Origin of the sequence: Phocaeicola intestinalis (assembly GCF_014837065.1) — a bacterium.
GTDB classification, from domain to species: domain Bacteria; phylum Bacteroidota; class Bacteroidia; order Bacteroidales; family Bacteroidaceae; genus Phocaeicola; species Phocaeicola intestinalis.
In genome coordinates, this window is record NZ_JACSPP010000015.1 from 1 (window position 1) to 57,671 (window position 57,671).

Annotated in this window: 49 protein-coding genes, 1 pseudogene and 1 riboswitch (1 of these 51 running past the window's edge); of the genes and pseudogenes, 22 read left to right on the top strand and 28 right to left on the bottom strand. The window is 45.7% G+C overall.

The window, feature by feature from the left end; all coding sequences use genetic code 11:
* Positions 1 to 139: 139 nt before the first annotated feature.
* Both ribH and H9625_RS06600 read right to left on the bottom strand, forming a co-directional pair.
* On the bottom strand, positions 140 to 634 hold the full coding sequence (gene ribH / locus H9625_RS06595; protein ID WP_022040055.1) for a 6,7-dimethyl-8-ribityllumazine synthase: 495 nt from the start codon (positions 632 to 634) through the stop codon (positions 140 to 142).
* A 148-nt stretch (positions 635 to 782) separates the two neighbouring features.
* Positions 783 to 1,460, bottom strand: a complete 678-nt coding sequence (locus H9625_RS06600; RefSeq protein ID WP_022040054.1) for a tetratricopeptide repeat protein — start codon at positions 1,458 to 1,460, stop codon at positions 783 to 785.
* Between the two features lie 148 nt (positions 1,461 to 1,608).
* Between H9625_RS06600 and recF the strand changes: the two genes are divergently transcribed.
* Both recF and H9625_RS06610 read left to right on the top strand, forming a co-directional pair.
* Positions 1,609 to 2,727, top strand: coding sequence for a DNA replication/repair protein RecF (gene recF, locus H9625_RS06605; RefSeq protein WP_022040053.1), 1,119 nt, complete (start codon positions 1,609 to 1,611; stop codon positions 2,725 to 2,727).
* Complete coding sequence (locus tag H9625_RS06610) at positions 2,724 to 3,014, top strand: DciA family protein (protein WP_022040052.1); 291 nt, start codon at positions 2,724 to 2,726, stop codon at positions 3,012 to 3,014. Before recF ends, H9625_RS06610 begins: the two co-directional genes overlap by 4 nt.
* On the opposite strand, the gene H9625_RS06615 is transcribed toward H9625_RS06610, so the two are convergent.
* Genes H9625_RS06615 through H9625_RS06640 form a run of 6 tightly spaced genes read right to left on the bottom strand, consistent with a single transcriptional unit; the run spans position 2,995 to position 8,897 of the window.
* Positions 2,995 to 3,561, bottom strand: a complete 567-nt coding sequence (locus tag H9625_RS06615; RefSeq protein ID WP_191763532.1) for a 5-formyltetrahydrofolate cyclo-ligase — start codon at positions 3,559 to 3,561, stop codon at positions 2,995 to 2,997. The two genes, H9625_RS06610 and H9625_RS06615, sit on opposite strands and share 20 nt — an antisense overlap.
* Positions 3,562 to 3,578: 17 nt before the next feature.
* Positions 3,579 to 5,219, bottom strand: coding sequence for a S41 family peptidase (locus tag H9625_RS06620; RefSeq protein WP_191763534.1), 1,641 nt, complete (start codon positions 5,217 to 5,219; stop codon positions 3,579 to 3,581).
* Complete coding sequence (locus tag H9625_RS06625; protein ID WP_022040050.1) at positions 5,209 to 5,652, bottom strand: dCMP deaminase family protein; 444 nt, start codon at positions 5,650 to 5,652, stop codon at positions 5,209 to 5,211. The genes H9625_RS06620 and H9625_RS06625 overlap by 11 nt, the downstream gene beginning before the upstream one ends.
* Before the next feature lie 20 nt (positions 5,653 to 5,672).
* Positions 5,673 to 6,146, bottom strand: coding sequence for a DUF4847 family protein (locus H9625_RS06630; RefSeq protein ID WP_022040049.1), 474 nt, complete (start codon positions 6,144 to 6,146; stop codon positions 5,673 to 5,675).
* Positions 6,147 to 6,153: 7 nt separating this feature from the next.
* Complete coding sequence (locus H9625_RS06635) at positions 6,154 to 8,202, bottom strand: M3 family metallopeptidase (RefSeq protein WP_191763536.1); 2,049 nt, start codon at positions 8,200 to 8,202, stop codon at positions 6,154 to 6,156.
* Positions 8,199 to 8,897, bottom strand: a complete 699-nt coding sequence (locus H9625_RS06640; protein ID WP_022040047.1) for a Crp/Fnr family transcriptional regulator — start codon at positions 8,895 to 8,897, stop codon at positions 8,199 to 8,201. The genes H9625_RS06635 and H9625_RS06640 overlap by 4 nt, the downstream gene beginning before the upstream one ends.
* 349 nt (positions 8,898 to 9,246) lie before the next feature.
* On the opposite strand from H9625_RS06640, the gene H9625_RS06645 reads away from it, so the two are divergent.
* Both H9625_RS06645 and H9625_RS06650 read left to right on the top strand, forming a co-directional pair.
* Entirely contained in the window at positions 9,247 to 9,846 is a 600-nt protein-coding gene (locus tag H9625_RS06645; RefSeq protein ID WP_087207392.1) for a MarC family protein, read from the top strand.
* Positions 9,847 to 9,894: 48 nt separating this feature from the next.
* Entirely contained in the window at positions 9,895 to 11,754 is a 1,860-nt protein-coding gene (locus H9625_RS06650) for an SLC13 family permease (RefSeq protein WP_022040044.1), read from the top strand.
* A gap of 24 nt (positions 11,755 to 11,778) precedes the next feature.
* Here the strand turns inward: H9625_RS06650 and H9625_RS06655 are convergent, their stop codons facing one another.
* Complete coding sequence (locus tag H9625_RS06655; RefSeq protein ID WP_022040043.1) at positions 11,779 to 12,546, bottom strand: TIGR03915 family putative DNA repair protein; 768 nt, start codon at positions 12,544 to 12,546, stop codon at positions 11,779 to 11,781.
* Positions 12,547 to 12,567: 21 nt separating this feature from the next.
* Entirely contained in the window at positions 12,568 to 13,452 is an 885-nt protein-coding gene (locus H9625_RS06660; protein WP_087207389.1) for an aldose 1-epimerase family protein, read from the bottom strand.
* A 137-nt stretch (positions 13,453 to 13,589) separates the two neighbouring features.
* Between H9625_RS06660 and H9625_RS06665 the strand changes: the two genes are divergently transcribed.
* The 3 genes from H9625_RS06665 to H9625_RS06675 all read left to right on the top strand — a co-directional run bounded on the left by H9625_RS06665 (position 13,590) and on the right by H9625_RS06675 (position 17,878).
* Positions 13,590 to 15,644 (top strand): tetratricopeptide repeat-containing sensor histidine kinase, encoded by a 2,055-nt coding sequence (locus H9625_RS06665; RefSeq protein ID WP_191763538.1) that lies wholly within the window; start codon positions 13,590 to 13,592, stop codon positions 15,642 to 15,644.
* Positions 15,628 to 16,377, top strand: coding sequence for a LytR/AlgR family response regulator transcription factor (locus H9625_RS06670; protein WP_191763540.1), 750 nt, complete (start codon positions 15,628 to 15,630; stop codon positions 16,375 to 16,377). Before H9625_RS06665 ends, H9625_RS06670 begins: the two co-directional genes overlap by 17 nt.
* A gap of 139 nt (positions 16,378 to 16,516) precedes the next feature.
* Entirely contained in the window at positions 16,517 to 17,878 is a 1,362-nt protein-coding gene (locus tag H9625_RS06675) for a DUF5723 family protein (protein WP_087207383.1), read from the top strand.
* A 214-nt stretch (positions 17,879 to 18,092) separates the two neighbouring features.
* Here H9625_RS06675 and yfcE read toward each other — a convergent pair whose 3' ends face one another.
* Positions 18,093 to 18,632, bottom strand: a complete 540-nt coding sequence (gene yfcE, locus H9625_RS06680; RefSeq protein WP_022040038.1) for a phosphodiesterase — start codon at positions 18,630 to 18,632, stop codon at positions 18,093 to 18,095.
* Positions 18,633 to 18,931: 299 nt separating this feature from the next.
* On the opposite strand from yfcE, the gene H9625_RS06685 reads away from it, so the two are divergent.
* Entirely contained in the window at positions 18,932 to 20,125 is a 1,194-nt protein-coding gene (locus H9625_RS06685; protein ID WP_087207382.1) for an OmpA family protein, read from the top strand.
* Positions 20,126 to 20,145: 20 nt separating this feature from the next.
* Positions 20,146 to 21,402 (top strand): DUF4595 domain-containing protein, encoded by a 1,257-nt coding sequence (locus tag H9625_RS06690; RefSeq protein WP_191763542.1) that lies wholly within the window; start codon positions 20,146 to 20,148, stop codon positions 21,400 to 21,402.
* A gap of 77 nt (positions 21,403 to 21,479) precedes the next feature.
* Here H9625_RS06690 and H9625_RS06695 read toward each other — a convergent pair whose 3' ends face one another.
* Complete coding sequence (locus H9625_RS06695; protein ID WP_191763544.1) at positions 21,480 to 21,872, bottom strand: hypothetical protein; 393 nt, start codon at positions 21,870 to 21,872, stop codon at positions 21,480 to 21,482.
* 126 nt (positions 21,873 to 21,998) lie between these two features.
* Between H9625_RS06695 and H9625_RS06700 the strand changes: the two genes are divergently transcribed.
* Complete coding sequence (locus tag H9625_RS06700) at positions 21,999 to 24,344, top strand: sugar-binding domain-containing protein (RefSeq protein WP_225226324.1); 2,346 nt, start codon at positions 21,999 to 22,001, stop codon at positions 24,342 to 24,344.
* Between the two features lie 227 nt (positions 24,345 to 24,571).
* Here H9625_RS06700 and H9625_RS06705 read toward each other — a convergent pair whose 3' ends face one another.
* Positions 24,572 to 25,765, bottom strand: a complete 1,194-nt coding sequence (locus tag H9625_RS06705; protein WP_013616233.1) for an acyltransferase family protein — start codon at positions 25,763 to 25,765, stop codon at positions 24,572 to 24,574.
* A 429-nt stretch (positions 25,766 to 26,194) separates the two neighbouring features.
* Here H9625_RS06705 and H9625_RS06710 point away from each other — a divergent pair, with 429 nt between their 5' ends.
* Positions 26,195 to 27,400: an alpha/beta hydrolase gene (locus H9625_RS06710; RefSeq protein WP_191763546.1), complete on the top strand. Its 1,206-nt coding sequence runs from the start codon at positions 26,195 to 26,197 to the stop codon at positions 27,398 to 27,400.
* A 161-nt stretch (positions 27,401 to 27,561) separates the two neighbouring features.
* Here the strand turns inward: H9625_RS06710 and H9625_RS06715 are convergent, their stop codons facing one another.
* The 6 genes from H9625_RS06715 to H9625_RS06740 all read right to left on the bottom strand — a co-directional run bounded on the left by H9625_RS06715 (position 27,562) and on the right by H9625_RS06740 (position 33,151).
* Positions 27,562 to 28,134: a response regulator transcription factor gene (locus H9625_RS06715; protein ID WP_013617292.1), complete on the bottom strand. Its 573-nt coding sequence runs from the start codon at positions 28,132 to 28,134 to the stop codon at positions 27,562 to 27,564.
* 78 nt (positions 28,135 to 28,212) lie between these two features.
* Entirely contained in the window at positions 28,213 to 29,880 is a 1,668-nt protein-coding gene (locus H9625_RS06720) for an NAD(P)/FAD-dependent oxidoreductase (protein WP_191763548.1), read from the bottom strand.
* 70 nt (positions 29,881 to 29,950) lie between these two features.
* Entirely contained in the window at positions 29,951 to 30,337 is a 387-nt protein-coding gene (locus H9625_RS06725; protein WP_013617290.1) for a GxxExxY protein, read from the bottom strand.
* Between the two features lie 75 nt (positions 30,338 to 30,412).
* Positions 30,413 to 31,786, bottom strand: coding sequence for a DNA repair protein RadA (radA, locus tag H9625_RS06730; RefSeq protein ID WP_013617289.1), 1,374 nt, complete (start codon positions 31,784 to 31,786; stop codon positions 30,413 to 30,415).
* 119 nt (positions 31,787 to 31,905) lie between these two features.
* Positions 31,906 to 32,601 (bottom strand): NigD1/NigD2 family lipoprotein, encoded by a 696-nt coding sequence (locus H9625_RS06735; RefSeq protein WP_191763550.1) that lies wholly within the window; start codon positions 32,599 to 32,601, stop codon positions 31,906 to 31,908.
* A gap of 238 nt (positions 32,602 to 32,839) precedes the next feature.
* A complete protein-coding gene (locus H9625_RS06740; RefSeq protein WP_022039721.1) occupies positions 32,840 to 33,151 on the bottom strand; it encodes a nitrous oxide-stimulated promoter family protein in 312 nt (103 codons plus the stop codon).
* A gap of 236 nt (positions 33,152 to 33,387) precedes the next feature.
* Here H9625_RS06740 and pfkA point away from each other — a divergent pair, with 236 nt between their 5' ends.
* A complete protein-coding gene (gene pfkA, locus H9625_RS06745; RefSeq protein WP_013619179.1) occupies positions 33,388 to 34,368 on the top strand; it encodes a 6-phosphofructokinase in 981 nt (326 codons plus the stop codon).
* A gap of 91 nt (positions 34,369 to 34,459) precedes the next feature.
* Here pfkA and H9625_RS06750 read toward each other — a convergent pair whose 3' ends face one another.
* The gene (locus H9625_RS06750; protein ID WP_022039722.1) at positions 34,460 to 35,113 is read right to left on the bottom strand and encodes an HAD family hydrolase; all 654 of its coding nucleotides are present in this window, start codon (positions 35,111 to 35,113) and stop codon (positions 34,460 to 34,462) included.
* Between the two features lie 153 nt (positions 35,114 to 35,266).
* On the opposite strand from H9625_RS06750, the gene H9625_RS06755 reads away from it, so the two are divergent.
* The 5 genes from H9625_RS06755 to H9625_RS06775 all read left to right on the top strand — a co-directional run bounded on the left by H9625_RS06755 (position 35,267) and on the right by H9625_RS06775 (position 40,579).
* On the top strand, positions 35,267 to 35,467 hold the full coding sequence (locus H9625_RS06755) for a type II toxin-antitoxin system HicB family antitoxin (RefSeq protein WP_022039723.1): 201 nt from the start codon (positions 35,267 to 35,269) through the stop codon (positions 35,465 to 35,467).
* A 76-nt stretch (positions 35,468 to 35,543) separates the two neighbouring features.
* Positions 35,544 to 36,353 (top strand): UDP-2,3-diacylglucosamine diphosphatase, encoded by an 810-nt coding sequence (locus tag H9625_RS06760; protein WP_087211515.1) that lies wholly within the window; start codon positions 35,544 to 35,546, stop codon positions 36,351 to 36,353.
* Positions 36,350 to 37,468: a glycosyltransferase family protein gene (locus H9625_RS06765; RefSeq protein ID WP_087211478.1), complete on the top strand. Its 1,119-nt coding sequence runs from the start codon at positions 36,350 to 36,352 to the stop codon at positions 37,466 to 37,468. The genes H9625_RS06760 and H9625_RS06765 overlap by 4 nt, the downstream gene beginning before the upstream one ends.
* A gap of 109 nt (positions 37,469 to 37,577) precedes the next feature.
* The gene (locus H9625_RS06770; RefSeq protein WP_022039726.1) at positions 37,578 to 39,644 is read left to right on the top strand and encodes an RNA degradosome polyphosphate kinase; all 2,067 of its coding nucleotides are present in this window, start codon (positions 37,578 to 37,580) and stop codon (positions 39,642 to 39,644) included.
* Positions 39,641 to 40,579, top strand: coding sequence for a Ppx/GppA phosphatase family protein (locus H9625_RS06775; RefSeq protein ID WP_191763552.1), 939 nt, complete (start codon positions 39,641 to 39,643; stop codon positions 40,577 to 40,579). The genes H9625_RS06770 and H9625_RS06775 overlap by 4 nt, the downstream gene beginning before the upstream one ends.
* Positions 40,580 to 40,668: 89 nt before the next feature.
* On the opposite strand, the gene H9625_RS06780 is transcribed toward H9625_RS06775, so the two are convergent.
* Positions 40,669 to 42,231 carry a M56 family metallopeptidase gene (locus H9625_RS06780; protein WP_191763554.1) on the bottom strand — a complete coding sequence of 521 codons (1,563 nt, stop codon included), beginning with the start codon at positions 42,229 to 42,231 and terminating at the stop codon, positions 40,669 to 40,671.
* 275 nt (positions 42,232 to 42,506) lie between these two features.
* A complete protein-coding gene (locus H9625_RS06785) occupies positions 42,507 to 42,866 on the bottom strand; it encodes a BlaI/MecI/CopY family transcriptional regulator (protein ID WP_013619187.1) in 360 nt (119 codons plus the stop codon).
* A 586-nt stretch (positions 42,867 to 43,452) separates the two neighbouring features.
* On the opposite strand from H9625_RS06785, the gene H9625_RS06790 reads away from it, so the two are divergent.
* The 5 genes from H9625_RS06790 to H9625_RS06810 all read left to right on the top strand — a co-directional run bounded on the left by H9625_RS06790 (position 43,453) and on the right by H9625_RS06810 (position 48,878).
* Positions 43,453 to 44,994 carry a glycoside hydrolase family 28 protein gene (locus H9625_RS06790; protein ID WP_191763557.1) on the top strand — a complete coding sequence of 514 codons (1,542 nt, stop codon included), beginning with the start codon at positions 43,453 to 43,455 and terminating at the stop codon, positions 44,992 to 44,994.
* 54 nt (positions 44,995 to 45,048) lie between these two features.
* Positions 45,049 to 45,975, top strand: a complete 927-nt coding sequence (locus tag H9625_RS06795) for a TIGR01212 family radical SAM protein (protein WP_191763559.1) — start codon at positions 45,049 to 45,051, stop codon at positions 45,973 to 45,975.
* Between the two features lie 48 nt (positions 45,976 to 46,023).
* Positions 46,024 to 47,214 (top strand): FprA family A-type flavoprotein, encoded by a 1,191-nt coding sequence (locus H9625_RS06800; RefSeq protein WP_191763561.1) that lies wholly within the window; start codon positions 46,024 to 46,026, stop codon positions 47,212 to 47,214.
* Between the two features lie 80 nt (positions 47,215 to 47,294).
* A complete protein-coding gene (locus H9625_RS06805; RefSeq protein WP_022039732.1) occupies positions 47,295 to 47,906 on the top strand; it encodes an L-threonylcarbamoyladenylate synthase in 612 nt (203 codons plus the stop codon).
* 96 nt (positions 47,907 to 48,002) lie between these two features.
* Positions 48,003 to 48,878, top strand: a complete 876-nt coding sequence (locus tag H9625_RS06810) for a mechanosensitive ion channel family protein (RefSeq protein ID WP_022039733.1) — start codon at positions 48,003 to 48,005, stop codon at positions 48,876 to 48,878.
* A 63-nt stretch (positions 48,879 to 48,941) separates the two neighbouring features.
* On the opposite strand, the gene H9625_RS06815 is transcribed toward H9625_RS06810, so the two are convergent.
* From H9625_RS06815 to H9625_RS06840, 6 genes and pseudogenes are all read right to left on the bottom strand, one after another.
* Positions 48,942 to 50,189 carry a DUF5074 domain-containing protein gene (locus tag H9625_RS06815; RefSeq protein WP_191763563.1) on the bottom strand — a complete coding sequence of 416 codons (1,248 nt, stop codon included), beginning with the start codon at positions 50,187 to 50,189 and terminating at the stop codon, positions 48,942 to 48,944.
* A gap of 155 nt (positions 50,190 to 50,344) precedes the next feature.
* A complete protein-coding gene (locus tag H9625_RS06820) occupies positions 50,345 to 51,784 on the bottom strand; it encodes a DUF5074 domain-containing protein (RefSeq protein WP_191763565.1) in 1,440 nt (479 codons plus the stop codon).
* A gap of 1,432 nt (positions 51,785 to 53,216) precedes the next feature.
* Positions 53,217 to 54,356: pseudogene (locus H9625_RS17970) on the bottom strand (YncE family protein); the annotation flags it as partial.
* A gap of 12 nt (positions 54,357 to 54,368) precedes the next feature.
* Positions 54,369 to 56,381: a TonB-dependent receptor gene (locus H9625_RS06830; RefSeq protein WP_087405624.1), complete on the bottom strand. Its 2,013-nt coding sequence runs from the start codon at positions 56,379 to 56,381 to the stop codon at positions 54,369 to 54,371.
* Positions 56,382 to 56,431: 50 nt separating this feature from the next.
* Positions 56,432 to 56,642, bottom strand: a riboswitch (cobalamin riboswitch).
* 200 nt (positions 56,643 to 56,842) lie between these two features.
* Positions 56,843 to 57,337, bottom strand: a complete 495-nt coding sequence (locus H9625_RS06835; RefSeq protein ID WP_191763581.1) for a DUF1016 N-terminal domain-containing protein — start codon at positions 57,335 to 57,337, stop codon at positions 56,843 to 56,845.
* Positions 57,325 to 57,671: the 3' end of a type I restriction endonuclease subunit R gene (locus tag H9625_RS06840; protein WP_191763567.1), read on the bottom strand. Its footprint extends 2,833 nt past the window's final position; the window shows 347 of its 3,180 coding nt (coding positions 2,834-3,180); its start codon lies off the right edge, out of view; it ends in the stop codon at positions 57,325 to 57,327. Before H9625_RS06840 ends, H9625_RS06835 begins: the two co-directional genes overlap by 13 nt.

A 57,671-nucleotide genomic window follows, 5' to 3' on the forward strand; every position in this document is an offset into this window, starting at 1 on the left:
AAGATGGATTCGAACCACCGAAGGCGTAAGCCAGCAGATTTACAGTCTGCCCCATTTGGCCACTCTGGTATTTGCCCTTTTTTGAGAGGGAATATTTGGCTTATTCCCTCGTTTTCTCAAATGCGTTGCAAAGGTAATGCTATTTTTTTAATTTGCAAGCAAAATCAATCATTTTTATTGCATCGATGGCACATTCATCGCCTTTATTGCCTAATTTTCCACCTGCGCGGTCTTCTGCCTGTTGCATGGTATCGGTTGTAAGCAGGCCGAAGAGTACCGGGATGTCATGGGTTGCATTCAAACAGGTAATACCTTGGGTGGCTCCCATGCATACATAATCGAAATGAGGCGTATCGCCGCGCACTACGCATCCTAGGGCGATAACTGCATCTACTTTGCCGCTTTTGATGAACTGGGAGCATCCGTATGTCAATTCGAAGCTGCCCGGTACGGTTGCGGTCAGGATGTTTTCATCTTTTGCGCCATGTTTTTTTAAAGTAGTTACGGCTCCTTGCAGCAGGGCACCGGTAATGTTAGAGTTCCATTCGGATACAACGATTCCGAAACGCATGTTTGAAGCATCGGGTACGGCATTGGTGTCGTAATCGGAGAGATTGTGGTAAGCTGTTGACATGGCTTTTGAGTTTTTGGGTAGATGGTGAGAATTGGTTTAATGAATATCCGCAAACATGGATTGTTTGCGGATATTCAATTTAGTTTATATAGTTTGCGTTGGCCTCATGCTGGTAGGAAGATTCCGCTATGGAATGCTTTTCCCACCTTTATTTAATAGAAGCGCGTTCGATATACTTGTCGATATTCATGGCTTGGTAGGAGTTGCCATATTGGGTCTTGATTTCCTTGTAAGCATCTACAGCTTCGGCGTTTTTGCCTTGTTTTTCCAGAATCTGACCTGCCTGTAGCAGATAGATGGGGCTTAAGGTTGTGCTGTTTGCTTTGTGGGCAGCTTTCAGTAGGGTGGCTGCAGCCTTGTCCAGTTGTCCCATCTGTGCATAGCAGTTACCCAAAGTACCGATGATTGCCGGGGCTACCATATAGTCGTCTGCACTGAATTTGTCGAGATAAGTAGTGGCTTCTTCGTATTTGCCTAATTGTGCGTAGCAAAGTCCGGCATAAACATTAGCCAGATTTCCTGCATCTGTTCCGCTGTACTCGTCTGCTATTTTCAGAAAGCCTGCATATCCCAGGCTGTCCCCTTTCAAGGCGGACTCGAAATCGTTGTTTCCGAAATATTGTTCGCCTTTAAACAGTGCTTCGGATGCTTTTACCTCGTTGGGCTCGCCGATAAAGTGGGTATAAGCCTGAAATCCGCATACGATTACTACGATAGCTACTACGATACCTATCAACAGGTTCTTGTACTTAAACAGGAATGCTTCGGAAGTGCTTAATGCTTCATCCACATTCAATGGGTCATGAGTTTGATTTTGTTTTGACATCTTTCTTATTGTTTTTTATTATTTTCCTCACAATGCAATTTCGGTCAGCAAAAGTAATTTATTTATAGTTATAAATGAAATTTGCGGGCATGTTTTTTTATCAATCGTCCTTTTATTCGTATTTTTGTGACTTAAAAGTGGATGAATTATGTGGTTAAAACGCATTTCTATATTAAATTACAAGAATCTGGAACAGGTAGAACTGGGATTTTCCCGAAAGTTGAATTGCATAATCGGTAAGAATGGCATGGGTAAAACGAACCTGATGGATGCGGTGTATTATCTTTCGTTCTGCAAAAGTGCTACCAACCCTATTGATTCGCAGAATATTTTTCATGACCGTGACTTTTTTGTGATACAAGGATTTTACGAGAATGGCCTGGGCGAACCGGAAGAGGTGTATTGTGGGTTGAAACGTAGGCAGAAGAAGCAGTTTAAGCGTAACAAGAAGGAATATTCCCGCCTGTCGGACCATATAGGGTTGATTCCTCTGGTTATGGTGTCGCCTGCCGATTCGTGGTTGATAGCAGGAGGGAGCGAGGAAAGGCGCCGGTTTATGGATGTGGTTATTTCGCAGTTCGACCGTGAATACCTGGATGCCCTGATCAGGTATAACAAGGCTTTGCAGCAGCGTAATGCCTTATTGAAATCGGAAATGGAACCGGAAGATGAACTGATGACCTTGTGGGAAGAAGGAATGGCTGCGATGGGAGAAATTGTTTACCGGAAGCGGAAAAGCTTTGTCGATGAATTTGTACCGGTATTCCAGTCGTATTATGCCTATATTTCGCAGGAACGGGAACAGGTAAGTTTGACCTACGAATCGCATGCGGGAGAGGGAGACTTGTTGCAGCTGCTGAAAGAGAGCCGGCAGCGCGACCGTCTTTTGGGGTATTCTACCAAAGGTATGCATAAGGATGATTTGGTTATGAAACTGGGTGATTTCCCCATCAAGCGTGAAGGTTCGCAAGGGCAGAATAAAACCTATCTTATCGCATTGAAACTGGCGCAGTTCGATTTCTTGAAACGGATAGGAAACCATACTGTTCCCATTGTATTGTTGGATGATATATTTGATAAATTGGATGCATCGCGTGTGGAACAGATTGTCAAACTGGTGGCAGGAGACAATTTCGGTCAGATATTTATAACCGATACCAATCGTGAGCATCTGGATAAGATTCTGCGTGAGGTGGGAGAGGATTATAAACTGTTTGAGGTCGTAGACGGATGTGTGTCGGAACGGAAAGGAGAAGATGACGTATGAAACGGAACAATACAGAACAGGTAGGGGATGTTATCCGGCGTTTGCTCAGGCAGGAAGGTCTGGAGACTCCACTTAATGAATACCGGTTGATAGAGGCATGGAAAGACGTGGTGGGTCCCGTTATTGCGCGTTATACGATGAATCTGTATATCAAGAACCAGGTCTTGTATGTGCATTTGTCGTCGTCGGTCTTGCGGCAGGAGTTGTCAATGAGCCGGACGTTGCTGATACGTAACTTGAATGCTCAAGTCGGTTCGCAGGTAATAGTCAACATTGTCTTCCGGTAGAGGCAACGTTCCCGTTTTCGGTCCATACTTCGTCCATAGGTATGTCGGAGTCTTCTGTCGGAAGTCCTGGCTCGGTCAGTTGGAACTGGAAGCATATGCCTATTTTATATACATTCAGTTTGTTGAGCAGACGGTCATAATATCCTTTGCCTCGTCCTAAACGGTTGCCTTTCCGGTCGAAAGATACGCCTGGAATGATGGCAAGGTCGATGGAGGCAGGTGAAGGAAATGCTGTTCCGAGGGGTTCTTGGATGTGGAAGCTACCTGTCTGCAACTGGTCTGCACCTTTATATGTGCGCAATTCAAGTTCGTTGCCCTTTACTACAGGCAGCACAATTACCTTTTGGGAATGCCATTTTTCTATGAATGCATGTGTCTGTACTTCATCGGGAAGAGAGTGATAAAGCAAGACGGTTTTAGCCAGTTGGAAGCGCGGATGTGCTTCCAACTGGCTAAACAACCTGGAAGAAAGATTGTGTAATTCTTCTGTCGTATGCTGTTTTTTTTCTTGTGCTATACGGGTTCTGATATCTTTCTTTGACTGCATGTGCTTGATGTGTTGGGTCAATTGGTTGCTTCTTCCGGTGCTTTAGGGAAAGATTCTCCTTTTTCCAATACTTCCAGAGCTTGCAAGACGGTTTTGTCGGTCTTGTTGCTGTATTCAATGTATGCTTCGATGCCCAGAACATTGTATATGATGTTTCCGTACAGGTTTTCGTCGAACAGTTTTTTGGATTTGTACATCAATATATTCCGGCGTTTCAATCCTTTCTTTTCAGCATACGATGCGAATTTTTCCAGCAGGTTCTGGGTTTTCAGGTAGTCGGCCATGCTGTCGGGAGTCGTATACTTCTGGAGCGTGCTTCGGTTCTTGTCTGTATAATCCAGTGTATATCTGATAATCAGTCCCCGTGTAGCGGCCATGCGGAAGTAAGTCGTAATGCCTGTGGTGTCTTGCGGAACGAAGATATCTGGCATAATGCCTCCGCCTCCATAAACAGTCCGTCCCAACCGGGTATGATAGATTTCCTGGGTATTCTGCTTGATGCTGTCTGCCGAGAAAAATTCGCCATGTTCGTAACGGGTAATCAAGTCCATTTCGTATTCTGAATCGTTTCCTTTTACGTATGGCTTTTGGATACAGCGTCCCGAAGGAGTGTAATAGCGGGCAATGGTCAGGCGGATAGCCGAACCGTCGCTGAACTCGATAGGTTGCTGTACAAGCCCTTTGCCAAACGAGCGGCGTCCGATGATGGTACCCCGGTCATTGTCTTGAATGGCTCCGGCAAATATTTCGCTTGCCGATGCCGAGCCTTCGTCCATCAGCACGACAAGCGGAATGCTTTGGCTGCTTCCAGTACCGTTGGATGTGTAGTTTTCGCGTGGGGATTTACGTCCTTCTGTATATACTATCAGGCTGTTTCCTGGCAAGAACTCATTAATCATTTGGATAGCTGATGCCATATATCCTCCGGTGTTTCCACGCAGGTCGATAATCAGTCCTTTGTAGTTGGCACGGTTCAGTTTGGCAAGTGCCACCAGCAGTTCCGGATAAGTGGTTTCTCCGAACTTGTTTACTTTGATATAGCCAAACTGGTCATTGACCATATAGGCGGCATCGATACTTTTTACCGGAATATCGCCACGGACAACTGTAAAGTGTAGTATTTCTTCTTCACCAGGGCGGTAGACACCCAGTTTGACGGTGCTTCCTTTTTCGCCTTTCAAGCGTCGCATGGCTTCGGTATTGGTTACTATTTTACCCACGAAAGCCGAGTCGTCTACTTCAATGATACGGTCGCCTGCCAGCATACCTACTTTTTCCGAAGGTCCACCGGGGATTACATTGTTCACGTGGATGGTATCGTCTTGGATGGTGAACTGTATGCCTACACCGCTGAAGCTGCCTTTCAGGTCGGAATTGACAGCTTCTAAATCTTTGGCAGGGATGTATGCCGAGTGCGGGTCCAATTCGCCGAGTATTTGAGGCATGGCTTCTTCTACCAGGTCGTACATATTTACAGTGTCTACGTACTGGTCATCTATGATACGCAACAGAGCGTTCAGCTTGTTGGATGAAGTGTTGATGATGCCCAGTTTGTTGCCTGAAAAATGGTTGGCATAAAATGTTCCGATTAAGATTCCTATCACTACACAAAAGGCAAGCAGGAAAGGCATCAGCCGGTTTTTGTTGTTATTTGTCATACGCTTCTTCGTTTAAATAAATCACTTCTATATTTGCGCGTTTCAAGAGTTCGATACCATCTTCCAACCGGTATTTTTCGGCATACACTACCCGTTTGATGCCGGCTTGGATAATCAGCTTGGCACATTCGATGCAAGGGGATGCGGTGACATAAAGTGTTGCTCCTTCGCTGCTGTTGTTCGAACGGGCTATTTTGGTGATGGCATTAGCTTCGGCATGCAATACGTACGGTTTGGTCAGTCCGTGTTCGTCTTCGCATACGTTTTCAAATCCGGCAGGTGTCCCGTTGTAGCCATCCGAGATTATCATCTTGTTTTTGACAATCAGTGCCCCTACTTTTCTTCGGTTGCAGTAAGAGTTTTCTGCCCAGATAGTAGCCATGCGCATGTATCGCCTGTCTAATGTTTCTTGTTTGGTGTCGCTTGGTTCCATATATATAATAAGGTGTTATTTTAGTTTCTGAATCCGACGGGGTAAAATTGTATATAGTGGTTCTTGTCTGCATTAAATAGTTTAATGAGTTGTGAATCTCCCCGATAAAAATGTGCGTTGCTGATTTCATCATAGAACGTCTTGTCTCGTCCGCTAGGGGTATGGTTGGGAGTCAGCCTCACCGAAAAACTCCGGTCATTTCCGTCTGCACTCCATGTGCCGGTAAACGTAAACGATTCGCCTTGTCCTGTTACGCTCCCGTCTTCAGCAAATTGGATAATGAACTTGTCCGGGTCTTTGTTGATTTGCTCCAAGTCATCTTTCGAGGTTGTCAAGGTGTAGTTATTGTCATCTTGCCAGTTTGTCGTGTCATACGAACCGCTCCAATGCCATGTCTGTCCGCTGGCAAATATTTCAAACACATCATCTTCCTGGTTGCATCCGCAAAGCAGCGTTGCCATGCACAGCCAGATGTATAATCCGTATTTTCTCATTGTTTTTTCATTTTATGATTCCATTCCGTTTCAGTAAAGCATCGATGGCAGGCTCTTGCCCTCGGAAGCGCTTGTATAGTACCATCGGATGCTCAGTTCCTCCTTTCGACAAGATATTGTCGCGGAACGATTGTGCCACTTCGGTATTGAAAATGCCTTTTCCCTTGAATACAGAAAAAGCATCAGCGTCCAGCACTTCTGCCCATTTATAACTATAATATCCGGCGGCATAGCCTCCCGACATAATGTGCCCGAACTGTACGCTCATGCACGTGCCGGCTATTTGCGGCAAGATTTGTGCGCGTTTCCACGCTTCTTTTTCGTATGCACGGACATCTCCGTCGAATGCGGTATGACGTGTATACCATGCCATATCCAGCAATCCGAAGCTGACTTGACGCAGGCAGGCGTAGGCAACGTTGAAATTGGCTGCGTCTATAATTCGCTTAACCAGTTCTTCGGGCAGTGGTTCATGAGTCTGGTAATGACGTGCAAAGGTATTAAGAAATTCTTTTTCAATGGCAAAATTTTCCATGATTTGCGAGGGAAGTTCTACAAAATCCCAATAAACATTTGTTCCGCTCATGCTTTTGAACCGTGTATTGGCGAATATGCCGTGCAATGCGTGTCCGAATTCATGCAGGAATGTGGTTACTTCCGAGAATGTCAGCAGTGCCGGTTTATCGGGGGTCGGCTTTGTGAAATTCATCGTGACGGAGACATGTGGACGGCTGTTGGTACCATTGTCGTCTATCCATTGTTCCTTGTAGCTGGTCATCCATGCTCCTGATTTTTTCCCAGCACGTGGATGGAAATCGGTGTAAAGTACGGCCAGAAAACTTCCGTCTTTATCGTATACTTCATATGCTTTGACGTCCGGATGATATACGGGGATGTCTTTGTTTTCTTTAAAAGTTATGCCATACAGGCGTGTAGCCAATCCGAATACACCGCTTTTCACCTGGCTCAGTTCGAAATAAGGCCGGAGGGCTTCTTCGTCAAGGTCGAATTTTTCCTTGCGCAGTTTTTCTGAGTAATACGAGAAATCCCAGGGCATCAGTTCGAAGTGTTCTCCTTCGAGGGCATGTGCCAAGGCTGTAACTTCTTCTATTTCTTTATGGGCTGTAGGGGTATAGGCTTCCAGCAGTTGGTCGAGCAGGCGATAAACGTGCTGGCTGTCTTCTGCCATGCGTTTCCTGAGTACATAGTCGGCAAAGTCGGCGAATCCTAGCAGCTGGGCTATCTGCATGCGCAGGTTTACCAACCGTTTGACGATATCAAGGTTGTTTTGCTCATTATCGTGTGTACATTGGGTATTGTAGGCAAGATATAGCTGACGGCGTAATTGGCGGTTGTCGCAATATTTCATAAACGGCACATAGCTGGGTGCTTGCAGCGTAAATATCCATCCGTTTTTCCCTCTTTCTTTTGCTGTATGTGCAGCTGCTTCGACGGCACTTTCGGGAAGCCCTTTCAGGTCTTCTTCTTGGGTCAGTTGCAATTCGTAATTGTTGGTTTCTTTCAAGTGGTTTTGTGAAAAACGAAGAGTAAGGGTACTCAGCTCTGTACTGAGTTTGCGGAAAGTCTCTTTGTCCGTATCCGAGAGGTTGGCACCGTTGCGCACAAATCCATCATACGTTTTTTCCAGTAACCGGTATTCTTCGTGTGTAAGGTTGATCCGGTCACGTTTTTCATACACATGTTTGATACGTTGGAAAAGCCTTGCGTTCAGATTGATGTCGTTGCTGTGTTCCGACAATTCGGGCATCAGTTTTTCAGCAATGGCTTCCAGGTCATCACTTGTTTCGGCACTCATCAGGTTGAATAGCACCGTGGTGACTCGGTCAAGCAGTTCGCCAGACTGTTCCAATGCTTTTACCGTATTATCGAAGGTAGGTTCTTGTGGATTATCGGTAATGGCTTTGATTTCTTCGTTTTCACGGCGCATGCCTTCGCGGATGGCAGGCTCATAGTCGGCGAGCGTGATTCGGTCGAATGGCACGGTAGCGTGCGGTGTATGGTAGGGGGTGAAAAATGGATTTTCCATAAATGTCATTTTGTTTGTTTATTGGTTTGGTTGTAGGCTATAAGTGCATTCATGTCGGGGATTTCTATTTCTCTCCGGCTGAGTGATACCAGGCCTTCTTGTTTTAGTTCATTTAATATTTTCGATACGTTGATGCGTGTGTCATCTATCAGGTCGGCAAGGTCCTCCATCCGGATATGCAGCCTTTTGAAGCCGTTGGTGGTGGTGCATCGCAGCAACAGGAAATTGATGATTTTGCTTTGTGTGTCGCCGATGTGGGCGTTCCACAGGCGGCGGTAAATGGTTTGTGCCCGGTTGCTAAGCAGATTCATGAAATTCAGCTGGAAGATGGCATATTTGTTCAGTTCTGTCAGAATGTATGATTTGTCGATACTGATGATGTTTGCGGGCGTCAGGGTGTGATATGACGCATTGTATTGCGGATACATTCCGAACAATGAATAAGGTTCTATTACATACGGTGCTTCCAATGTTTCGTAGAGTGTATAATTATGGGTTTGGTCTGCTGATTCTGACTGTATTTTGCCTTGCAAGACAAAAAACAGGCCCTCGCAAGCATTGTTTTGGCGCACGATGCAACTACCTGCGGGAAGCTTTTGAAAATGTAGTTTTACTTTTTCCAGTATGGCTGTAAAGTCTTCTTTACATAGCCCTTGGAACAAGGGAAGTAGCAAAAGCTTATTGTACATACTATTCTCTTCCATCTGTCTTTAACTTTATTAAGTTATAATTTAACATACAAAATTAAGCAATATTCTGATACATAACATGGCTTTTACCTTTTTTATTGTTTCTTACCGTCTGGTAATGCTTGCTGGGGCAGAGGACGGTTTCGGTCAACATAGATGATACCGGTTGGTCATATAACTAGTCTGGCTTGTGCAGGTATATCCTTTTGTCTTTGAAGATATATTCGGAGAGCGATGGAAATATGTTTTCCGGCTGGGTGGTTCTGTCTTTTTTTTATGAAATTTGGAGGGATATTGCTTGGTATGTATCTTCATTTCGTTTTTTTATGTTATATTTGTGAACAAAAATTAAACTTATGAGGCTATGGGAGTATTTAGTTTGCAAGAATTGGTAAGTGCGTTTATTGTACTGTTTGCGGTAATTGATATCATTGGTGCTGTTCCCATTATTCTGGATTTGAAGCAAAAGGGACGTTCTGTCAATGCGATAGAGGCTACTTTGATATCGGCTGGACTGTTGCTGGCTTTCTTTTTTGCCGGTGACATGATTCTGAAGCTTTTTCAGGTGGATATCGCTTCGTTCGCGGTGGCGGGTGCGTTTGTCATTTTTTTGATGTCGCTCGAAATGATACTGGACATCGAGATATTCAAGAATATCGGTCCTATCAAGGAGGCTACGTTGGTGCCGTTGGTTTTCCCGTTGCTTGCCGGGGCTGGGTCGTTTACTACTTTGTTGTCTTTGCGGGCGGAATATGCAACGGTTAACATTTTATTGGCTTTGTTGCTGAACATGGTATGGGTGTTTATTGTTTTAAAGATGACCGACCGTATCGAACGCATGCTGGGGAAAGGGGGAATTTATATTATCCGTAAGTTTTTCGGCATTATTTTGCTTGCCATTTCTGCCCGGTTGTTTACGGCAAACCTTACATTGCTGATAGAACAGTTCCAGCACGGTGGCTGATACAGGGTAAATTTTTCATTCTTAAATTTTTAATTCTTCATTTAAAAGATGCTTGTAACACTTGTTATTTTGGTCCTGTCTGCCGTTTTCTTTGTTTCAGGAAGGGTGCGGTCGGATATAGTAGCGTTGTGTGCGCTGATAGGCTTGCTGGTTTTTCACGTCTTGACTCCAGAAGAGGCTTTGTCGGGTTTTTCTAATTCTGTAGTGATTATGATGGTAGGACTGTTTGTCGTAGGAGGGGCTATCTTCCAGACCGGATTGGCCAAGATGATCAGTTCACGTATTTTGAAGTTGGCAGGTAAAAGCGAGTTGCGTTTGTTTTTGCTGGTCATGCTGGTGACTTCTGCCATCGGGGCTTTTGTAAGCAATACAGGTACTGTAGCTTTGATGTTGCCTATTGTGGTAAGTCTTGCCAACAACGCTGGTATGAATCCGGCACGTTTGTTGATGCCGTTGGCCTTTGCCAGTAGTATGGGAGGTATGATGACGCTGATTGGTACCCCGCCTAATCTGGTGATACAAGACACACTGGTACATGCGGGATTTGAATCCTTGTCGTTCTTTTCGTTCCTTCCGGTAGGGTTGGTTTGTGTGGCAACAGGCATCGTGGTGTTGTTGCCTCTTACGAAATGGTTTCTATCGAAGAAACGTGAAAAAAACAATGGTGAATCTTCCGGAAAGTCTTTGAATGAACTGGTCAGAGAATATGGTTTGGCACATAACCTGTTTCGTTTACGGGTGGATGCAGCTTCGGGTATTGTCGGTCAAACGGTACAGACATTGGATGTGAGACGGCGCTACGGACTGAATATTCTGGAAGTACGTCGGGGAGAAGCTTCACAGCATCGTTTCCTGAAGACAGTTACGCAAAAGTTGGCATCGGCAGATACGGTTATCCAGGCAAATGATGTCTTGTATGTAAATGGGGATATTTCATCCGTAAACCGTTTTGTCGGGGAATGTAGGTTGGAGATGATGGACGGGCACATTACCGAAGAAGCCGTCAATGGCGAACGTTCGTTGGGCTTTTATGATATCGGCATTGCAGAAATAGTGTTGATGCCTACTTCCAACATCCTCAATCAGCGGGTAAAAGAAGCAGGTTTCCGTGATAAGTTCAATGTGAATGTGCTGGGGATACGCCGGAAAAAAGAGTATATATTGCAAGACCTTGGCAATGAACGGATGCACAATGGTGATGTGTTGCTTGTGCAGGGCCAATGGCATGATATAGCCCGGTTGACTAAAGAAGATACCGACTGGGTGGTATTGGGACAACCTTTGGCTGAGGCCGCCAAGGTGACGCTCGACTACAAGGCGCCGGTGGCTGCTGTTATTATGCTATTGATGGTGGCGATGATGGTTTTCGACTTTATTCCGGTGGCTCCGGTTACGGCGGTGATGATTGCCGCTATGCTGATGGTGCTTACGGGATGCTTCCGTAATGTAGAGGCTGCCTATAAGACCATTAATTGGGAAACTATCGTATTGTTTGCAGGTATGCTGCCTATGTCGTTGGCATTGGAGAAGACAGGAGCGTCCGATTATATATCCGGTTCTTTGGTGAACGGGTTGGGGGCATACGGACCATTGGTTTTGATGGCAGGCATTTATTTTACCACTTCTTTGATGACCATGTTTATCAGCAATACGGTGACGGCTGTGTTGATGGCTCCTATAGCCTTGCAGAGTGCTATGCAGATTGGGGTAAGCCCGGTGCCTTTTCTCTTTGCCGTAACAGTAGCTGCAAGTATGTGTTTTGCTTCACCTTTCTCTACTCCTCCCAATGCCTTGGTAATGCCTGCCGGACAGTATACGTTTATGGATTATGTCAAGGTAGGTTTGCCATTGCAGATACTTATGGGGGTAGTGATGATAGTTGTATTGCCGCTATTGTTCCCGTTTTAGTCCTGCAGTTTTTTGTGGGTATGGTTAATTCTTTTCAGTCAAGAATTTCCAATAGCGGACAGGCATGTCTTTTTTATGTTTGACAGGATTAAGGCGTTCGCGGATACAGATGGAGTGAAAGTAGTTTTTCCAAAGTGTCTGGTATAGTCTTTCTTCCCTGTCAAGTAGATTTTCATCAACTTTTCCGGTCACTAAAGCAGGCTGATGGACATTTGTAAAAGCGATTTCGTTCACTTGTATGCCATCGTAATAGTAACCGAAATGCCGGCGTGCGTCATAGATAATCCAGTGTTGGTCGGCAAAACGGTCTTGAAAATGCCTGATGGTTAATGATAGCACATTATACAGAGGTTCTATTATGCCGAAGTATGTGCCATCGGCAAGTTTTTGAAAGCGCATGAATTGTAGGATGCGGTGACGTTCACCGCTTACTTTTCTTCCAAGTTGTGTAACAGCTAATGTTACAGGGTTGGTGAAATCGGTAGTAATAGAGTGTTTTGAATCGAATATTTGTTTCATATATTTCATCAAGAGCATAGGAGCTTCGGAGGCTTCAGACAACCAACAGTAGGTGATGAGTGCTGTAGCTTGTTTCGATAGTTTTCTACACAAGGCTTTCCATACCCGTTCCGCTTTTTCAGTACAGGTGGTGACGCGGTAAAGTTCATTATAAAATAAAGGAAGAGGCTCTGTTTCATGCAAAAGTTTGTCGGGAAATGTCCGGCGTACGTATGCATCAAACAAAGCCGTAAGCAAGCCTTCGAATGTATGGTCGTAAACGAAGATAATCATTATAATAAAGAAAAATTTTGATTACTTTATATCTTCCAGTACGATGGAATAGCTGGCATCGAAACTCTTGTCAGGTTCCAGGGTCTGCATCCATTCACGGTCTTTAAACTCTCCTTTGTATCCGACAGAATCACAACGTCCGTACCATGGCTCAATGCAGACAAAAGGAACATCGGGATGGGATACAGAAGGCGACCAGATGGCTACCAGTGGGCTGTCGAATTCTACGCTAAGGTAAGGAGTCTTGGATTTGTCTGTCAGTGTGATTTTTTTCAGTTGGCTATTATCAAACATGTAGGTATCACATTGGAAAGTGGCAGGAGTTAGTTCCAGCATTCCATTGTTTAGCGTCAGGCTTTGTCGTTCGTTTGATGTACAGCCTTTTTCTGTTGGCGAGATATATTCTAATGTTTTTTTGTCTTTACCGAAGTCGAGAAACCCTTTTTCTTGGGTAACTGTGTCGAAGTCACGGTAATAAAAAGCAGGGTGTGCGCCTATTTGGAAATACATGTTTTCGTTTCCTGTATTTTGAACACTCCACATTACTTCGATGCGATTCCCTTTTAGCCGGTAGCCAATTTCCAGTACAAATGTGAAGGGGTATTTCTTCAGTGTTTCTTCATTGCTTTCCAGACTGTAAATGAGGGCGTTCTCTTCTTCGTATGTCAGCTGGAAATCCATGTCCCGTGCAAATCCATGCTGCCCTAATTCGTATGATTTTCCCTTGTGGCGGTAAGAATTGTTCCATACCCGTCCTACAATAGGGAATAATATAGGCGAATGACGTCCCCAGAACCGAGGATCTGCCTGCCACAAATATTCTGTTTCATTAGCAACGATGCTTACCAGTTCGGCCCCATGATCGGCTACTTGGATACTGATTTTGTCGTTAGATAGTGTTTTCATATTTCCCGTTATTTATGATGTTTGGATTTTTATTCCAAAAATACGAAATTCCTTGTTTGCTCGTGTAATTTATGCAACTTATTTTTGCTATGTATACTTTTTTTACATACATTTGTCTTGGCAAGACAAGAAAAGATATGAATCGTGAAATAGTGATAGTTTTGATAATAAGTTGCCTTTGGGGAGGATTGGCAGGAAGTTGTGTCAGGAAGAAAAAGGTGGAAAATGTAGATTGCTATGCGCCTTTGTTTGCGCAATGGGAAGATACGTTAAGTGATAATCCTGTTTTTGTATGTGGAAAAGTCGATAGTATCTTGCCTTTGCTGAAGGACAGCATTACGTATTATCAAATGCTTACCCTTAAGGCAAAGGCAAAGATGTTTATATCGGAAACAGATTCGGTAGAATGCCTGTTGCGTTTAGCTACGGATTTCTGCAAAAAAACGAATGTGTCCAGTAAGCGGCATTGGATTTTATCGGCAGAAGTCGCAAATATGAAGGGCAACTTGTATGCACGTACGACTGTTTTTGACTCAGCACGAATGGCGTTTCGGAGAGCGTATGATTTTTGCGAGCGTGTGGATGAGCCTTATAAACTGCTGAATGTTGCGTTGAATTTGGCAGATGCATATAGTGGCGAAGGCAGATATGACTGGAGTTCGTATTGGTACAGAAGGGCTTTGGCATTGGCTGATTCGTTGCGCATGCCCGATGAGGAACGTTTCCCGATTTATTATGGGCTTGCTCAAGTCAATATGAATTTGCGGGATTTCGACCGTTGCGACTATTATTTCGATTTGGCAGGAAAATATTTCGCTCAAATGAAACCTTATGAGAAGCATATTTATTTGAATAACCGGGGAAATTCTTATTATTATCGGCAGGACTATCCGAAAGCATTGGATTATTTCCGCCGGTTGTTGGTGTTTGTCAACCAGTATCCGGATATGAAATTTGAACGGAATATGACAATGGTGAATTTAGGAGAGGTTTTTTTGCTGATGAATCAGACGGATTCGGCAACTTATTACCTGAATCAGTGCTATGCTTATTTCAAGGAGATGGAAAACACTTCTGCTCTTTATTACATAGATACCCAGCTGATTGAACTGGCTTTGAAAAGAGGAGATTTGCCTTTGGCAAGGAAACGTTTGCAAGAAGCTGTAAAACCTGATGTTATCGACCCTAATATGTTGCATATACGGAACCGTTACTTGCAGCATTATTTTGAGGAAAGCGGTAATTTCAGGCAAGCATATTATTATTTGAAGGAAAATAACCGAATAGACGATTCTACCCGTAATGAACGCATCCGGATGAGGGTTGCATCTATAGCATTGCGTTATCAGCGCGATAGTACACTGATGAAGAAAGAAATGTTTATTCAACAAAAAGAAAATGAAGTGTTGCGCCTGAACCAATGGCTTTATGGTGGTTCGCTGGTGGTGGTGCTAGCAGGTATGTGCGGCTTTTTTATTTTCTTGCATCGTAAAAAGAAACGTGCCAAAGTAGAAAGCAACTTGCGTACGGCCATCACTTCGTTGCGTTTGGCGAATATTCGCAACCGTATTTCTCCACATTTTATTTTCAATGTGTTGAATCGGGAAGTGAAGGCGAATCGGGTTGCGGAGTCGGATACTAACCTGAACGGGTTGATTAAACTGATACGTCGTAATTTGGAATTGGCAGATAGCCTTTCTGTTACATTACGTGACGAGTTGGATTTTGTGCAGACTTATGTGGAGTTGGAAAGCAAGACTTTGCAGCCCGATTTTGTCTATACCGTCGAAGTGGATCCCCAAATCAATCAGACCAATGTGAAGATACCTGCTATGCTGCTGCAGATTCCAATAGAAAATGCCATCAAACATGGCTTGCGTACAAAGGTGGGGCCAAAGCGGTTAAGCATACATATTTGTCAACACACCGATGAAATAGAAATATTTATCCGTGACAATGGAGGAGGGTATCGTATCGGAAGTGGTGCCTTTGGAACAGGGACCGGTATGAAAGTTATTACCAGGACACTCCAATTGTTGAACGCTTACAATCGTCGTCCGATTGTGATGCATATAAATAATGTAGAGATGGCATCGCATGAAACCGGATGTGAAGTTTATTTTCGGTTGCCAGTAGATTATTCATTTGAATTGAAGAAACAAAAGAAACCCTTTTATGGAACAGATATTTAGAACAGTCATTGTAGACGATGAGGAAAGTGCCATTGATAATTTGTCGTTCGAATTGCAGCGTTATTCTTGCGTGTCGGTAGAAGGGACTGCACGAACGGGAAGTCTCGGATTGAAGGTAATAGAAAAGACAAAACCCGATTTGTTGTTCCTGGATGTGGAATTGCCAGATATGACCGGGATGGATGTACTTGCCCGCTTGCGTGACCAGATTACATGGAATATGCGTGTCGTATTTTATACGGCATATAATAAATATGTGATTGACGCATTGCGTAGTGCTGCTTTTGATTTTCTGCAAAAACCGGTTGATTCGAGTGAATTGCAGATGGTTATGTCACGATTATGTGAGCAAAATGTGAAAAGTGATGTAGGCAATGTTGCCGCTTTATTAAAAGACAGGCCGTTTATGGTAATGACTCCTACTGGGGACTTGCGTTTTTTGCGTGCATCCGAAATCGGGTATTTCCGTTATTTATCGAACCGTAAGATATGGGAAGCAGCCTTGACCGATGGTACATTCCTGGCGTTGCGTCGGAGTACGACGGCAGAACAGTTATGTGCTTACGATTCGGTTTTCATACAGATTCATCAATCGTATATCATCAATATGCATTACCTGATTATGGTGCAGGATAACCGTTGTATCATGTATCCGCCTTTTAATGCTGCCGAGGAGTTATTAATATCCCGAAAATATAAGAAAATAATGATCGAACGATTTTATCAGCTATAAGTTTTGACCATATAGTGGCTAATTTTGTGCATTTAGCTCACGAAACAGATAGGATAGTTGTAAAATCCCGTTTTTGTGAAATTGTTGGTAATGGCTATTTTTTTATTTTTGTAGAAACATTTAACGATAGAGCATATTTATGAAGGGATTTTTAAACAGAAGAGTTTGGTTGGTGGCAGGTGGTCTTTTATTGGGTATGACGGTGCATGCCCAGTATTTGCGGACATCCTATTTTATGGAAGGTACTAGCTCAAGGTTGGAATTGAATCCAGGATTACAACCAATGAGAGGATATTTTAATATACCGGTTTTAGGGTCATTCAATGTCGGTACGTCTTCCAATGTGTTGGGCATCAACGACATTGTGGATGTTCTTGATTCGGGAGAAGATATATTTCTAAATGATGACTTGTACAGCCGGTTGAAATCAGACAACCGTCTGAATGTAAACCTCAAAACCGATGTCCTTTCTTTTGGTTGGTATGCGGGGAAGGGCTTCTGGAATGTAAATGTCGGTTTACGTGCTGATGTAGGAGCATCTATTCCCCAGTCTATGTTTGAATACTTGCGTAGGGTAAATAATACAGAAGATATCAATGGTAGCTTCTCGAATATGAACTTCAATCTGAATGCTTATGCCGAAATCGGCTTGGGATATTCCCGTCAGATAACCGAGAAACTTTCTGTGGGTGGACGTGTGAAAGTGCTGTTGGGGATAGCACGTGCCGAAATGGCTGTTGACAATTTCGATATTTATGTGGATGACGCACTGACAAACGGTGATTATACGGAACTGAATCCTTATCAGACGTATGGTAGTGCCACGGTTAATGCACGTGTCTCCACGACAATGAAAGGTGGAGGCTTGAGTTTTGATGAGACTACGGGGCAGATTGATGGGTTCGATATAGACGGAAGCAATTTTGGCATAGCGGGTGCAGGATTCGGTATTGACCTGGGAGCCAGTTACAAGGTATGGGATAACTTGACCGTATCAGCGGCTGTACTTGATTTAGGATTCATTAAATGGAAAGAAGGCGAAACTACAGTAGCTGCACCTGCTAACGGCTCTTTTGAAGTGACAGGCAGCAATTATCAGGATTTTCTGGATGGAGACTTCTTGAGTATGGATCGTTTCAATTTTGTGCAAGACAAAGAGGCTGCAGAAGATACCAAGACTACGTTGGCGTCTACTATCCTGTTGGCAGGCGAATATGGTTTGCTGGATAATAAGTTGAGTGTTGGTGCTATATATACCGCACGCTTTGCTGAACCTAAGACCTTGAATGAACTGACATTCTCGGCCACCTACCGGCCGAAAAACTGGTTTAATATTGCTGCCAGTTATTCTCCGATTCAGGCGGGAGGAAAGTCTTTTGGTCTTGCCTTGAAATTGGGAGCATTGTTCTTAGGTACTGACTATATGTATTTTGGGAATAGCTCGAAAGCGGTAAATGCCTTCATCGGGTTGTCTATTCCATTGGGAAAGAGCAGAGACTAGAAGATTCTTACGTAAGAATGTTTGTTCGTAATGTGTGTAGGGTGAAATGAATATACTTGCTTTGCTGTTGTAATATATATGCGTTGACACCTACAGATATATAAGCGTTATAAAATATATTAAAGAAAGACTCTCTTACAGAGAAGCAGCATATTTTGTCTTGTCTGTCTTTATTTTCAATGCTGCTCGGTAAGAGATGTCTTTCTTGTCTTTTTCAGATTTCCAGTGATTTTAGTTTTGTACCGTCAAGATGATAGAGAGTGATGACTCCATTTTCATAAGTGGCGAATGTGGGTTGATTCCCTCCTTTGGGGAAGGTTATAGAACCAGTATTGCATATTGTTATGCCATTTTGTTTTTCCAGTTGCCACAGATGGGTGTGCCCGTAGAACAAAGCATCATATTTCCCTTTAGGCAAACGGTTTTCATTGTATAGATGTCCGTGTGTCAGAAGCAGGAATTTTCCGTTGTCTGCTACTAAGGCATAGTCGGAAAGTATCGGAAAATCAAGTAGCATTTGGTCTACTTCCGAATCACAATTGCCTCGGACGGCAATGATTGACCCCGAAAAATGATTGAGGCATTCAGCAATGCCTTTAGGGTCCAGCCCTTCGGGAATCCTGTTGCGTGGACCATAGTTCAGTATGTCACCTAAGATGCAAAGTACGTCGCATTGGTTTGCGTCATAGAATTTCATTACTTGTTGCAGGCAGGGCAAAGAGCCGTGGATGTCGGATACGATTACATATTTCATAAAGTTGGTGTTAATAGTTTGTTATTCGCCTGCAAAAATAGAAAGAATTGGAGAATATTTCTCATTCTCTGGTGAATCCTTCATTCGATTCAAAAAAAATCAATCTGTCTCTCTGTCCGTCAACATACGCTCCTGGTGTTTTATTGGTAGACTGTTGTTACTTTTTTTTTACAGCATAAGTCTGCTTTTCGTCCGTTTGGACTTCTTTTTTGTGTATATAGTGATAAAAGCTGGAAATGAAGGTTTGTATAATATCTTGAATCTCTCTATATTTATAAAAATTATAAAAAGAGAAAGATATGATGAGTAGAAAATTTTTGTTTTTGGCAGTGTTTTCTATCCTAGGCTTATCGGCGTTTTCTCAAATGTCGGCCGATCGGATTTATTTCGGTGTAAAAGGAGGAATGGGGCTTTCGTGGGCTAAGTATTCCGAGTTGAAAAATCGTGACCCGAAAATGCTATTTGGTGGTGTAGGAGGGGTTTTTGCTGAATTTGAGTTCGGTGAGAACCGTTTGTTTTCTATCCGTCCAGAAGTGGACTGGCTTTCGCGAGGGACTAAAATCAGCGACAGTGATTTGGATTATAAATTGAAGGCGAAATATGTAGACGTGCGTCTGCCTTTAATTTTTAATTTTGGTGATTATCAAAGCGTACGTCCGTATGTGTATGTGGCTCCGGTTGTCGGCTTTGTGCGTGGCGGTGATATATCGCTCACCGAACATGGTATGGATTATAAAGTGGATGTTTCTGAAGCCAATATGGCAAACACTTATTTTGCCGGTGCAGTAGGAGCCGGAGTGAAAATACCCATTCATTTGAACGGAGGCAAACGTTTGCAGTTTGCTTTGGAAGCCAATTATCAGTATGGGTTTACCGATACCTACAGTGATATGGAAAAGAGTGGAGAGGCTATTGCTGTTAATCGTTTCTGGTATGACATCCGTGGCAACCGGAAATTGCAGGGACTTGAGATAACCGCTTCGCTTTCTGTGCCGTTGAGTATCTTTAAACGGACACCTAAAAAGAAAGTCGTAGAACCTGTATATGTACCCGAACCGGTAGTAGTGGAAGAAAAACCGGTGGTGGAAGAAAAGCCTTGCTATACATTGGAGGAAATTATGGAATTGCTGGGTAAGGGCGAGTCTATTACAGGTAAGACCATTTGTGCGATAGACATCATTAATTTTGAATTTGATAAGAGTACCATCAAGAAAGAGTCGTATCCGTATCTTGACAAAATTGTGCGCTTGATGAAGAATACGCCGATTCATGTGGTTGTAAGAGGGCATACGGACAATGTTGGTGATGCCGATTACAATATGGAACTTTCGAAAAAACGTGCGGAGGCCGTTTACAATTATTTGTTGAAAGCGGGTGTAGAACCCAGTCATTTGTCGTATGAATATTACGGAATGACGCGTCCTATTTCGACCAATGATACTCCGGAAGGTCGTTTGATGAACCGTCGTGTAGAATTTGAAATTACCGAATAATAAGTTAAGGAGGAAAGATTATGAAAAAGATAAATGCAATAATAAATAGCTTTGCGTTTTTATTGCTGGCTGTATTGATGTCTGCGTGTAATAAAGACGGCATTGAAACCATTGTGATAGAAGACGGACAGCCGAGTCTGGCACAAATGCTGATTGGTCGTTGGAATCCCACAGGAGGTGAAATGGCAAATCCCAGTACGGGGGAAGTGACAGAAGATATAAATATAAGTGATGTTCCATGGCTGGATTTTGGAGAAAACGGAATAGGTTCATGGGGTAATGGAGGAAGCGGAACCGGTGGAAGTGCCGGAGAAAGCTTCGATTGGAATGCAGATGAGGGGAGTGGACCCATTATCGGCGGTGGAAGCGGTTATGACGGTGAAGGTCCTTCTGTTACTTTTGGAGGCGAACGTTGGTATATCTTCCAGCTTACCGAGCGTATCTTGATCATTTACCGATTTTATGGCGATTATATTATCATTTATTATTATTATCGTGTAGGTGATTATAATGAGCCGGAACCTGAACCGACACCGGAACCGGGAAACGATTGTCCATATCAGCCGCAGTTCTCTGACAATCAACGTATCGTACGGATAGAAGAAACAGGTAATGTCGCAGGGTATCGATTTGAAAATGTTTATCTTTATGAATATGATGATTTGGGACGCATATCTTCTTTTTCTTATGGAGTGAATGAAAATGAATTATATTGGACTTGGAATTATCAATATGATGCGGAGAAAGTTTCTGTAGCTCTTAATGATGCTTCGGATTGGTGTTTTGAAGGTTATTTCAATGAAGATGGTTATATTACACGGACACGTAATGTGTTGGATGATGAAGATTTCGTGTGGTATGATTATAACGATGAGGGTTATCTTATAGGTGGTAAAACGATGGATGATTATATAGATGTGGAATATGATAATAATTGGAATCCTCTTTCTATTCATTATCCTAATGGAATGATTTGGCAGTATACCTATACGCGTGATGATATAAATTCGTATAGTGTGGATTTGAATAAGGTCGTATGTTCTTCCGGCTTCCAATTGGATGCAACACAAACCGATTTCAATGGTTTTTTTGCACAATTTGATTTCTTGGGACATCGTGCTCCATGTTTAGTTGCAACAGAAAACACGTATGGAACTGCTTCAGGAATGGGGGATGTATCTGAATTTAACTATGAGATGGCAAATGGTCGTATAGACCAAATAACTCGTTATCGAGGAAATTATATTTATACGTATAAAATTATTTATGCGAATTAGTTCTCTCTTTCATACATAGATTGTAGTTAATCCAAGGGAAGCGAGGTTGTTTGATAAGCAACCTCGCTTTAGCTTTCTTATTCATTCTCTTCTTTCAGATCCTGCAGCTGCTGTTTTATATCATCTACAAAATCATTTGCCTGTTCCATAATATCATCGAATTGCTTTTTCAGTTCCTCATGATTGAACTCGGCGGCTTTGTCCGACATCTCTTCTGAGAATTTTTCCAGTTCTTTCCGTTGGTCTTCGGTCATGTTTTCCAGTACTTTTTTGCCTTTTTCATTGATGCTGCGGTATTCTTCGCCTACCCGTTTCCAGTCTTCTTCCGTATAGGTAGATGCATTTTTGAGAGTTTCTTCGGTCAGGTTTTTCATGTCGTTCACGTAATCTTGGGCACTGTAGCTGGTGCATGCGGTGAGGCATATACCGGCAAAGCCGATGGCAAGGGTAAGGTGAGATAGTTTTTTCATAAATAGAAGTTTTTTGATGTGAGTGAATACAAAGGTAAACAAATTCTTGAAATCTGGCGGATATTTTCTTTATTTTTGCAACAGATTCAGAAACCAAAATTGATACCCATGAAAAAACAGATTCTTATGTATGCATTGCTGGTGCTGTGCCTTTCGGTGTCGGCATCTTCCGGAAAACAATTGTTCAATAATGGCTGGCGTTTCCGTTTAGGTGATATCGCAGAAGCAAAAAACGAAGTATTTGATGACGGAGTGTGGAGGGAACTGACGCTTCCGCACGACTGGAGCATCGAAGGACGTTTTGACAAGGATGCACCAGCCGGTAATGATGGAGGCTATTTACCTGCCGGCATCGGATGGTACCGCAAGACGTTTGAACTACCCAAGGCTATTGAGGGCAGGAAATACCAACTTTATTTCGAAGGAATCTATATGAACTCGGAGGTCTATGTCAACGGGCAGCGTGCAGGTGGGCATCCGTATGGCTATTCTTCGTTTTTTGTAGATATTACATCGTATGTGAAAACGGGAAAGAATACGGTGGCGGTCAGAGTTGATAATTCGCAGCAGAAGAATTGCCGTTGGTATACAGGTTCGGGAATTTACCGTAATGTGTGGCTGGTTGAAAGTGAACTGGTGCACATCGCCAATTGGGGCATTCAGGTGACCACTCCCGACCTGCATACAGCCGTTGTTAAGACTGACATTGAGAACGAAACGGATGAAAAGAGGACAGTTGAAGTAAAAACAGAAGTATCCGGACAGCATCAGACTGAAACAATCGTGCTGGAGCCGGGTGAGCGGATTGGTGTAACGCATACCTTGGCATTATCCGATGCAAAGCCTTGGTCGCCCGATACACCGAACTTGTATACCGCCCGCATCACCGTGACCGAAGAAGGGGAAACGGTAGATTGTAAAGAAGAACGCTTCGGTTTCCGTACTTTGGCCTGTTCAGCCGAAAAAGGTTTTCTGTTGAATGGAAAGGCTGTCTTATTGAATGGCGGATGCCTGCATCACGACAACGGCATTTTGGGGGCGGCTGCCTACGACCGTGCCGAATGGAGGAAAGCAGAGCTGATGAAACAGGCTGGTTTCAATGCCGTACGTACTTCACACAACATTCCTTCGGAAATTTTTCTTCATGCTTGCGACGAGTTGGGGCTGTTGGTTATCGATGAAGCTTTCGACGGTTGGCGTGATGCCAAAAATACGTATGATTATCATACGTTGTTTGACGAATGGTGGGAACGTGATATTGAAGCGATGGTGCTCCGCGACCGCAATCATCCCAGCATCTTCTGCTGGAGCATCGGTAATGAGGTCATTGAGCGGAAGAAGATAGAGGTCGTGACTACGGCACGCAAACTGGCAGGCCTTTGCCGCAAACTGGATCCGACACGTCCGGTGACATCGGCGCTTGCCGCATGGGACAAAGACTGGGAGATATACGACCCGTTGGCTGAAGCACACGATATTGTGGGGTATAATTATATGATACATAAATCAGAGGGAGATCATCAGCGTGTCCCTTCACGCATCATGATGCAGACCGAATCGTATCCCAACGATGCCTGGAAGAATTTCCGTAAAGTAAAAGACCATGCATACATTATCGGTGATTTTGTATGGACGGCGGTAGACTATATCGGTGAGTCGGGTATCGGGCGCTGGTATTACGAAGGCGATGTGCCGGGCGAGCATTACCACCGTCCGCTTTATCCGTGGCATGCTGCTTATTGTGGCGATATCGACCTGACGGGACTGCGCAAACCTATCAGCCATTACCGCTCTATGTTGTGGAATGATGCGGGAGACGAGCATTTGTACATCGCCGTAAAAGAGCCTGATGGCTACAAAGGAAAAATACAGACTACGCAGTGGGGGACGTGGCCTACTTTTGCTTCATGGAATTGGGAAGGGCATGAAGGTAAACCGATAGAAGTGGAAGTATATTCACATTATCCTATGGTACGGCTCTACTTGAATGACCAACTGATAGAGGAAAAGCCGGTAGCGGAAATGAAAGCTGTATTTTCCTTGGCATATACACCGGGTGTGCTGAAAGCTGAAGGCATCCGCAATGGAGAAACAATCGAAACACAGACCTTGCGAACAGCAGGAAAACCTGTTGCTCTGCGCCTTACAGCGGACCGAAGTAAGCTCAATGCCGACGGGCAGGACCTTTCGTTTATAGTAATAGAGGCAATCGATGCGGAAGGGCAGACCGTACCGGTGGCTGATAACCGGTTATCGGTATCTGTCGAGGGGGCGGCTACGTTGCTTGCTTTAGGCAATGCCGACATCAAAGACGAAGACCCGTATTTCGATTCTACGCATCGCTTATGGAAAGGACGTGCATTGCTGGTGGTGCGTTCCAATAAGAAGAGCGGTAAAGCAAGCATACAGGTATCTGTCGGGGATATCGGCGGAAAGGATATGAAGCAGCGTCTTTCTCTTTCGTTCAGGTGACGTTGAAGCATTGGGGGCAGCACACAGAGACTGGCATCATCCGTGTGCTGCCGGTTGGTATTGTTTATTATGAATGTCCACGGTTAGCCAATCCGGCTGAGTTGAAAACGCAGTATATATCCATAGGCGTATGCAGTATATATTCAAATGCGTATGCAGTATATATTCAACCGCGTATGCAGTATATATTCATTTTTCAGGACTATATATTGGCTGTGGGCGGACATTCATTTTGTCTTATTTGCATCAGAAGGGGTGGCAGGTTTGAACAATTGCTTTTTCAGCCATTCACGTACTGGCAGGTCGTAGAGGCGGTAAGCTCCGTATGCTATCAGAATAGCAAGCAGGAAAGTGCTGACTGCAACGAATATGTGTGTGCCTGTGGGGGCATCTTTGTGGCTGTTTGCCCATGCCATTTGCATATAAATAAGCGGGTAATGGGTGATGTATAGTGGAAAAGATATGTCGCCGAGGAACTTATTGATGCTTTCCGAGGTGCTTCCCTTTACGCTGCTTCCGGCGCCTATGGATACGATAAGCGGAAAGAAAACCAGGATACAGGCAGCTTCGTAAAGCCCGTTTGTCCAGCGTGCGTTTCCTTCCGGACCTAATCCCATCCAGGGCATGCACAGTAATACGACAATCATTGCCGAGCACCACCAGAATCCTCCTTTTACCTTGATAAGTTTTCCGGTGCGCGACAACAGCAGTCCACAGAAGAAAGGATAGAGCAGGCGTGTCAATCCTATCTGTAATTGGTCGGGAGAAAGACACCAGCCTCCTATTACCGTATAGGAAGCCGAAGAGCGTGCAGCCAGGAAACCGAAAATGTCAATGTTCAGGCAAAGCACGAGGGTCATGATACCGAAGAGTACCACACAGGCACCCAATGCTTTTCGTGAAAAGTGTCTGAAAAGGACGGCATATAAGAAATTGGCAAGATATTCCCATTGCAATGACCATGCCGGACCGTTCAGGGGATTGGTTTCTCCCCATCCACGGATGTCCATCGATGTGGGTATGGGAATCATGGTAAATGCCCATAGCATAATCAGGGCTGTTTTATACCAAGGCGTGTCTCCGATAAGCGGAAAGCTGGAGCAATCACCGAAATAGAACAGGGCGGCTCCAAACAATGAACCGAATATCACCATCGGATGCAGGCGGATAAGCCGCCGTTTGACAAATCCCCATGTCGACATACGGTCCCATCGGTCATCGTAAGCATACCCTATGACAAATCCCGACAAGACGAAAAAGAAGTCTACAGCAAGATAGCCGTGATTGATGGGCTGGCTGGTACCGCCGTGGTAATAGGTTTCAAACAAATGGTAGGCTACGACAAGCACAGCGGCTACACCGCGTAGTCCATCCAGTATTTCGTAGCGTGGCTTAGAGGCAAGATATACATTGCTTTTCATGCGTAAAATATTTTAATTTGTGAAACTTACAGGAGGTAAGAAGTCAAGTAGAAGCCAACACCTTTTAGGCTGATAGCATAAGCAGTGCCATTGCCCTTTATTCTTCATTCTTTACTTTCTCTACCTTCTTGTAGTATATGCAAAGATAATGGATAATGCTTGTTTTCGATATTCCGCTATAAAAGTAAAGTCTTCATTAAAAAACTGTTTTGAATTTCTACAAAAAGTTTTTTCTCGTCTTGATGTGTTCGTTTTCGTGTGTGCTTTGGCAGTTTTTGGGGTCTTCAAAACTCATCCTAAATCAGCATACGATAAATTCAAAACAATTCCTAAAAAAATATTTTATTTTTTGATATAATCTGTGAGGAAAGCGGAATGCCTTTGCGGGAATTGTGCTAATTTTGTCAACGTATTAATAAAACGATAAGTATGAAACAAAGATTATGGATGCTGGCGGCGGGATGCCTGTTCGCACTCGCTGCCCAATCGCAAGAGACCGTTGCGGTAAACACAGGGAACATCGTTTCGCCGGAAGTGGATACGGCGGCGCAGACAGTCACATTCCGCCTGTTGGCACCGGCGGCAAAAGAAGTGACGGTAGAAGCCGACTATTTCGGCAAGGTGCAGAAACAAACTCCGCTGGGGGCGGTAGAGATGCCTCTCCGTCAGGCGATGACGCGCGACACAGCAGGCGTGTGGACGCTGGAGACTCCGATGCCTGCGCCCGAATTGCACACGTATTGTTTCTACGTAGACGGGTTGCGGATGGTGGATCCCAGCAACGTATATATGCTCCGCGACATAGCCACGTATACCAATTATTTTCTGGTCGACGGTGAGCTGTCTGCCAACTATTTTGTGCGCGAAGTGCCTCACGGCACGGTGTCGAAGGTGTGGTATCCCAGTCCGAAGCTGGGGATGGAGCGCCGCCGCATGACGGTTTATACTCCGGCAGGTTACGAGGACGGTACGGAGCGTTACCCTGTGCTCTACCTGCTTCACGGTGCCGGGGGCGACGAGAATGCGTGGAGCGAACTGGGGCGTGCCGTGCAGATACTCGACAACCTGATAGCGCAAGGCAAGGCGAAACCGATGATTGTGGTGATGCCGAACGGGAACGGCGGGCAGGAAGCTGCTCCGGGCGAGTACCCGAACAGCATGTACAAGCCTTCGTTTATGAATCCGAAGACGATGGAAGGTTCGTTCGAGGTGGCATTCCCCGATATCGTGTCGTATGTGGAGTCGCATTACCGCACGGTGAACGACAAGGCGCACCGTGCCATTGCGGGCCTGTCGATGGGCGGATTCCATTCGCTTTACATCTCTGCCAACTATCCCGACCTGTTCGATTATGTAGGTTTGTTTTCGGCAGCCGTCAACCGTGAGGCAAAGGGAGACAATGCTTTTGTCTATGCCGACCTTGACACGAAGCTTGCCCGCCAGTTTGCCGAGGCTCCGAAACTGTATTTCATCGCCATCGGAACTGCCGATTTCCTGTATCAGGACAATGTGGGGCTCCGCAAACGGTTCGATGCCCAGGGCTACCGTTATGAGTACATGGAAACGGACGGCGGGCATATCTGGAGCAACTGGCGCAAGTACCTGAATCATTTCTTGCCGGAGCTGTTCCGGTAGTTTTTTACCACAGATTACACAGATTTTCAATTAAAATTATTTGAATATCCGCAAACAGCCAATGTAGGGGCGTATCGCATACGCCCCTACAGGTTGATTGGCAAGATGCGGGCATTCATATAAAATTATTTTAATCTGTGTAATCTGTGGTGAAAGACAACCTACACGCGGTCGGCTTCCACGTATCCGTGCATCACGGCATAGATGGCGAGGGCGGACACCGACTTGATGCCCAGCTTTTCGGTAATGTTCTTGCGGTGCGAGATGACCGTGGTGAGGCTGATGTTGAGCCGTTCGGCTATTTCCTTGTTGATGCAGCCTTTGGTAAGGAGCACCAGCACTTCGATTTCGCGGGGCGAAAGGTCGTGCGCGGTGGCGTGCAGGGGAGGTAAGGAGTGATGCCCGTACTGGCGCAGGCGCACGATGGCTTTCAGCAGTTCGTCTTGTGCAAGGGTGCAGTTCAGCGTGGGTACGCCGTTCAGCTGCGGATGTTCCCCGTTCGAAAGCACGATGGTTTTCGGTTGCCGTTCAAGGAAGAATGCGGTATGCATGAAGTAGATTTGTGCCGACACGAAGTAGTGGGCATACATGTCGGGCGTGTCGTCTATCAGTTGTCCGAAAGACGAGAACATACGGATTACGGCATTGGGTATCAGCTCTTCGAGAATGGTTCGCAATCCGAGTGCAGCCAGCGTGTTTTGTTCGAGGATGGCAATTTCAGGTGTATGTGGCATGGTATGCGTTTTTTTTCACCACAGATTACACAGATTAAATTCATTCATTTTTTCTGTGTATTCTGTGGTGAATTATTTCTAAATCTGTGTAATCTGTGGTGAAAGATGGAGGTAGGCAGCGGCAGCTTCGGCACACCGCTCTCCGTCGATGCCTGCCGAGACGATGCCTCCTGCATAGCCTGCCCCTTCTCCGCAGGGGAAAAGGCCCTTTACGGTTACGTGCTGGAGCGTTTCGGCATCACGCACGATGCGTACGGGGGCGGAAGTGCGGGTCTCTACGGCTATCATCACGGCATCGTTGGTAAGGAAGCCGCGCGAACTTTTCCCGAAAAGCTGGAAACCTTTGCTCAGGCGGTCTCCGATAAACCTCGGGAGCCAGAAGTGCAGGGGCGACGAAATCAGTCCGGGGCTGTACGACGTGGGGGGCAGGTCGAAGCTCAGTTTCTTGCGGGTAAAGTCTGCCATCCGTTGTGCGGGAGCCGTCTGCCGCATGTTTCCCTGTTGCCAGCAGATTTGTTCCAGCTTTTCCTGGAAACGCATCATCGCCAGCGGGTGTACTGTCCCTTCTTCCGTCTTTGCCTGTGCTATCAGGGTTTCGGTCTGTGCTTCCGCCGAGTTGGGGAAAGCCTCGCATGCCTGCAGTTGCAGGTCGGGATGGGCGAGGTCTTCCGTGCGGAGTTCCACCACCATCCCCGAGTTGCTCCATTTCGTACCCCGGTTGCTGGGGCTCATTCCGTTCACCACTATCTGGTGCGGGCCGCTTGCCGCCGGCACCACGAATCCTCCGGGGCACATGCAGAAGCTGTATACGCCCCGTCCGTCTACCTGTTGCACGAAGCTGTATTCCGCCGCGGGCAGGTATTTTCCCCCTCCCGCCTTGTTGTGGTATTGGATTTGGTCGATGAGCATCGACGGGTGTTCCAGCCTTACTCCTACAGCGATGCCTTTCGGCTCGATGTGTACGTCGTGGGTATAAAGCCAGCGGTACACGTCGCGTGCCGAATGTCCTGTGGCAAGGATGACGGGGCCGCGGAACGTCTTGCCCGTATTCGTTTCGATGCCCGCCACTTCATTGTGTTCGATGATGAGCGCGTCCATGCGTGTCTGGAAGTGCACCTCCCCTCCGCAGGCAAGGATGGTGTTGCGCATGTTCTCGATGACGCGCGGTAGTTTGTCCGTCCCGATGTGCGGGTGTGCGTCGATGAGGATGGAGGTGTCCGCTCCGTGCTGGCAGAACACGTTCAGTATCTTTTCCACGTTTCCCCGCTTCTTGCTCCGGGTATAGAGCTTTCCGTCCGAGTAGGCACCTGCTCCGCCTTCGCCGAAGCTGTAGTTCGATTCGGCGTCCACTTTGTGCTCACGGCTGATGCGTGCCAGGTCTTCCTTGCGTTCGCGTACGTTTTTCCCCCGTTCTACCACGATGGGACGCAGCCCCAGTTCTATCAGTTTCAGTGCCGCGAACAGTCCTCCCGGTCCGGCTCCCACGACGATGACGGCAGGTTTCCCCTCCACGTTGCGGTATTCAGTATGTGTAAAAGCTTCTTCTTCGGGCATTTCGTTGATGAACACCCGTACTTTCAGGTTGACGAAAATGGTTCGTTGGCGTGCGTCGATGCTTCGTTTCAGTATGCGTATCGCCTTGATGGTCCGTGCGTCCAGCCCCTTCTCCCGGCTGATGTATTGCTTGATGTTGTCATCGCTTGCTGCCTGTTCGGGCAGTACTCGTAATTGAAGTTCTTGTATCATAGGTTTGTTGTTTTTTCGCTTGTAAGTTTTTTGAAACGCAGATTTTCACAGATTGACGCAGATTATGATTTTATTGTACATATCTTCTTATTCCGTTTTGCAAGTTAGTATTGAAGAAATTTATCAGTAGACCTAAGTGTATTCCGCTTAGTCTTAGGTAAGTCAAAATCTGGGCGGTATGAATAGGTAAAAGTTTTTCTACTGTTTTTAGTTCAACAATGATTTTCCTTTCTACCATAATGTCTATCCTGTATCCGCAATCGATATGTGTATTATCGTAAATGACCGGAAGTTCTTTTTGGTTTTCATATTTGATGCCGAGTTTGCCCAGTTCATAACATAAGCAAGCTTCGTATGTGCTTTCTAATAATCCAGGACCTAATTCTTTGTGGACTTTATAGGCGCATCCGATAATTTGATATGCCAATTCGTTTGTTTCTTTGTCAATATATACCATAGCTAAAAATATAATTTGCGTTAATCTGCGAAAATCTGCGTTTTAAAGCATCTTTTTGTGGTGAAGAGAAACACATCATCCGAAGAGTTCCCGGAAGGCTTCTTCTACCTTCCTCACCGGTACCAGTTCGATTTTGATTTTCTTCCGGTCCAGACCTTGCAGATTATGTTTGGGGATGAGCATGCGCTTGAAGCCCAGTTTTTCCGCTTCGCCGATGCGCTGCTCGATGCGGTTCACCGGACGGATTTCACCGCTCAGGCCCACTTCGCCCGCCATGCACACGCCGGTTTCTATTTCCGTGTCCATATTGCTCGAAAGGATGGCGCTGATGACCGCCAGGTCGATGGCAGGGTCGTTCACTTTCAGTCCTCCGGCTATGTTGAGGAACACGTCCTTCTGCGCCAGCTTGAAGCCTACCCGTTTCTCCAGCACGGCGAGCAGCATGTTCATCCGCCGCAGGTCGAATCCCGTGGCGGAACGCTGGGGCATGCCATAGGCTGCCGTGCTCACCAGTGCCTGCACTTCGATGAGGAACGGGCGTATGCCTTCTACGGCGCAGGCGATAGCCACTCCGCTCATTCCCTCGTGGTCTTGCGTGAGCAACAGTTCCGACGGGTTGCTCACTTGCCTCAGCCCGTCCTGCCTCATCTCGTAGATGCCCAGCTCCGCCGTGCTCCCGAAGCGGTTCTTGATGCTCCGCAGGATGCGGTACATGTAGTGCTGGTCGCCCTCGAATTGCAATACCGTGTCTACGATGTGTTCCAGCACCTTCGGTCCGGCGATGCTTCCTTCCTTGTTGATATGTCCGATGAGGATGACGGGCGTGCCTGTCTCTTTGGCGAACTTGAGGATGGCTGCCGAACATTCGCGCACTTGCACGATGCTTCCCGGCGAAGAATCGATGGTTTCGGTCGATATGGTCTGTATGGAGTCGATGATGACCAGGGCGGGGGCTGTGTTCTTGATGTGGGTGAAGATTTGTTCCAATGACGTTTCGCAGGCTATCAGCAGCTGCGTCGTTTCGGGATGCGGGATGCGGTCGGCACGCAGTTTCAGTTGGCGGGCACTCTCTTCGCCCGAGATGTAAAGCACTTTCAGGCCGGGCAGGCGCAATACCGTCTGAAGGATAAGCGTTGACTTGCCGATGCCCGGCTCGCCTCCTATCAGGGTGAGCGAGCCTTCTACCAGCCCGCCTCCCAGTACCCGGTTCAGCTCGTCATCTCCCATGTCGATGCGCAACTCTTCGCTCGAAGTGATTTCGTGCAGTTGTTGTGGTTTCGAGCGTACGCTTTCGATGCCGTGCGCCGCGTGTTTTGCCACCGGTGTTTCCTTGCGTACCACCTCTTCCGTAAATGTGTTCCATTGTCCGCACGAAGGGCATTTGCCTGCCCATTTGGGCGATTCGTATCCGCAATGGGTGCATACATACACCGTTTTTTCTTTAGCCATATCTTTCCCTTTTCAGTTTCTTTCGGCAAACTTAGGCAAAAATCTGCGAAATTCATGTGTTGAAGAGGTGAAAAAATATGTCGGGTAAGGAATGGGGGACTTCCTTACCCTCTTTGTCTTTATTCTTCCCGTGAGCGATAATCGAATTCAGTCGACTTCTCGCCGCTATATGATTGCCAGATCAGTTTCAGTTTGACGGTATTGCCTTGGGTGTCGGGCAGTGCATTGAGTCTGAATGCCACCATTCCGTCTCCTTGTTCTCCGTAAGTGTCCCCATATGCATTGTGGCGTAGTTCCACTTCATACGGGTTTTCTGGATTATTTGTTGGCAGGAGGCTGACCATGTGTTTGGTTCCACCGTTGCCGAATACCGTCCTGAAATGTAGTGTGAGGTATCCGTCTTCGGCTATGTTCACCCAATCGCGTACGATTTCGATAGGGTCGGTGCCGTACACCGAGTCATTTTTTTCTCCCAGATCGGTTGCCATTGGTTTGGTCAAGACACTGTCCATCCAATAGACTGTGACGGCTTGGTCGTATTTGCCGGCAGATTCTTCCGAAAAATCAAAGTTCATCAGTGCTCTTACTTCCTTGTCGCCGAATGGAGATGTAGCGATGTTGACCGGAAGTACGGTTGTGCTGTCGTCCAACTGCAGGTAGAATGTGCCGTCGGTATCTGTTTTGGCAGTAACGATTGCACCGTTGTAGGCTGTGTAGTAATTGTCATCATCGTCCAGGCACGATGAAAAAGCGAGTGTGCCGCCCATCGCTGTGGCTAGCAGTAACGTCTTGGTCCATTTGTTCATTGCATTCATATTCGTAGGTTCTAATGTGTTACTTTTGTCTATGAAATGCAAGGTAAGCATAAATCATGCATCTTTAGATGTTAAAAATATTGAAACAAATAATGGGCACTTATTTAATGAATATTCTCATTTTTCCCAATAGCCATGTAAGGGCTGACTCCGTCCCTACATAGTACATGGGATGTTTGTAGGATTCATAAAAACTTATCCTAAATCATTGTACGACAAATTCAAAACAGTTGCTTATTCAAAAAAGTTCTTTCCATAAATGCACAAGTGCAGAAACAGGGTGATAAAGTAACATCCTTGGTCCGGCATAGCGCATGACGGTTCGCATCTGCCCGCGCATCCGGGGACTGTAACAATGGATGGGGCATTGCTTGCAGGTGGGTTTCTGTTCGCCGTAGCGGCAATGCGAGAGGCGGGCATGGGCATATTCCAAAAGTGCCTGGCAGGCGGGGCAGAGCGTGGCGTTTCCTTCTTTATGGCGGCAATAGAGCCTGATCATTTGCGTTACTACGCGCTTCTCTCGTTCAATGTGTGAGGGGGTGCGGCTCATGGTTTTGATGATGATTTCTTTGATTTGGTATCCGGAAAAGTGTGAATTTTGAAAAGCGAAGATAACGAAAAGACCGGAAAGCTCAAAATGCTTTTGGGAAAGAGATGTGATTTTACGGCATTTTAAATATTTTATACTTACAGATTGCGCGTTTCGTTATGAATGTCTTACATTTGAGGTGCATTTCCGTAAGGGAAGGCATCAGATTTAACTAACTAACTAACAGATAAGACGGTATGAAACAAATTAAATGTATTGGAATCTTGACTTCGGGAGGTGATGCTTCGGGCATGAATGCGGCTATCCGTGCGGTGACACGCAGCGCTATTTTCAACGGGTATACGGTGAAAGGCATTTACCGAGGTTATGAAGGTTTGATTCGGAATGAAATCAAGGAGTTTACCACGCAGGATGTAAGCAGCATTATCCAGCGTGGAGGTACGATATTGAAAACGGCACGTTCGAAGGATTTCATGACTCCGGAAGGCCGTAAGGTGGCGTATGATAACATGGTGGCGGCAGGCATCGATGCGTTGATTGTCATCGGCGGGAACGGTTCGTTGACGGGTGCGCTGACTTTTGCGCAAGAGTTTAATGTGCCGTGTATCGGTTTGCCCGGAACGATTGACAATGACTTGTACGGAACCGACTCGACCATCGGTTATGACACGGCACTGAATACCATCGTGGAATGTGTGGACAAGATACGTGACACCGCGACTTCGCACGACCGCATCTTCTTTGTGGAAGTGATGGGGCGTGACGCCGGATTCCTTGCCCAGAACAGTGCGATAGCTTCGGGAGCCGAAGCTGCCATTATCCCGGAAGACCAGACCGACGTAGACCAGCTGGAGCAGTTTATCGGGCGCGGCTTCCGCAAGTCGAAGAACAGCAGTATCGTGATTGTGTCCGAATCGCCCAAGGACGGAGGAGCCATGCACTATGCCGAGCGTGTGAAGAAAGAATATCCGCAATATGACGTGCGTGTCACCATTTTGGGGCACTTGCAGCGGGGAGGTTCTCCGAGCGCGTACGACCGTATTTTGGCAAGCCGCCTGGGGGTAGGCGCTATCGAGGCGCTGAAAGAAGACCAGCGGAACGTGATGATAGGTATCCGTAATGATAAGGTGGTGTATGTGCCTTTCTCGGAAGCCATCAAGAAAGACAAGCCGCTCGACAAGTCGCTTATCCAGGTGCTTGACGAGTTGTCTATTTAAGCTTTTAGGGACTAGGTACCAGTTGACTAGGTACTAGGTTTTAAATAGTTTTACTAAGGTATTCAGAACCTAGTCCCTAGCCAACTGGTTCCTAGTTACCTAAAAAAGACAGCAATTCTTCGGGTGTATCGGCGATGAATGCCGGATGGTAGGCTTCCAGTTCGGTGCGCGGACGGAACCCCCAACTTACACCAATGGTTTCTGTTCCGGCATTGATGCCCGTCTGCATGTCTACGCCTGAATCTCCGATGTAAGCTGTGTCTTGAGGAGATACTCCTGCAGCCTGCATGATTTCGAATACTACGGCAGGGTCGGGCTTGGCCGGCACGCCTTCCCGTTGTCCGAAAATACGGACAAAAGAGAGGGTAGGGAAGTATTGGGTGATAAGCTTGGTGGTGGCTTCCTGGTATTTGTTCGATGCTACGGCAAGCTGGCATCCTTTAGCCTGGAGAGTTTCCAATACGTGTGTGATTCCTGCGTATGGCAGGCTCAGGTCGGCATTGTGCTTATTATAATAAGGTATAAAAACGGAACGGATTTTCATGATATTCGTTTCGTTTCGTTCTGTTTCGGGTAAAGCCCGTTCGAAAAGTTTGTTGATGCCGTTGCCTACGAAGAACCGGTAAGCGTCTGTCTCGTGAATGGGATAACCATAAGTGGCAAGTGCATGGTTAGTGGCTCCAGCCAGGTCGGCTATGGTGTCGAGTAAAGTGCCGTCAAGGTCGAATATAATCAGTTTTTTCATTTCCATGTCATTTTTTGTGTTTCTGTAGGCAAAGATACGATAATTGGCAGAAAAAATGGCATGTCTTCATCGGATAAACAGAAAAGTAACATCATATACATCATATTGTAATATGAAAAGGAGACTTTTGGGAAGTTTAAAAAAATGACGATTATGAATATAGGTACTCCTTTTTCTGAAAATTATGTGTTGGAATGCACAGCCGATGGCGGTTATTATGCTTATCTGTCAGACTATGACCAATGCTGTGCTTACGGCGAGACAGAAGATGACGCGCTTGAAAATCTGATGGAAGTGGCCGAAGAATATTTCCGGGAAATATCCTTGATATACACGCTGGAAGATGTAAGTTGATAAATTATTTTAGTTTTATCTTTTGGATTGTAATAAAAAAGTACTTTCTTTGTATTGATTTAAATCGGACTATATGATGAACATAAGACCTCATTACCGTACGGTAGTGCTTTCGGATATCCATTTAGGTACTTCTCATTCGAAAGTGAATCAGGTGAGTGATTTTTTGAGTGCGGTAGATTGCGACCGTCTTATCCTGAACGGCGATATTATCGATGGCTGGAGTCTGCAGAAGTCGGGTGTGCGGAAATGGAAAGCCGAACATACGCGTTTTTTCAAGATTCTGATGAAGATGATGGAGAATTGGGGGACGGAGATTGTATATGTGAGGGGCAATCACGATGATTTTCTGGAGAGTCTTATCCCCTTGCAGTTTGCAAACCTGACCCTTGTGAAAGACTATGTGCTGGAAAGCAACGGCAAGCATTATTTCGTAACCCATGGGGATGTGTTCGACAAAGTGACATCGGGGATGAAATGGCTGGCGAAGCTGGGTGACATCGGCTATACCTTGTTGCTGGAGATGAACAGTCTTTACAATAAGTACCGCATCAGGCGGGGTAAGCCTTATTACTCGTTGTCGCAGGCTATCAAGCAAAAAGTCAAGCAGGCCGTGAATTATATATCCGATTTCGAAACGGTGCTGGTGGATTTTGCACGCAACCGGAAATGCGATGGGGTGATTTGCGGGCATATTCACCATCCGGAGAACCGGATGATAGATGGCATCCATTACCTGAATTCGGGCGACTGGGTAGAGACGATGTCTGCCTTGACCGAAGACAAGGAAGGCAATTGGAATGTGGTTTATTACACGGAGATGGTTAAACAGAAGGAAATGGAAGAAAAAAAGTCCGTATTATCAATTATACCTGTAGCATCATGAGAGTATTATTCGTAGTCCAAGGAGAGGGAAGGGGACACTTGACCCAAGCGATTTCGCTGGAAAAACTGTTACGTGAGAACGGCCACGATGTGGTGGAAGTGCTGGTAGGCAAGAGTGAGTCACGCCGTTTGCCGGGGTTTTTCATTCGGAACATTCAGGCACCTATCAAACATATTATCAGCCCCAATTTTCTGCCTACGCGCGCCAACAGGCGTGCCAATCTGAGCCGGAGTTTTATGTACAGCTTGCTGAAATTGCCCGAATACTATGAAAGTATGTGCTACGTCAACCGGCGTATCCGTGAAACGGGAGCCGACCTGGTCATCAATTTTTACGAACTGATGACGGGGCTTACTTATTTCTTCTTCCGCCCGTCTGTTCCGATGGTATGTATCGGACATCAGTATCTGTTCCTGCATAAGGATTTCCGGATGCCGAGAAAGAACCGGTGCAGTTCGTTTCTGATGAACCTCTTCACCCGTCTCACTTCGTTAGGTGCATCGCGCAGGCTGGCACTTTCGTTTCGTGCGATGAAAGACGATGAGAAGCATCGTATCAGCATCATTCCTCCCCTGTTGCGTCAGGAAGTGTTCGAGCAGGAGCCGGTGAAAGGCGATTATATTCACGGGTATATGGTCAATTCTGGATTTTCTGATTATGTGCGCCGCTGGCACGAAGAACATCCTCAGGTACCTTTGCGCTTCTTTTGGGACCATTGGGAAGAAGAACCGGTGAAAAAGATAGACGAAACCTTGTCGTTTTATCAGTTGGACGACCGGGAGTTCCTGCGCCAGATGGCAGGTTGCAAGGCATATGCCAGTACGGCAGGTTTCGAGTCGATATGCGAGGCGATGTATCTGGGTAAGCCTATCCTGATGGTACCGGCACATATCGAGCAGGAGTGCAATGCGTACGATGCCACTTTGGACGGAAGTGGGATTGTAGACGAAGGATTCAACCTCGACAAGCTGTTGGCATTTGCTGGGACTTACCAGCCTGACCCGACGTTCGGGACATGGGTGCGCTCTTCGCGTTACATCATCCTGAACGAATTGGAAAAACATATCTCGCACGATTACATGCAAGGAATGTATATGGTGGAGGAGTATGTGTGAGGACTTGTCGCCTTTTTTTTGAGCTGATTAGAATTATTTAGGGATTCTTTTTGGTTTTGCAATCGTAATGTAACAAGAATTGTTTTTCTTTGCAGAAAAATGTTTAGTTATGTTACAGAAGAAAAAGAAGTTCCCCTATTTGGATCGGGATATTAGTTGGATGTTCTTTAATCGGCGTATTCTGCAGGAAGCATGCCGTCCGCATGTGCCTTTGTTGGAGCGTATGTCTTTCTTAGGCATTTATTCGAATAATCTGGATGAGTTTTTCCGTGTGCGCATGGCTTCGCAGAGCCGGATAGCCGAATGTGCGGATAAGTCGGCGGCTTCGGAAAGCGAACATGCTAAGAAACTTATCAAGCAGATATCCCGCCTCAATTCGCGTTATGTGAAGGAGTATGGCGAAGCTGTGGTAGGCATTACCGAAGAGTTGCGCAAAGAAAATATCTTCCTGCTTTCCGATACCGAAATATCTCCCGAACAGAAGGCATTCATATATTCTTTTTATAAGTCGAAGTTGAGCGGCCAGGTTATTCCGATTTGGTTTTCGGAGGTGCGTTCGCTCGATTTCGGAAACGATGAAAACATTTACCTCGCCGTAAAGGTGAGCAAAGAGGAAAGCACACGGGTGGCAGATTATGCATTCCTGGAACTGCCGGTAAGCGTATGCGGGCGGTTTGTCCGTCTTCCTAACGAAGGCGAGAAGCGTTATCTGATGTATTTGGACGATGTGATCCGGTGCTGCCTCCCTCTGGTGTTCGAGGGATTGGGATATACTCATTTCGAGGCTTATACTTACAAGTTTACCCGTGATGCGGAAATGGAAATCGACAACGATGCCAATAGCGGTACCTTGCAGAAGATATTGAAAGGGGTGAAGAGCCGTAAGCACGGCGAGCCTTTGCGTGTGCTTTACGATAGCAGCATGCCGAAGGACCTGCTGAAACGCGTGCTGAAAAAACTGGATGTGGACAAGAACGATACGGTGATGGCAAGCGGACGTTATCAGAACCATAAGGATTTTATGCGTTTTCCCGATTGCGACCGTGCCGACCTGAAATATCCCGCATGGCCTTGTATCTTGCGTAAGAGCCTGGACGGTCCGGATAGCCTGCTTCAGAAAATACAGAAGAAAGACCGTTTTATCCATGTGCCTTATCATAGCTTTGATTCGTTTATCCGTGTGTTGCAGGAAGCTGCCGTAAGCAAGCAGGTGACCAGTGTAAAGATTACCCTTTACCGTCTGGCAAAAGAGTCGAAAGTGGTAAAGGCGTTGATAGCTGCCGCACGCAACGGAAAGAAGGTGACCGTAGTCATCGAGTTGCTGGCACGCTTTGACGAGGCTTCCAATGTCAACTGGTCGAAGAAGATGCAGGATGCGGGTATCCGCGTTATTTTTGGTGTGGAGGGCTTGAAAGTGCATTCCAAGATTACCCACATCGGGATGAAGACCGGTCCGGACATCGCTTGCATCAGCACCGGAAACTTCCACGAGGGTAACGCCCGTATGTACACCGATTGTATGTTGATGACGGCTTCGCCCAGGCTGGTGAAGGACGTGAATGCCGTATTCGACTTTATCGAGCGTCCGTATGTTCCAATTAAGTTCAAGGAATTGCTGGTTTCGCCCAATGAGATGAAAAACAAGTTCATCGCTTTGATTCGTGATGAAATCAAGAACAAGAAAGCGGGAAAGCCGGCTTATATCAAAATCAAGGTCAATCACATTACCGACCCTATGATGGTGGACAAACTGTATGAAGCTTCTCAAGCCGGTGTAGATATCGATTTGGTGGTGCGGGGCAATTGCTCGCTGGTCACCGATGTGCCCGGAGTGAGTGATCATATACGAATTAACGCAATTATTGACCGTTATTTGGAACATTCTCGTATCTTTGTATTCGCTGCGGGCGGTACGGAGAAAGTGTTCATCGGCTCGGCCGACTGGATGCCCCGTAACCTGGATAATCGGGTAGAAGTGGTGACACCTGTTTACGACCCCGATATCAAAGAGGAAATGAAGCGTATCGTGGAGTATGGACTGAAGGATACGCTTCAGGGACGTATTGTCGATGGTACGGGCGATAATGAGTTTCACGCCATTGTCGACGAACAACCTTTCCGTTCGCAAGAAGCATTGTATAATTACTATGTAGCTAAAAACGAGAAAGAAGAATGACAGAGATGAATTATGCGGCAATCGACATCGGTTCGAATGCCGCCCGTTTGCTGGTGAAACGGATTGAAGAAAATGAAGGACAGGTGAAGTTCACGAAGGAATTGCTGCTGCGTGTGCCTCTCCGCCTGGGTTTTGATGTGTTCGGCAAGGGAAAGATTTCGGAAAAGCGTGAAAAGAACATGATGCGCCTGATGAAATCGTATGCCTATCTGATGAAGATTTACGATGTACAGAAGTACCGCGCGTGTGCCACTTCGGCAATGCGCGATGCCAAGAACGGTATGGACATCATCAAGGAAATCGAGAAGAAAACCGGTATTCACATTGAGATTATCGGCGGACAGGAAGAGGCGCAAATCGTCTATAACAACCACATTGAATATATGAAAGACCGCACGGGCAATTACCTGTATGTGGATGTAGGGGGAGGTTCGACCGAAATCAACCTGCTTTCGCAAGGAGAATTGCAGTGCAGCCGTTCGTACAACATCGGTACCGTGCGTTTGCTGAACAAGGCGGTAAAGGAAAGCGAGTGGACGCGCCTGAAAGAGGATATGGCGGAGCTTGCCCGCCAATATCCCGATACCAACATCATCGGTTCGGGAGGAAACATCAACAAGCTTTACCGGCTGGCGGAGAAGAAAGACAAGAAAGCCCAGCGGATGACGGTAGAAACCCTGCGTGGCTTGTACGACGAATTGAGTGCCTTGTCGGTGGAAGAGCGTATGGATAAGTTTAGCCTGAAGCCCGACCGTGCAGATGTTATCGTGCCTGCAGGCAACATCTTCCTGACCATAGCCGATATCTTAGGCTCCTCATATATCTATGTGCCAACCATCGGTCTTGCCGACGGCATCATCGACGGGCTTTATGCCGGAAGCAAGGAAGAGCGCGAACACGGGAAATCCTTGAAGTCGCTCGATGCGGAAAAATGAGGCTTTTTTTAATGAAGAATGAAGAATTAAGAATGAAGAATTTTCATCCAGCGTGACGAGTTCTTCATTCTTAATTCTTCATTCTTCATTTAATGCTTTTTAATCGTAATCAGCATTACGCCGTTCTTACCTTTTTCCCCGTAGGGAGCAATCTTTTCAGGGTCTTTTATGATTTCTACTTTTTCAATTGTATTCGGGTCAATCGTGAACAAGTCTTTTGTAGGAAATTCTTTTCCATCCACAAGAATTAATACACCTTGCGGTTCAAAAGAAATTATCGTGCTATCGCTTGCTGCACCTTCCTTATCCAGCTTGAACATTACCGGAACTGTATAGAGGGTCGCTACGGCTTTCCCGTTCTGCATGCCCGGTTCCCATCGGGGCATACCCGAAAGCACCCGCACGGCTTCGGCATCGAGGCTGGGGCTTATGCCGCGCACGATGTTCACATCGGCAATGCTCCCGTCTTCCTTTACCGTAAAACGGGCGATGACCCTTCCTTCCGTCTTCTGCTGCTTGGCGTCTTCAGGATAGCGCAGGTTTGTGCTGATATACTCCATCAATGCTTTCATGCCGCCCGGGAATTGGGGCATCTGTTCTACCGCCGTATAAGGTTCTTCCTCATTGTCCGGATTGTTTTTGTCCCCCACGATGACTATCGTTTGGGGCTTTCCTTTAAGTGTATCGGTTTTTTCGATACTTTCACTTGTTACGGCATCGGATATTGCCGGAAATTCCGTAACTTTGACACGTGAAATCTCATTCAGCGGTTTCGAGATTTCGGGACGGGCAAAAGCGGCTACAGCTACTGCAGCCAGCGGAAGTACGTAGAGGTACTTGGCGCGTGCCCACGGGTTCGATTTTTTTCTCATCATCATAGTGATACGTTTTTTAAGTGAACTGTGATTTAAGCTGTTGGCGAGAGAGTAGAGCCTTGAGCCAACGGCTTTCTTTATTAATAACAATTGATATTCCTTGGCGTTGACGCCGGATGCCAGTACGGCTTCGTCGGCTTCGTATTCGTGGATGTTCTGCAATTCTTGCTTCACCAGCCATGCCGCCGGATTGAACCACTGCACAACGATGCACGCTTGGGCAAGCAGCAAGTCCCACGAGTGCCGGAGGCGGATGTGGGCTTGCTCGTGTTCCACTATCGCCCTGTTGTCTTCTTGCAGGTCTGTGTCCGGCATCACGATGTAATGCATCCAGCTGAACGGGGCGATTTTCCCCGGATAACGTACCAGGATGCTCCCGTCTGCCAGCCTTTCTTTCCGGTTCCTGCGGATGACGGTACATATCCGCCCGATTCCGATAAGGCTCTTGATGCAGCAGCAGAAAGCTCCTATCAGGTAAATGCTTACCATTGCTTCTTGCCATCCGAACCGGGAAACCGTTTCCGCGGCTTCTGTTCCTGCACGAAGTTCAGCCAGCATCAGCAGGCTTTCCAAGTCCGATACGGTCTGGTTCAATGCCGTAGGTTCGCTGATGGCAATCTTTACCGCAGGCAGGAGGCACGACAAGACCAATATGCCAAGCAATGCCAGCCGGTTGAACCGATGAAACGTTTCCTTGCTCAGCAATACCTTATAAAAAAGGTAGAACAAAGCCAGGCAGACCGATGCTTTCAGTATATAGATAAAAAATAGTCCCATATCTTTTTGAGTTTTTAAGTTTTTGAGTTCTTAAGTTTTTAAGTATGTCCGCAGATAGCCAATGTAGGGGCGTATCGCATACGCCCTGAAAAACATCCACGTGGATTAGTTGATGCATTCGGGCGTATGCGATACGCCCCTACAGGCAATTTGGCAAAATGAGGACATTCATATTGAGTTTTTAAGTTTGTTGGTTTTTAAGCTCTTGAGTTTATCTTTTAGTAATTCAATAACTCCAAACTGACAAACTAAAAAACTCAAAAACTAACACAACCTTATTTCCCTTCCTCCACTTGCTTGATAAGCTCTTTCAGCTCCTCTATCGAAATCTCCTCTTCCTTTACCAGCGAAGAGACCACCCCTAAGTAGGAATTGTTGAAATACTTGCTGATGACGCTTTTCAGCGTCCCGCGCTTGAACTCGTCTTTCGACACGGCGGCACGGTATTGGTACGTATTGCCGAATGCCGTATGCGCCAGATAGCCTTTCTCTTCCAGTCCGCGCACAATGGTGGAAAGCGTATTGAAGTGCGGACGCGGCTCGGGATAGAACTCCAGCAGCTGCTTGACGAACAAAGGACCTTTCTCCCAGAAAAATCCCATTACTTCTTCTTCTTTTGCGGTCAGTCTTTTCATGCTATTTCTGTTTGTTTTCCGCAAAGTAACTAAAAGTTTTAGTTATTCAACTAATCTTTATAGTTAATAATGGTGAACAGTGGCGAAAGTCTGTGGAGGAAATAGAAAAAAGCATATTTGCGGAAAGCGTATGTTGTAATGCCAATGCTTTTGCGGTAATATAGCAATTTATATCAGTAAGTTTTATGGTTTCCAATTCAAAACCGTACGTTTTCGATATGGAAACCGTACGTTCTTGATATGGAAACCATAAAATCTATTTATTTGACTGCATAAAAGAAGCAGTGCTTAAAAGCAAATACAGGCTTGTCTGTTTGATAAGTTACCGTTTCGTTTGTTTTTAATGAATTCCGCATTTTGTCCAATTGCTGTAGGGGCGTATCGCATACGCCCTAAAGACATTCGCGTGGATAGGTAGACGTATACGCCCGGAAGACATCCGTATGGATAAGTGGACGCATTCGGGCGTATGCGATACGCCCCTACATGGGATGTTTGAGGATCTTCAATTTATTTTTTATTTATTGGGTAGGCTTGGAATGATGTTTTATTTTTATCTTTGCAAAACGAACTTAATAGACTGGCTATGAAATATAAACTCATCTTTTTTGCGGCTTGTTTCTTGTATGCTTTATCGGGCATGGCAGGCGTTATGGAGCTTGACGTGACCCGTCATGGAGCCGTAGGTGACGGGAAGACGTTGAACACCGGTAGCCTGCAAGGTGCCATTGACGGACTTCATGCCCGTGGAGGAGGGGTTTTGCGTTTCCCTGCAGGGCGTTATCTGACGGGAAGCTTGCGGCTGAAGTCGGGCGTGACGCTGTATCTGGAAGAGGGGGCTGTGCTGCTGGGGAGCACTTCGCCTTACGATTATCCGAAGTTCAGTACGGAAAAAGAACTGAAGGTGAACAATGACCATTTCGATCAGGCGTTGATTTATGCCGACGGGGCTGAAAATATCGGCATTACAGGAGGCGGATGCGTAGACGGGCAGGGCAGGGAACTGGCTCTGACCATTGATAGCCTGCACCATACGGGAGAGCTGGTCGACCCGCATTACAATACGTATCGCAAGCGTCCCAATACACGTCCCAAGCTGTTGTTCGTCAGGGGATGCCGGAATGTGCGCATACATCGTGCCAGCTTCCGGAGCAGTGCGGCATGGGGGCTTTCGTTCTCGTTGTGCACCGATGTGACGCTGGATAGCCTGCACATCGAGAACAGGGCATATTGGAACAACGACGGCATTGATATCAGCGATTGCAAGGACGTGCGCATCGCCCATTGTGATGTAAATTCGGCGGACGACGGCATTTGCCTGAAGTCGCACAACCGGGATGCGTGCAACGACCGTGTGTCTATCGTCCATTGCCGGATTATCAGCAGTGCCAGCGCCATTAAGTTCGGGACTGAGTCGGGTGGAGGCTTCAAGAATGTGACGATAGACGATATCCGTGTCAAGGACACCTACCGTTCGGCTATCGCCATTGAATCTGTAGACGGAGCGGCGATAGAGAATATCCGGGTGAGCAACATACATGCTGTCAATACGGGCAATGCCATTTTCATTCGCTTGGGGCACCGGCCTGGCGAGGCGCCGGGCTATGTGCGGAATGTAAGCATCCGCAACCTGTATGCCGAGATTCCTTTCGAGCGTCCGGATATCGATTACGACCTGCGCGGTCCTGCCTTGCCTTTCTTCCACAATCCTTTTCCTGCTTCCATTTCGGGCATACCGGGACATGACGTTGAGAATGTGACGTTGGAGAATATCGAAATCGTTTATCCGGGACGCGCGTCGAAAGGCATGACGTATATCTCGTTGAGCCGGCTGGCGGATGTGCCCGAAAACGTAGACGGCTATCCCGAGTTCAGTATGTTCGGGGAATTGCCGGCGTGGGGATTTTATGTGCGTCACGTGTCCGGCCTGACCCTAAAGGGCATTACGCTGCGTTTGCGCGAGGACGATTACCGTCCGGCTTTTGTGTTCGACCGTGTGAGCAGGCTGAGCCTTTCGGATATCGTTTTGCCCGAAGACAAGCAGGCGGGGCAGGTGGTGTTGAGGCAGACCGGCTTGCAACGGAAAGCGAGAGTGCCCGAAAGATGGATTTTTTCAATTGACAATTAACAATTGATAATTGGAAAAACTTTATTATCTTTGCGCCCGAAAAATCAGTTCATTATGGACAGGCAATCACGTTACAAAGACTTTTCGGCTTTTCTGGCAGCACATTTTCCGTTCAAAGTGCAGAAGTTGTCGGTAAATGCAGGATTTACGTGTCCTAATCGTGATGGCACGAAGGGATACGGTGGTTGTACGTACTGCAATAACCAGACATTCAATCCCGAATATTGCCGGACGGAAAAAACGATAGCCGTGCAGCTGGAGGAAGGGAAGCAGTTCTTTTCGCGCAAATATCCACAGATGAAATATTTGGCTTATTTTCAGGCATATACCAACACTTATGCCGGATTGGAGCAGCTGGTGCAGATGTACGAGGAAGCTTTGGCTGTGCCGGATGTGGTGGGATTGGTAATCGGGACGCGTCCGGATTGTATGCCGGAGGAATTGTTGGACTATCTGTCTGAATTGAATGAACGGACATTTTTGTTGGTTGAGTATGGGATAGAAAGTACAAACGATGTAATTTTGCAGCGTATCAATCGTGGACATACCTTTGCTTGTACCCAAGAAACTGTACGGCGTACAGCGGAAAGGGGGATACGGACAGGAGGTCATGTCATAGTAGGTCTTCCGGGAGAAGATGGAAAACAAGCACTGCTGGAGCAGACCAAGGCTTTGTCGTTGTTGCCGCTGACTACCTTGAAACTGCACCAGTTGCAGTTGATAAAAGGAACACGGATGGCATACGAGTATGAAAGAAATCCCAGCGATTTTCATTTGTATTCGGTCGATGAATACATCGATGTGGTGATAGATTATGTGGAACATCTGCGTCCAGACCTGGTGTTGGAGCGTTTCATTTCCCAATCTCCCAAAGAGTTGTTGCTTGCTCCCGACTGGGGATTGAAAAATCACGAGTTTACCGCCCGCTTGCAGAAACGTATGTGCGAGCGTGATGCCTGGCAAGGAAAATATTACATATAATAATAGGTAAAAAGGTTAAAGTTTAAAAGTCACTAATTTGAAACAATCATGAAACTGAAAGGGAATGTACATTATGTAGGTGTGAACGACCGCTCGAAAGCGTTGTTCGAAAATTTATGGCCATTACCATACGGAGTGTCTTATAACTCTTATTTGATAGCCGATGACGAGATGGTGGCATTGGTAGATACGGTTGATGTGGCTTTCTTCGAAGTATATCTGAAGAAAATCAAGTCGGTAATAGGTGACCGTAAAATCAATTACTTGATTATTAACCATATGGAGCCTGACCATTCTGGCTCTATCGCCTTGATCAAGCAATATTATCCCGATATCGTATTGGTAGGCAACAAGAAAACATTCGATATGGTGGAAGGTTTCTATGGTATTGGAGGCGACCGTTATGTAGTGGGTGAAGGTGATTTCCTGAAACTGGGACATCACAATTTGCGTTTCTACTTGATACCAATGGTACATTGGCCCGAGACGATGGTTACGTTCGATGAAACCGAAGGTATCTTATTTTCGGGAGATGCGTTTGGTTGCTTTGGTGCATTGAACGGTGGCTGTATCGATAAGGATATCAATACCGAAATCTACGAAGGTGAGATGCGTCGGTATTACTCGAATATCGTAGGCAAGTTCGGCAATCCGGTACAGAAGGCTTTGCAGAAATGCAAGGGACTTGATATTCAGATGATTTGTTCTACCCACGGACCGGTATGGATGGAGAAGATTCCGCAAGTAGTTGACTTGTATGACCGCCTGAGCCGGTACGAAGGCGAGGAAGGTGTGGTCATTGCATACGGAACGATGTATGGCAATACCGAAGAACTGGCGGAAACCATTGCCGAGGAACTGAGCGCACAGGGTATCAAGAACATCGTGATGCACAACGTATCGAAGACACCGCATTCGTATATTTTGGCAGATATTTTCCGCTACAAAGGTCTGATAGTGGGATGTACTACCTATAATATGCATCTTTATCCCGAAATGGAAGCTTTGCTCAGTAAGGTAGCTGCCCGCGAGATGAAGAACCGTGTGATGGGCTATTTCGGTTCGTATACCTGGGCAAGTGCAGCTGTAAAGAAACTTGCCGAATATGCCGAAAAGTTGAAGTTCGAAATTGTAGGCAATCCGGTTGAGATGAAGCAGAGCATGGGGCAGGACACCGCCCGTCAGGCGAAAGAACTGGCGAAGGCGATGGCAGAACGGCTGAAAGCTGACCGCAAGTGATGTTTTTTTCACCACAGATTACACAGATTAAAAATAAATAAAATAATCTGTGTAATCTGTGGTGAATTTTTAAGAAGCCTATGATACAGAAACTGTACGACAAGCACAATGATCCCGATGTGTTGCAGCATATCGTGGATATCTTGAATGACGGAGGAATTATCATTTATCCTACCGACACGATGTATGCGATGGGATGCCACGCTTTGAAAGAACGTCCTATCGAAAAGATTTGCCGACTGAAGAACCTGAATCCGAAGAAGAACAACCTTTCTATCATTTGCTACGATTTGAGCAATATCAGCGAATATGCGCAAGTAGGGAATGCCACTTTTAAGCTGATGAAACGTAATCTTCCCGGTCCCTTTACCTTTATCTTAAAAGCTGACAGCCGTCTGCCCAAGATATTTCGCAACCGAAAAGAAGTGGGTATCCGTGTGCCCGATAATACTATCATCCGTGAAATTTGCCGTTTGCTTGAAGCTCCGATTCTGACCACTACCTTGCCTTTGCGGGAAGGTGAGGATATAGAATATATAACCGATCCTGAGTTGATTGATGAAAAATTCGGCGAAGAAGTCGATTTGATTATTGACGGAGGTATAGGAGGTATCGAACCTTCTACCGTCATTAATTGTTGTGAAGATATACCCGAAATTGTCCGCCAGGGAAAAGGTGAACTGGAGGTATAAGAAAGAAAATTGAATTCCGCAAAACATCCTATGTAGGGGCAATTAGGTGAAATGCGGACATTCATTAAAAGAAATGTGCAAATAAACGAAGTAATTATGGTATTATCAACTTTATTGAATGTGGTTTTGCTGGCTGCAGAATCGGGAACGAAATTAGTTAATGTAGAAGATTTGCTTGACAAACTGTTGAATTGGAGTATTGATGCAGGAAAAAGTATTTTGGCTGCCTTGATAATCTTCATTATAGGGCGTTTTGTCATCAAGCAGATTAATCGTCTGTTCCGGAAAATACTGGAACGGAGGAAGTTGGAAGTGAGCGTACGGACTTTTTTGGAAAGTCTGGTCAGTTTGTTGCTAAATATTGTACTTGCTTTTGCTGTTATCAGCAAGTTAGGAGTGGAAACTACCAGTCTGGCTGCTTTGCTGGCTTCGGCAGGTGTGGCTATTGGTATGGCATTATCAGGTAATCTGTCTAATTTTGCCGGTGGTCTGATAATTCTGGTGTTCAAGCCTTTTAAGGTGGGAGACTATATCGATGGCCCTGACGATGAAAGCGGCACCGTGAAAGAAATTCAGATATTCCATACAGTGTTGACCACTGTGGATAATCGGATTATTTATGTACCGAATGGATTATTGAGCAGTAATGCCATCACCAATTACAGTAAGCAGGAGACACGTCGTGCCGAATGGGTGTTCGGTGTAGAATATGGTGAAGATTTTGAGCGGGTAAAAGAAGTGCTTCAACGCATTATTGATAATGATCCGCGTATCTTAAAGACTCCGGCACCGATGATTGCTTTAGGGGCTTTGTCTGCAAGTAGTGTGGACATTAAGGTACGTGCGTGGGCAAAAACGGCAGACTATTGGGATGTTTATTTTGATATGAACAAGACGGTATATGAAACCTTTAATAAGGAAGGTATCGGTTTCCCATTCCCACAATTGACCGTACATCAGGCGAAAGACTGATAGAGGAGAGACGATAATAAGCTGGGAGGGTGTGGTCTAAATAGCGACACACCCTCCTGTTTTTTACATGGGATAAATTCCTGTGGCGTAATGTGTGATATCGGAAATGCAGCGCGTAGCCTGCGGGCTGTCTGAGTTCAGGTCGTATATCAGGACATTAGACTGCGGAATGACATTTTCAAAGCATTCTGAATGTGTGGAGATGTAGAGTTTGCCGTTTTGTGCATCAATGGTCATACAGTCGAAACCATTGGCATTCGGGGCATCTTTCCGGATGTCGATGTACGGTTCTATTTTTCCGTTATCGGCTGACAGGCGTGAAATACGAGTTTCACTTTCCGGAAAGTAGATATTGTTTTTATACGAAAAAATACTTGACGAGGCGGTGTTGAAATAATCTGGTGAGATGGTTGTCCTGATTTCTGTTTCTTTTGCGATGTCCCATGATTCGAGGTCGATATAATAAAGGTAGGTCACGTTGTTTCCACGTGTGTATGTGGCTGCTATCAACGTACCATCGTCCAACAGGCATAGTCCACTGATAAGATTCCCCTTTCCCAAAGCCAACGTGCGGTTAATCTGGTTGCTGTCTTTGCTGAATTCTACCAGTTTTGTCTCCGACCAAAATCCGCCGGCTCCTGCATAGATATGGCCGTCAATAGCCATCATACCGTTGGGAGAGATAATGGATTCGATGGTAACACCTTGATTGCCTAAGGCATAGCTTCCTTCTATCAAATGCAGTTCATCGGTTGTACTGTCGAAACGATATGCAGCTTGTGCGTCTGTGATAAATACATTGTGTTCGTCCAATACGATGATGTTCGATAAATTGGCTTCCACTTCAAGGCGTTCGTTTTCTTGCAAGCAACCCTCCGGTCTGGCAAATGTCATCATTTCACGGGGATAGGCTTTTTCTTTTCTCATGGTTTCTGCATCGGCGATAATCAGGAGTCCGTCTCCTTGTGGGACTTCGTCAAGGTTCAGATAGTCGTCACACAAAATATAAAGTTTGTTACCATGACGGTAGAGGGCATCTGCCTGGTTGCCCAGTTCGGTTCCATTTACTTTTTTGTATACATTTGTTTCTACAGTACCATCAGGAGCAATGTAGGATAAAGAGCCGTTCTCTAGCATGCGTGCCCCTCCGTTCAGTATTAATATGCCGTTTGGTGAAGCATATCCTTCAAGGGCTGGTTGGGATATGCTGTCGGTAGGCTCAGATTCAGGATGGAGAGTTTTGATGTTGTCCGAGCTGCAGGCTGTAAAGCATAAGTAGCCTGCCAATAGGAAGAACGTTGTTTTTCTCATAAGATGTAATTTCTTTTTTATTTCAGTTAGTAATGTCAATCAGGAGTTAAGAAGGAGTTGGAAGAAGTTATCGTCCGCCAGGCGGACTGGAAGTTAGATGCCAATACCTTTTTGTCTCTTTGTGAATGCTATCATAGAACACAGAATGCACAAATCTATACTGCGCATGGTATAAAGAAGAAGCCTGCCGGGAAGCGGGTATAGTTTTCAAACTTGAACAGAGGAGTACCGGTGCTTCCTGCAAAGTCGAATACCCAAAGTTGATTGGTGGTATAGAACGGTCCCACTCCTTTCAGGGTATTGGCATATACATATCCTGTGGTGGGATTTACCCCTAGGCCATTGTACATTATTTGGGCTTTTTCATCCAGCAAAGACAAGTCTGTCAATATTTCATCTTGTGGTGTTTTGTTGTCTTGGTCTATGTCTGGACGGAAGTCAAGGCGATAAATAGTTGTTCCACTGGCATAATAAATTGTGTTGCCATGTGTGGCAAAGGCACATCCTGATGACCCGACTGACGGGACTTCGCTGATGTAATTTCGCTCCAGGTCTTCTTGAGTCGCAGGGTTGTACCGGTTCATGGAGATTTCACCTCCAAATTTAGTACTCATTATCCACAGGCAGTTGTCGGGAGCTGAAGCTATGCCTGTAATACCATATAACGAATAGAACGGTACTGAAATGTTTGTAATTTGGTCATTACCTGGAGTGATTTCGTAAAGTCCTGTCATGAAGTTTTGGTTGTAATAGGTGTACACCTTTCCATTGACAATGGCAAACGGTGCTTTGGGGGCTTCTTCCGAACCTTTGATAAAGGTCAGCGATGCATCGTTTTCGTTCATTCGCCATATACCGGCATTGTCACGGATATAAATGTGTTCTTCATCGATAACGGCAATGTGTGTAGGCCAGTCTAGCGGGCTGAGCGTCTCTTTCGGATAACTTTTCAGTTTCTTTAGTGTACGTGTGTCGGTTATGACCAACATGCCGTCATTATCCGATTCTGCTCCCATCGCATTGCCGTTCCCGTTTTGGGAAATGATGTAGGTTTTTCCGTTGTATTGACACATGTCTTGGGGTACATTGCCCAGTTCTGTACCATTTACTCGTTTGTATACATTGTCTACGATGTATCCTTCGGCGGTAATGTAAAGAAGTGAGCCGTTTTCGGAGGTCATATTTCCTTCGTTCAGAACAAATGTTCCTTTCGGGTCATCGAATGTGACAAGATAGAAGTTTATGCTGAGTGTAACAGTTTGTCTGTTTTCACCTTGTGCAGTCAATTGCAAGCTGAAGGTCTTGGAAACATTTTCCGAAGCCGATGGGGCAGTGATACCAATGCAGGTCGTTTCTTCGTTTATATTGACTTGCCATCCCTCGGGTACGTTGTCGGCTGTAATGCTGTTTATATGTTCGGCTAGGTATTTTATCTGGCAGGTCTCTCCCGGAACCACGGTGACAGGTCGGTCTTGCCCTATGCTGTCGGTCAATTCGAATACCGGTGCTTGGAGTTCTACTGGAGTGTTGTCATCTTTACATGCTGTGGTACCGATTAAAATCAGTATCAGCAGCCAATTGCATAAGTTCTTCATTTCCTTTTGGTTTTTGGTTTTGTATATCAATTTGTTATTCATGCGGATCAGGGGAGTTATACTATTATACTATGCGCGGTATGGATTTGTGTATTTTGTTAATGCCACAGTTCCGGCATGCTGTCTACGTTCTGTCCGCCTCGCATTACTGTACTTCATCATACCCAGATTAGTTAAAACGGGATAACCTCGTCTGTTGTAAGATTAATAATCTTGCAGCCTGAAGATTAATAATCTTACAGCGAATGACCTATATTTTCACATTAGCATATTGTTTATTGACCTATTCTTCTGTGTATTCTTATGTAGTCTGTGTTCTATATAGCATCAACAAAAATGCACAATTGCATACCGCGATGGTATAACTTCTGATTAGCATTATCAGGCAGTTCTTAAGAAGCTGTTTTGAATTTATCGCCCAAAGCACACACGAAAACAGATACATCAAGCCAAGAAAAACTTTTTGGAGAAATTCAAAACAGCTTCTAAGTTAGCGTGTAGGAATTTCCTCACCCAGCATGTGCAGGTCTTCCACGCCACTCACTTCTGTAGAGCATTCGCCTATCCATCCGTTTTCCTGATTGATTCCGGTATATATCTTAATGAGGTCCACACCAGGTAAATCGACTTTATTACCGTCGCTGTCGGTTGCCCAGTCAATGTCAATAGCAGATTCATCGTTGGTATTCATGGCATTGTCGGCATATCCGTATGTAAACGGATAAAGGACAAAGTAGGTACCGTTTCCACTTTGGTCTATTCCATTTTGCGGAAGTCGTGAACCTTCGAAGCGTAACTCCTTGTCACTAATCCATTGTGGATAATAAGACTGGGTATTATGGACGTTTTTCCGGATGTATCCTGTTTGTCCTTTGTTGTCTGTCCAGCAGATGTACGTTCGTTGTTCTTCTTCGGTGGCCGGTTCTCCTTCGGGAGCTTGGTAAACAATTTCATAATCGTTGTAAAAAGCCATGTCACAACCGGCGTTCAGGGCTGTTTCATACCATGTTTCCTGTTGAGGGTCGTGATGGGCACTTCCGGCTATTTCATACCATTGTCCATCGTCTGGCTGTCCGTCTTGATTTTCGTCTAATGCAACTTGGATGATACCCGGTTCGTAACTGCCTCCGCTTGCAGTAGTAGAAGCTCCTTGAAAAGCATTGCCCAGAATACGGAAATCCCGTAGTCCTGCTTTGTTTTCAATCCGATGATCGAAGCCTACGATGACATAACCTCCATATCCTCCTAGCGAAATCATGCCACGATTGTTATTCCCGATAGCTTCCAAGGCTTTCCGGTTCATGTCTTCCTGTGTGTCGCCTTCTTCGTATTCAGGCATAGCATTGACAAACTGGCCTGGAGCTGGCATGTATTCGATTACTTGGGTGATGTATGCCGAACTGGTTGTTTCTTCCGGAGCATCGTTGTAATAGAAAGGTTCTGTGGCAAAGGCGAAATATGCCGGAATATCGCCTGTACGTACGCTCCATTGTTTTTTGCCTTCGGAGGTGAAGCAGTAAAGATACCCCGGTGTTACGTAGTCGGTAGCATCGCTTACATAGATTTCCTTGGTTTCAGGGTTGACTGCAATGCCGTATGGAAGTCGGATATCGGCTTCTGTGCCATCGGTAATGAATTTGTCGGAAATCATTTTGCCTTGTGCCGTATCGTAGATGCGGTAACCTACTTCGTTGTTTCCGGCTGTGTAGCTCCATTCGGAAGAGATGATGTAAAGCAGGTCGTCATCCATCCACATTTGGTTGGCAGAGATTCCCAGGTTTCCGGTTACGGTTTCGGTAGTAGGGTCTATGACGTAGATATCCGAGCCTTCTCCATAATAGTCTCCCCGTGAAATAACATACAGGTTTCCTTTCGAGTCTTTTTCCATCTGGTGCAGGTTGATGGCTACATCAATGGTGTTGACCACTTGAAAACTCTCTAAGTCGATGACCGAAATGGTACGGTCATAATTCGGGTAACGGTAACCGCCCGAGTTGGCTACATACAGTCTTCCGTTAACGATAGCCATATCTTCAGGCTGATAACCTACTACCACTTCGCGGGTTATCTGGAAAGTATTCGTATCAAATTCTACCACTTTGCCGGGGCGTGCTTCTGGATCTATCTGGACCGGTCCGGCATACGAACTGACATAGGCTTTGTCATCTTCGAAGGTTATGTAGCGGCAATTAGTAATGTTGACGCTTCCCAGATGTTTGGCTGTGCATGCGTCCATCACTTCTACAAAGTGTGAACAGTTGACCACTACATATAGTTTTCCGTCGTGTATCTGAATGTCGTTGCCTACATCTCCCAGTTCTTTTACGATGTCGGGGTTGCTTTCCGGATAAATGTTGCGAAGGTAATATCCTCCCCGTGCATTGAAAAAGTCAATTGTACATTTGTTGCTTCCCATGTTTCCTTCGTTGAGAAGAAAAAAGCCTTCAATGTCCTTAGGGTCGGTAGGGTAGGTAATGATTTCCTGCTCCGAGTCGAGCACAGGCAGTTCTTCCCTGCATCCCGACAGCAATGCCAGCAGGAGCAGGACAAGCGGATATCTTCTGATTTTCATAAGAGGTATATTTTAAAACATATATTGCACGATGAATTTGAAATTGATGCCGGGCATCGGGTAGCACGATACTACTTCGTATTGTTGGTTCAGCAGATTGTTCACTTCCAAAGTCAGTTTCAATTCTTGCGAACGGATGCGTTGCCGTTTCGAAAGAGAACAGTCGCTGGTGTACCACGACGGTTGATAGTTGACGGGCAGGTTGGCTTGTGAAGAATACCGTTCGCCGGTATAGATAAAACTGTAACTGGCTTCCCACGAACGCCAATTGAAGTTAACCGCTGCCGATCCGCTGTGCCAGGGTATGTAGGGTATTTGTCCGCCATAAAATTCATTATCGGGATCGGTAAAGTCTTGTGCTTTCTGATAAGTGTAATTCAAGCGTCCGCTTAGCAAGGCTTCTTTACCCAGTTTCCAGTCGGTTTGTACAGCTACATCTATGCCCCGGATTTCCACTTCACCCAGATTGACCATGGTCCAGCGGAAGAAGTTGGAAGTAGGGGTTGCTACTATCTTGTTCTTTACTTCGTTGTAATATACATCAGCTTGTAGCTCGATGTGTTTCATCCACAGGTTTTTGAAGTCTTTTCTGTAAGTTACACCTATATTATATTGGTGAGTATATTCAGGGTCAAGGTAAGCATTGCCTACGAATGTGTAGTACAGGTCATTCAGGGTAGGCATGCGAAATATCTGTTTGTAGAAGGCACGGAAATTCAGGTCTATCTTTTTAAACGGTCGGTAGCTCAGTATAACCGATGGTGTCCATTCCAGCTTGTCGGATGCCGGTTGTCCGTTTTCTTTCAGACGGTCGGATACAAACGTGCCCAGTACACTTGCCTGCAATTGTATACAGTCGAAATGAAAGGCTGTGGCTGCAGCAAAAAGTCCTGTGTTCCGCCGTGGATAGACAAAGTCTTTCAAGTTTGCATTCAGCAGGTTGAATTGCCAGTCTGCCGACAGGTTCAGGCTCCAGTACGGTGTCAGGTCAAAGCAATTGGCAGTCGAAACATAAAGTTCCTGCTGCCGGTAACGGTTGTTGATGTACATCAACGATTCATCTTTGTTCGGGTCGGCAAGGTAATGCAGGTAATCGTAGGCATACTTGGCACTGGCAAGAAAATGGTAACGTTCCGAGAAATCTTTCCGGAACAGTGCTTGGGCAAAGAAATTGGCATCGTTCTGGCGGTCTTCGTGTGTAAACTTGTTACGCACAATGGCTCCTGGATAACCTCTGTCGGAAAAGTAAGCATACAGTTTGGTACGCCAGTAGCCGTTTTTGATGTTACCGTATAACCCATGCTCGATGCGCAGGGCGTTTACGTCACCATTCTGGCGCACAGCAGTGGTGTCATAGCCTCCTTCAGTGGCATAGCGGAATTTATATTTACCTGTGGTGTACAAATACTCGGCACTGAAGGAACTGCTTAACTTTTCGTTGATTTGCTGTTCCCAAAGGATGGCAGGGTTTACTACTCCGAACGAACCGGTCTTGAATGTAGCCTTGACATTATATTTCTTGTTGTCTTCAAACTTGGGAATACGCGTCTGGAGATAGATGGTACCTGCCGAACCAAAGTCCTTAGCCGACTGGAAAATGGCACTTTTCTGTCCGTTGTAGAGTGTGACGCTTTCCATATTGTCGAGCGAGAAACGCCCCAGGTCTACAGTTCCGTTTTGTGCATTTCCCAGTTCGATGCCATCGTAGAATACCCCTACGTGGTTGGTACCCATACTTCGGATATTGACCGTTTTCAATCCTCCGATGCCTCCATAATCTTTCAGTTGTACACCAGAGAAATAGCGTAACGCGTCAGCAACGTTGTGCGAACCTAGCCTTTGGAGTTGTTCTCCCGACAAGCTCTGTACGGGAATGATGTCTTTCTGCAAGGCACGTGCGGTGACCAGCACTTCATTCAAGTGTTGCAGGCTGTCGGTCGAGTTCTGGGCATACAAAATGCAGGCATGGTTCCATACAGCCCAAAACGATAACAGCCAGACAAGCCGGCTTTTTTGTTTAACCATAAATAAAAAGTGTATTCAATAAACCAATTAACCGTGTTGTCCTCGCACACAGATAACATAAACTCTTGGCAGGTCTTCTGACTGACTTCTCTTCCGGAACCTTCCCAATACGTTTTTCAGATACAACGCATCAGTGGTAATAGCTTTTACCGGAAGATTATTGAAGCTTCACAGCAGCGGGACTGTCCGGGATTTTCACCCGATTCCCTTTTAATCCGCTTGTCTGAACAGACAGGCAGAACCAATTACGATGCAAAAGTAAGGTTTTTATTTTAAATGTGCAATAGGTCTGCAATAAAGCCATCGTGCCTAAATGCTTTCGGAATCAGATTCGCAATGAGAATAAAGAATACTTTTTCTGTCAAAATTACCATAGGCATTTCTTTCGTTTATTCTTTCTTGTTCATCTTGAATTTGTTCTCATTTCATAAAACTGAATTATGGGCATTTTCTTAACATCATTAAGCAGATATATTTTCACGACACCCTTCTGTCATTATAAGGAAATCAAACTGATAGGGATCCTTGGTCATTTCTTGCGCCAGGTCGCTTAGCGGAGAAGGAAGTGAAGCCTTGAAGTTACTGATAGCTTTTCCCTGTCGCTCGTACAGGTTTGTATCCATGAAGTTCAGCAGAACATTCCTGCTCCACCCGTTCTCCAATGTCTTTTGCACAAAGAACATTGCCTTCTCCGGTTCGTTAAAGAATCTGTCGATGATGTATTTGTGATGTCCCCAAGGGATGCGCCAAATCGCATTCTTTAAAGATTTGAGTATTTTATCTCCCCAACGGCTTTCCGCATGAAGTGTCACAATATCATGTCCTAGCGACCAATAGAATTGCAGTATCTCACTGTTTACATGAGTTGTCGCCTTAATCTGGCTCTTTCTATATCTCTGGCTAAGCTCTTCAATCCATGAGGCGTAGTTTTCAACTTCATATTTTATCCATTGTATTTCTTGAAATTCTCCGCTTGTTCCAAAATCTCCTTAAACACCTCGTCATTCGTTACCGGAGGATAGCCATATTCGGCTAAGACCAAAATCAAATCCATCTTCAGTTCCGCCTTTATATCATCGCGGGTAGACCAATCGGTATATTTAGACTTATCCGACACTATCTTCTTGATTTCAGCAGCAAGTTTAAGTAGCTTATCTTCGGGATATTCAAAACCAAACTGTTTGGCTATGGATTTCAGAATATCATAAAAAGCTTTTTCTTCATAGCTAATGCCTAAATCAAGGAAAGATTTTTTCTCTTTGTTTAGCTCTTTCAACAAGTCAGCCATCT

Coding starts and splice junctions, on each gene's coding strand:
- ribH (WP_022040055.1), bottom strand. CDS start 634: ATGTCAACAGCTTACCACAATCTCTCCGATTACGACACCAATGCCGTA.
- H9625_RS06600 (WP_022040054.1), bottom strand. CDS start 1,460: ATGTCAAAACAAAATCAAACTCATGACCCATTGAATGTGGATGAAGCA.
- recF (WP_022040053.1), top strand. CDS start 1,609: ATGTGGTTAAAACGCATTTCTATATTAAATTACAAGAATCTGGAACAG.
- H9625_RS06610 (WP_022040052.1), top strand. CDS start 2,724: ATGAAACGGAACAATACAGAACAGGTAGGGGATGTTATCCGGCGTTTG.
- H9625_RS06615 (WP_191763532.1), bottom strand. CDS start 3,561: ATGCAGTCAAAGAAAGATATCAGAACCCGTATAGCACAAGAAAAAAAA.
- H9625_RS06620 (WP_191763534.1), bottom strand. CDS start 5,219: ATGACAAATAACAACAAAAACCGGCTGATGCCTTTCCTGCTTGCCTTT.
- H9625_RS06625 (WP_022040050.1), bottom strand. CDS start 5,652: ATGGAACCAAGCGACACCAAACAAGAAACATTAGACAGGCGATACATG.
- H9625_RS06630 (WP_022040049.1), bottom strand. CDS start 6,146: ATGAGAAAATACGGATTATACATCTGGCTGTGCATGGCAACGCTGCTT.
- H9625_RS06635 (WP_191763536.1), bottom strand. CDS start 8,202: ATGACATTTATGGAAAATCCATTTTTCACCCCCTACCATACACCGCAC.
- H9625_RS06640 (WP_022040047.1), bottom strand. CDS start 8,897: ATGGAAGAGAATAGTATGTACAATAAGCTTTTGCTACTTCCCTTGTTC.
- H9625_RS06645 (WP_087207392.1), top strand. CDS start 9,247: ATGGGAGTATTTAGTTTGCAAGAATTGGTAAGTGCGTTTATTGTACTG.
- H9625_RS06650 (WP_022040044.1), top strand. CDS start 9,895: ATGCTTGTAACACTTGTTATTTTGGTCCTGTCTGCCGTTTTCTTTGTT.
- H9625_RS06655 (WP_022040043.1), bottom strand. CDS start 12,546: ATGATTATCTTCGTTTACGACCATACATTCGAAGGCTTGCTTACGGCT.
- H9625_RS06660 (WP_087207389.1), bottom strand. CDS start 13,452: ATGAAAACACTATCTAACGACAAAATCAGTATCCAAGTAGCCGATCAT.
- H9625_RS06665 (WP_191763538.1), top strand. CDS start 13,590: ATGAATCGTGAAATAGTGATAGTTTTGATAATAAGTTGCCTTTGGGGA.
- H9625_RS06670 (WP_191763540.1), top strand. CDS start 15,628: ATGGAACAGATATTTAGAACAGTCATTGTAGACGATGAGGAAAGTGCC.
- H9625_RS06675 (WP_087207383.1), top strand. CDS start 16,517: ATGAAGGGATTTTTAAACAGAAGAGTTTGGTTGGTGGCAGGTGGTCTT.
- yfcE (WP_022040038.1), bottom strand. CDS start 18,632: ATGAAATATGTAATCGTATCCGACATCCACGGCTCTTTGCCCTGCCTG.
- H9625_RS06685 (WP_087207382.1), top strand. CDS start 18,932: ATGATGAGTAGAAAATTTTTGTTTTTGGCAGTGTTTTCTATCCTAGGC.
- H9625_RS06690 (WP_191763542.1), top strand. CDS start 20,146: ATGAAAAAGATAAATGCAATAATAAATAGCTTTGCGTTTTTATTGCTG.
- H9625_RS06695 (WP_191763544.1), bottom strand. CDS start 21,872: ATGAAAAAACTATCTCACCTTACCCTTGCCATCGGCTTTGCCGGTATA.
- H9625_RS06700 (WP_225226324.1), top strand. CDS start 21,999: ATGTATGCATTGCTGGTGCTGTGCCTTTCGGTGTCGGCATCTTCCGGA.
- H9625_RS06705 (WP_013616233.1), bottom strand. CDS start 25,765: ATGAAAAGCAATGTATATCTTGCCTCTAAGCCACGCTACGAAATACTG.
- H9625_RS06710 (WP_191763546.1), top strand. CDS start 26,195: ATGAAACAAAGATTATGGATGCTGGCGGCGGGATGCCTGTTCGCACTC.
- H9625_RS06715 (WP_013617292.1), bottom strand. CDS start 28,134: ATGCCACATACACCTGAAATTGCCATCCTCGAACAAAACACGCTGGCT.
- H9625_RS06720 (WP_191763548.1), bottom strand. CDS start 29,880: ATGATACAAGAACTTCAATTACGAGTACTGCCCGAACAGGCAGCAAGC.
- H9625_RS06725 (WP_013617290.1), bottom strand. CDS start 30,337: ATGGTATATATTGACAAAGAAACAAACGAATTGGCATATCAAATTATC.
- radA (WP_013617289.1), bottom strand. CDS start 31,786: ATGGCTAAAGAAAAAACGGTGTATGTATGCACCCATTGCGGATACGAA.
- H9625_RS06735 (WP_191763550.1), bottom strand. CDS start 32,601: ATGAATGCAATGAACAAATGGACCAAGACGTTACTGCTAGCCACAGCG.
- H9625_RS06740 (WP_022039721.1), bottom strand. CDS start 33,151: ATGAGCCGCACCCCCTCACACATTGAACGAGAGAAGCGCGTAGTAACG.
- pfkA (WP_013619179.1), top strand. CDS start 33,388: ATGAAACAAATTAAATGTATTGGAATCTTGACTTCGGGAGGTGATGCT.
- H9625_RS06750 (WP_022039722.1), bottom strand. CDS start 35,113: ATGAAAAAACTGATTATATTCGACCTTGACGGCACTTTACTCGACACC.
- H9625_RS06755 (WP_022039723.1), top strand. CDS start 35,267: ATGAATATAGGTACTCCTTTTTCTGAAAATTATGTGTTGGAATGCACA.
- H9625_RS06760 (WP_087211515.1), top strand. CDS start 35,544: ATGAACATAAGACCTCATTACCGTACGGTAGTGCTTTCGGATATCCAT.
- H9625_RS06765 (WP_087211478.1), top strand. CDS start 36,350: ATGAGAGTATTATTCGTAGTCCAAGGAGAGGGAAGGGGACACTTGACC.
- H9625_RS06770 (WP_022039726.1), top strand. CDS start 37,578: ATGTTACAGAAGAAAAAGAAGTTCCCCTATTTGGATCGGGATATTAGT.
- H9625_RS06775 (WP_191763552.1), top strand. CDS start 39,641: ATGACAGAGATGAATTATGCGGCAATCGACATCGGTTCGAATGCCGCC.
- H9625_RS06780 (WP_191763554.1), bottom strand. CDS start 42,231: ATGGGACTATTTTTTATCTATATACTGAAAGCATCGGTCTGCCTGGCT.
- H9625_RS06785 (WP_013619187.1), bottom strand. CDS start 42,866: ATGAAAAGACTGACCGCAAAAGAAGAAGAAGTAATGGGATTTTTCTGG.
- H9625_RS06790 (WP_191763557.1), top strand. CDS start 43,453: ATGAAATATAAACTCATCTTTTTTGCGGCTTGTTTCTTGTATGCTTTA.
- H9625_RS06795 (WP_191763559.1), top strand. CDS start 45,049: ATGGACAGGCAATCACGTTACAAAGACTTTTCGGCTTTTCTGGCAGCA.
- H9625_RS06800 (WP_191763561.1), top strand. CDS start 46,024: ATGAAACTGAAAGGGAATGTACATTATGTAGGTGTGAACGACCGCTCG.
- H9625_RS06805 (WP_022039732.1), top strand. CDS start 47,295: ATGATACAGAAACTGTACGACAAGCACAATGATCCCGATGTGTTGCAG.
- H9625_RS06810 (WP_022039733.1), top strand. CDS start 48,003: ATGGTATTATCAACTTTATTGAATGTGGTTTTGCTGGCTGCAGAATCG.
- H9625_RS06815 (WP_191763563.1), bottom strand. CDS start 50,189: ATGAGAAAAACAACGTTCTTCCTATTGGCAGGCTACTTATGCTTTACA.
- H9625_RS06820 (WP_191763565.1), bottom strand. CDS start 51,784: ATGAAGAACTTATGCAATTGGCTGCTGATACTGATTTTAATCGGTACC.
- H9625_RS06830 (WP_087405624.1), bottom strand. CDS start 56,381: ATGGTTAAACAAAAAAGCCGGCTTGTCTGGCTGTTATCGTTTTGGGCT.